Raw genomic sequence first — 57671 nt, 5'->3', positions numbered from 1 at the left:
GGACGCCCCGAGGGGGGCCTACACCCAGGCCGAAGCGGCGAAGAAAGCCGGGGTTCCCATCTCGACGATCTCCTTCGGCACCGAACACGGAAGTATCGAGATCCAGGGGCAACGCCAACGGGTCGAGGTCGACGACGCGGCCATGCGGCGGATCGCGGACCTGTCCGGGGGAGACTTCTACAAGGCCGCCAGCGCCGAACAGCTGCGACAGGTCTACGACACCCTGCAGGAGCAGATCGGCTACGAGATCGAGCGGGACGACGCGAGCAGACCGTGGTTCGTGCTCGGAACCCTGGTGACGATCCTCGCCGCGGGCACGGCGTTGCTGCTGGGACGGCGACTGCCCTGAGGCGAGCCGATGCCTCACGACGCCGTGGGGGCGAGGCCGTTCGTTCCGCGAGCACGGACCGTTCGCGGTAGCGTCGGTGGATGACCTCCTCGATCACCGGTCTCGGCGAGCTGCCGCTGCTCGTCGAACTGGGGACGGCGTTGCTGCTGTCCAGCCTGATCGGTCTGGAGCGCGAGGTCAGGGCCAAAAGCGCGGGACTGCGCACCCACACGCTGGTCGGCGTGGGAGCGGCCTTGTTCATGCTCGTGTCGAAGTACGGTTTTCTCGACACGCTGAGCTGGCCCCACGTGCAGCTCGGTCCGTCCAGGGTGGCCGCCCAGATCGTGTCGGGAATCGGGTTCATCGGCGGCGGACTGATCTTCGTGCGCCGGGACGCGGTGCGGGGGCTGACCACCGCGGCGACCGTGTGGGTGGTCGCCGCCGTGGGCATGGCCTGCGGAAGCGGGCTGCTGCTGTTGGCGGCGGCCACCACCCTGGCGCACTTCCTGGTGGTGGTGGGCTACCAGCACCTGGTCACCCGACTGCGTCGGGCGATGCGGGAACCGCGGCTCGTGCGGGTCGGATACCTGGACGGGTACGGTGTGCTGCGGAACGCGCTGACCCTGTGCACCAGCATGGGATGGGCCGTGTTGGACCTGCGGGTGGAGCGGGAGGACAGCGACGACACCAGCCAACGCACCGCCGTGGTGGCGTTGCGGCTGCGTGGCAAGCGCGACGTGACGATGTTGACCGACGAGTTGTCCGTACTGCCCGGAGTGTTGCACGTCGCTGCGGGAGAACCGGCGGAGAACGGCTTCTGAGCGAGCCTTCCGGGCACGACGGTCGAGCATCACGGTCACCGCGTCTTCCGACCGGAACCTCCCACCCCCAGGGCGTCGGCGAGCACACTGGCCAGGTGAACAGGTCGTGCGGCCACGTCGGAGTGCCGCAGTTGCGTGCGGCAGCTGAATCCGTCGGCGACGACCCTGGAGCCGTCGGGAGCTGAGCGGACCGCGGGCAACAGGGCGTGCTCGGCGCAGGCCATGGACACCTCGTAGTGACCGCGTTCGAAACCGAAGTCGCCGGCCAGCCCGCAGCATCCCGCGTCGAGCACGTGGGCACGCAGTCCCGCCGCCTCCAGCAGTTCCCGGTCGGCGGTGAAACCGAGCTCGGCGTACTGGTGGCAGTGCACCTGAACCAGAGCCTCCTCCGAGGGACCCGCCTGCCGCGGGGAGTGCTCCCAGCGGGGGGAGAGGTGTTCGGCGAACGTGCGGGTCGCCGTTGCCAGGGCACGGACGTGGGGGTCGTGGGGGACCAGTTCCAGCGCGTCCCCACGCAGGAAGGCGGTGCAGCTGGGCTCCAGACCGAGCAGCGGGGTGTCGTCCCGCACCAGGGGGGCGAGATGTCGGGCGGTGCGGCGCAGCACCCTTCGGGCGGTTCCGAGCTGGCCGGTGGAGTACCAGGTCAGTCCGCAACACACCGTCGAGTCGGGAAGCAGCACACGCTGCCCCAGCGTTTCCAGTACCGCGATCGCGTCCAGACCGATGTGCGGTTCGAACTGGTTGGTGAAGGTGTCCGGGAACAGCACGACCCGTTCGGCGGCCGTGTCGGGCGCGGGTGGGTTCGGGCGGGCTTCGAGCAGGCTGTGTCGGGCCAGCGTGGGCAGCTCGCGTTCGGGGGCGATCCCACCGAGACGTTTCAGCAGCGGGGCGGCCCGGCCCCGGGCCAGCCCGTTGAACAATCCCGGCACGGGACGGGCCAGCGCCAACCACAGAGGGAGGAACCCCATCGAGTAGTGGGCGGCCGGGCGCGGGCGGCGACGATAGTGCCGGTACAGGAACTCGGCCTTGTAGGCGGCCATGTCCACGCCCACCGGGCAGTCGGTCTTGCAGCCCTTGCAGGACAGGCACAGATCCAGCGCCTGCCGCGTCTGCTCGGAACGCCAACCTCCGCCCACGGTCCGTCCGGCCAGCATCTCGAACAGCAGGTGCGCCCGTCCCCGGGTGGAGTGCTTCTCCTCGCCGGTGGCCCGGTAGCTCGGACACATCACTCCGCCGGAGGCGTTGAGGCACTTGCCCACCCCGACGCACCGGCGGGTGGCCGAGGCGAGGTCGCCGTCGTCGGCGGACAGGGCCAGCTCGGTGGCGCTCGGCACACGCGGCGGGGCGACCAGCACCCGCAGGTCCCGGTCCAGCGGCCGGGGTGAGGTGATCACGCCGGGGTTGTGCAGCCCCTCCGGGTCGAAGGTGTTCTTGAACTTCTCGAAGGCTTGCAGGATCCGCGCCGGGTACATGCGGGGCAACAGCTCCGAACGGGCCTGGCCGTCCCCGTGTTCCCCGGAGAGGGAACCACCGTGGGCGGCCACGAGGTCGGCGGCGGCTTCGAGGAAGGCGCGGTAGTCGGCGGCACCCGAGCGCGAACCGAGATCGAAGTCGATGCGCACGTGGATACAGCCTTCTCCGTAGTGTCCGTAGCTGGCCCCCCGGTAGCCGAACTCACCCAGCAGCGCGTCGAACTCGCGCAGATAGGCCCCGAGGTTCTCCGGGGGAACCGCGGCGTCCTCCCAGCCGGACCAGCGCTGGGAACCGTCGGTCATGCGTGTCGAGTAGCCGGATCCCTCCTCCCGGATCCGCCACAGCGCGGCCGTCTCGTGGGGATCGGTGCGGACGACGCACTCGGCCCGGTCGGAGAACTCCTCGGCCAGCGTCCGGGCCCGTCGCAGGGCGGTCCCGGCGTCGTCCCCGCCGGTCTCGACCAGCAGCCAGCTGCGTCCCCGGGGAAGCAGCGGCAGCGCGGGCGAGGCCGGGTTGCGTTCCCGGACGACCTCGACCAGTTCGGCGGTCAGTCCCTCCACGGCCAGCACGGGATGGTCCCGGATGCGGGGAACCAGGTCGGCGGCGGCGTAGCCGTCGGTGAATCCGAGCACCACCATCGCCCGGCAGGCGGGGGAGGGCACCAGTTCCACCGTGGCCGACAGCACCGTGGCACAGCTTCCCTCGGAGCCGACCAGGGCCCGGGCGAGGTCTGATCCGTGTTCGGGCAGCAGCTGGTCGAGGTTGTAGCCGGAGACGCGACGCCGCGGACCGGGAAAGACCTCCCGGATGTCGGGGCCGTACTCGGTGACCAGCTCGTGCAGCCCCCGGTAGAGGCGCCCGGTCCGGTCCCCCCGACAACGCAGCGCGTCCCACCGTGCCTGCTCTGTCGGTCCCAGCGTCAACCGGGTGCCGTCGGAGAGCAGCACGTCCAGCTCGCGCACGTTGTCGACCGTTTTGCCCCAGGTCACCGAGTGCGTTCCGCACGAGTTGTTGCCGATCATCCCTCCGAGGGTGCACCGGCTGTGGGTGGAGGGGTCCGGACCGAAGGTCAGCCCGTGCGGCTCGGCCGCGTTCCGCACCGTGTCCAGCACGACCCCCGGCTGGACACGTGCCAGCCGCCGGTGCGGATCCAGCCACTCGATGTGGTTCATGTGGCGGGAGAAGTCCAGCACCAGCCCTTCGCCCATGGCGTTGCCGGCCACGCTCGTTCCCGCCCCCCGGGAGGTGACCGGCAGACCGTACTGCCGGGCGACGTCGAGGGTGGCCGCCACGTCGTTCTCGTCGCGGGGGAAGACCACTCCCTGGGGCACCCGCCGGTAGTTCGAGGCGTCGGTGGCATACAGTGCGCGTGTTCCCGGGTCGAACCGGGCCTGGCCGGTGAGGGAGTCGCGCAGTGGCTCGGCGAACTCGGGTTTCCACGCGGCGGTTCTGGCCGTCGTGCTCATCGCGAGGCTCCAAGATCCGGGCGGGTGTGGTCCTGTTCGGTCGGTCCGAGGGCGGTGCCGCTTCCGGACGCCGGCCCTCGCTCGTGGGTCGGCGGCACGGCTCGCCCGCGAGCGGGGCGGGATCGGAGCCGATGTCGGAGGACACCCCCGGGGTCGATAATCTCGCGCCGGATGCGGCGGAGATCGCCGGGTGCCAGAGGAGAGGAAACGTTTCCGTAGGGAGTGTGAGAGTGGCACGGTCCGTACTGGTCACCGGAGGGAACCGGGGCATCGGGTTGGCCATCGCGAAGGCGTTCTTGGCCGCGGGGGACAGGGTGGCGGTCACCCACCGCGGCTCGGGTGCCCCGGAAGGAATGCTGGGGGTGCGGTGTGACGTGACCGACCAGGAGCAGGTGGCGTCTGCTTTCGACGAGGTCGAGGCCGCTCACGGCAGGGTCGAAGTGCTGGTGGCCAATGCGGGCATCACCGACGACGGGTTGCTGTTGCGCATGGGGGAGGATCAGTTCCGGCGGGTGGTCGACGCCAATCTCGGCGGGGCCTACCGGGTCGCGAAACGCGCCGCGAGCAGCATGTTGCGCAACCGCAGGGGACGGATGGTGTTCATCTCCTCCGCCGTGGCGCTCTCCGGAGGGCCGGGGCAGGCCAACTACGCGGCCAGCAAGGCCGGACTGATCGGGTTCGCCCGTTCGCTGGCCCGGGAACTCGGATCGCGCGCCATCACGGCCAATGTGGTCACTCCCGGATTCGTGACCACCGACATGACCGAGGAACTCCCGGAGGACCGCAAGAACGAGATCCTCGCCCAGGTTCCGCTGGCCCGGTTCGCCGAGCCCGAGGAGGTCGCCGGGGCGGTGCGCTGGTTGGCCTCGGACGAGGCGGCCTATGTCACCGGAGCCGTCGTGCCGGTCGACGGAGGCCTGGGAATGGGGCACTGACCGGTCCCTTCCGATCGATGTCGTCGTAGCTACCACGTGGAGGATGCAAGTGAGCGGGCTGCTTGAGGGTAAACGAATTCTGGTCACCGGTGTGATCACCGACTCCTCGATCGCGTTCCACACGGCCAGAGTGGCCCAGGAACAGGGCGCCGAGGTGGTGCTGACCGGATACGGACGGATCAAACTGGTCGAACGGATAGCGGGTCGACTGCCGCGCACGGCGCCGGTGATCGAGCTCGACGTCACCAACGAACAGCATCTGGCCGGGCTGGCCGGCGCGGTGTCCGAACACGTCGACGGGCTCGACGGAGTGGTGCACTCGATCGGGTACGCCCCCGAGTCCTGCCTCGGCTCCGAGTTCATGCGGGCACCCTGGGAGGACGTCTCCCAGGCGTTGCAGATCTCGGCCTACTCCCTGAACTCGCTGACCCGGGCGTGCCTGCCCCTGTTGGGTGAGGGCGCTTCGGTGGTGGGAATGGACTTCGACGCCCGGGTGGCCTGGCCGGCCTATGACTGGATGGGAGTGGCCAAGGCGGCCCTGGAGTCCACCGCCCGCTACCTGGCTCGGGAACTCGGCCCCAGCGGCATCCGGGTCAACCTGGTCAGCGCCGGTCCGGTGCGCACCATGGCCGCCAAGTCGATCCCCGGTTTCGGTGAGTTGGAGGACACCTGGGGACAGCGTGCTCCGCTGGGCTGGAACGTCGAGGATCCGGAACCGGTGGGGCGCACGGTCTGCGGTGTGTTGTCCGACTGGCTGCCCAAGACCACCGGCTCCATGATCATGGCCGACGGAGGGTTCCACGCCCTCGGGGCGTGAGCCCGGCTGATCCGAGCTCGCCCCCGGGTGCGCGCGAGCGCCGAGCCCGGGGGCATCATGGTCGTGTGAACGGCTCGGACGACGTGGATGCGCTGCTGTACCTGTCCTTCGGAGGACCGGAGGGACCCGAGGAGGTACGGCCCTTTCTGGAGAATGTGACACGCGGCAGGAACGTGCCGCCGGAACGACTCGACGAGGTCGCCGAGCACTACCATCACTTCGGCGGGGTTTCGCCGATCAACCGGCTCAACAGGGAGATCATGGCTTCCCTGGAGCGCGAACTCGCCGGACGAGAATGGGACCTGCCGGTGTACTTCGGCAACCGCAACTGGCATCCCCTGGTCGAGGACACGGTCGAACGGATGGCCGCTGACGGGGTGCGTCGGGCGCTGGTGTTCGCCACCTCGGCGTGGGGTGGTTATTCGGGCTGCCGCCAGTACCACGAGGACATCGCCCGTGCCCGGGCTGCCGTCGGGCAGGACCGTGCTCCCGACCTGGTCAAACTGCGCCAGTTCTACGATCATCCACTGTTCGTGGCCGCCAACGCCGACGCGGTGACCAACGCCTACGCCGAGTTCGACGAGGCCACCCGGGCCGGGGCGCGGCTGGTGTTCACGGCCCACTCCGTTCCGTTGAGCGCCGAGGAGCGCCCCGGTGCGGACGGTCGTTCCTCCTGGTACTCGCGCCAGGTGCACGCCTCGGCCCGCTTGGTGGCCGAGGCGGTGGGGGTCGCGGACTACGACGTGGTCTGGCAGTCCCGTTCTGGGCCGCCGAGCGTGCCGTGGTTGGAGCCCGACATCTGTGACCACCTCGAACGCCTGCACACCGAGAAGGTGCCGGCGGTGGTCGTCAGTCCGGTGGGGTTCGTCTCCGACCACTTGGAGGTGGTCTGGGACCTGGACAACGAGGCGGCGGAGAAGGCACGGGAACTGGGGATGGGGTATGTCCGGGCGAGCACTGCCGGAACCGATCCCCGCTATGTGCGCATGATCGGTGACTTGGTGGCCGAACACGTCGAGGGAGACCAGGCCCGCAAACTGTCCCCGCTGGTCCAGGCCGGATGTGCCACCAACGGGACCCTGTGCGTGGCCCAGGGCTGCTGCTGAGGCCCCCGCCGCCCGGACGCGGTCCGACGACCGGCCCGGGCGGCGGGGTCGGTGTCAGTGCGGTTTGTCCGTGCTGCGCGTCAGCGTTCGGACCATCTCACCCACGGCAGCGCGGCGGGCCGTACGTACCGCCGAGAACAGCGGACGCAGCGCCTGTCCGCGTGCCCGGTCCGCGGAGGCCGAGACCGCTCCGCCCGGGGCGTCCTCGGTGGCCACCCGCAGGATCGCTTCCACCTCGGTGGCCCGCTGCAACACGCGAAGACAACGCTGCGGCACCCCCTTCGGCCACGAAGGCTGGGTACGGGAGGCGACGTTCGCGGCGATCTCCGTGCGTACCCCCGGGCGACTACGGGAGACGTCCAGTTCGGTGAGGGTGCTGGCGGCTTCACGCATCGCCGAGGACATCCCGTGTTCGGCCTCTCCCACGGGGGTGTGCTCCCGGGTCGGGGGCTCGTTCACCTCGTGCACGGTCCACCGCAGGATCCCCTCGGCCACCCGCTCGGGAACCACGGCCAGCCCGGCGGTGGGGAAGACGGCGGCCTCACCGCGGAGCATCGCGTTCTTCGAGAACTCCGTGGATCCGTCGAGTCCGCGGGCGTCCCCGGCGACCGGGAGAACGAGTTCTCCGGCGTCTCCGTCGGCCCTGCGGATCGAGGCGAGCAGCAGCGCCAGGCCCGCCCCCGAGTCCCGGGGGCCGGGCAGTTCCCGTCTCAGGGCGGTTTCCTCGTCAGCGGCGTGAATCTGGTTCACTTCAGACCAGGTCTGGACCGCGTCGATCACGTCATCGGAGGCGGCCGCACCGTGCAGCCACGCTGAGGTCCACACGACCATCGTTGCGCTCGGACATGGCACGTCGGCCGAGGATACGGAACGCGAGGTCCACGGACCAGCAGGGGGAGGGGATCACCGGTCCCGGACGGGATCGGGATCGAAGGGGGAACGCAGCCGACGCATGGTGGTTTCGCTGTGGTCGGCGCGTGGACGGGGTGGTTGTTCGGCACCGGCGTGGGTGTGAGCCGGTTCGAGGAACTGGACCGGGCCGACCGTGCTCGGGTCGCGCCGATCGGGGTCGATGGGACCGCGGTGTCGCGGACGCTGCCGCGACGGTGTCGAAGTGCTGATAGTGCTCCTTGTCGGTCCGCGCCGCCCACTGTCGCGGGGTTGTTCGAGGCGCGGACGCTGCACGAGAGGGGGGCGGGGCCTGGTGAGGTCCCCGCCGGAGGCGGTGGTGGCCGCCCCGGTGGACGGCCACCACCGGTTCACGAGAGTGAACTCAGACCGCGCGGACGACGTCGGCCTGCAGGCCCTTGGTGCCCTGGCTGGCCTCGTAGGTGACCTGCTGGTCCTCGTCCAGGCTGCGGAAGCCCGGGGCGTCGATGGCCGAGTAGTGCACGAACACGTCCGGGCCACCCTCGTCCGGAGCGATGAAGCCGAAGCCCTTTTCCGCGTTGAACCACTTCACGGTTCCCTGTGCCATGTCTGTCTCCTTCGGGAGCTTGGGGTATGACGGGTGGCCGGAATCCGCACGGACACCCGGGCCGCGAGATCTCAGACGGCTACTACTCCAGCTACAACCAAAGACAGAAGCTCGCCCGCATCAACATCCTGCGAGCGTGCACGAACACGAACCCAGAAATACGACGGCCAAGGGGCACTCTACACCGCTTTGCCGAACGGGTCCAGCGGGGGAGGGGGCGAGTCGTAGCTACACCGCCACGTGTGCCCCGTGCGGAGGGATTTCTCCGGTTGTTTTCGCCGCGCAGGTCACAGTGACGACACCAGTCTGTCACCATGAGTGCATGGCCGCGTTGGTGTGGTTGGTCGCCGGTGTGGTGTTGGTGGCGGCCGAGGTGACCTCCGGCGAGCTGGTGCTGTTGATGCTCGGCCTCGCCGCGTTGGGCACCGCCGGGGCCGCGGCGCTGGGCGCGCCGCTGTGGCTGGACGCGGTGATTTTCGCCGCCTTGTCCGGAGGGCTGGTTTTTCTCGCGCGTCCGATGGTCAAACGCCGCCTGATACGCGAGACCACCGAGGGGGTCGAACCACGGACGAACGTGGACGCCCTGGTCGGCAAACGGGCGCGGGTGGAGGCCACGGTCGACGCCCACGACGGGCGGGTGAACATCGACGGCGACGTGTGGTCGGCACGGTCCTTCGACGAGACGCAGGTACTGGAAGTCGGACGCACGGTGATGGTCATGGAGATCTCCGGGGCCGTCGCCGTGGTGTGGGCCGAGCCCTGAGGAGGCGGATGTGGCACCTGTCGTGTGGATAGTCCTGCTCGTGGTCGTGGTGTTGGTGGTGGTACTGCTGTCCAAGACCGTCCTGGTCGTGCCCCAGGCCACCAGTGCCGTGATCGAACGGCTGGGACGGTTCCGTACCGTGGCGCTGCCCGGGCTGAACATGCTCGTTCCCTTCCTCGACCGGGTGCGGGCGAAGATCGACCTGCGTGAACAGGTGGTCTCGTTCCCGCCGCAGTCGGTGATCACCCAGGACAACCTGACCGTGTCCATCGACACCGTGGTGTACTTCCAGGTCACCGAGGCTCGTTCGGCGGTCTACGAGATCTCCAACTACATCGACGGTGTGGAGCAGTTGACCACCACGACCCTGCGTAACGTGGTCGGCGGGATGAGCCTGGAGGAGACGCTCACCTCGCGGGACCAGATCAACGGCCAGTTGCGGGGAGTGTTGGACAGCGAAACCGGGCGCTGGGGGATCCGGGTGGCCCGGGTGGAGCTGAAGGCCATCGACCCACCCCCCTCGGTCCAGGACTCGATGGAGAAACAGATGCGGGCCGACCGGGAGAAACGCGCCATGATCCTCAACGCGGAGGGGGAGCGCGAGTCGGCCATCAAGACCGCCGAGGGGCAGAAGCAGTCCCAGATCCTGGCCGCAGAGGGGGCCAAACAGGCGGCGATCCTCAGTGCCGAGGGGGAGCGCCAGTCCAGCATCCTGCGTTCTCAGGGAGAGCGGGCCAGCAAGTACCTGCGGGCCCAGGGCGAGGCCAAGGCGATCGAGAAGAGGTTCGCGGCGGTCAGACGGTCCAAACCGACCCCGGAGATGCTGGCCTACCAGTACCTGCAGACCCTGCCGGAGATGGCACAGGGTGACGCCAACAAGGTGTGGGTGGTGCCCAGCGAGTTCAGCAGGTCGCTGGAGGGGTTCGCCCGGATGCTCGCCACTCCCGGCGAGGACGGGGTCTTCCGCTACGAGCCTCCCCAGGAGGAACCGCCGCTCACTCCTCCCGAGGAGGACGACTCATCGGTGGCCTCCTGGTTCGACATGTCCTCCAACCCGGAGGTCGCCGAGGCCGTGCGTGCGGCCGAGGCGGTGGCGCGTAAGGAGGTGCCCACCGACATCAGCACCACACCACGGGCCTCCTCCGAAGGGCAGGAGTAGTTCGTTCGTCCCGGGAACGGTTCACGGGCGCGGGGCGCAAGCACGACAGCTTGCGCCCCGCGCTTTCGTGTCGGCCGGGGAGGAACTTTCTGTATTTTCGTATCCGTAGTTTCAGTCAAAAACGAAACAAATCACCAGACAGGTGCGCCAGAAACGAAAAACACCTACAATCAGCCAACGAGAGGGGAGTACTTCACCACGTCGGACCGGTCAGTACGGACATCCGGGATGTCCCCGGCTGGCGGCCCCGCCCGGGGCGAAGGAGACCTCGAAACGGTGTTCCGGAGGTCTTGGCGTGGTCAGTGGTGTGTCCGTGCTCGCCGCCGAGGTGCAGTCGATGGGATCCCCCTGGTTGTGGGGGATCAGCATCGTCGTGCTGCTCGGGCTGTTGACCGTGGACTTCGCCGTCACGCACCGCCCGCACGAGGTGTCCCTGCGCGAGGCGGTCGGCTGGTCGGTGTTCTACCTCGCGCTGCCGCTGGTGTTCGGGCTCGGACTGTGGTGGTGGATCGGCACGACGCAGGCGGTGGAGTTCTTCACCGGTTTCGTGGTGGAGAAGTCCCTGTCGGTGGACAACCTGTTCGTGTTCATGTTGCTGCTGACGGCGTTCGCGGTTCCGAGTGCGTTGGCGCAGCGGGTGTTGCTGTACGGCATCGTCGGGGCCCTGGTGCTGCGGGGAGTCTTCATCGCGATGGGGGCGGCTCTGTTGCAGGCGGGGGCCTGGGCGTTTCTGGTTTTCGGGGGGATCCTGTTCGTCACCGCGGTCAAGATCCTGCGGGAGGCCCTGGCCGGGGAGTCCGTGGAACGGGACGTCTCCCAGTTGCGTTCCGTCCGGTTGCTGCGCAGGCTCATGCCGGTCACCGACGAGTACCACGGGGCCAGGCTGACGGTCCGCCAGGCGGGCAGGAGGGCGTTGACCCCCTTGAGCGTGGTGGTGGTCGCGGTCTTCGCCACCGACGTGGTCTTCGCCGTCGACTCGGTGCCGGCCGTCTACGGTGTCACCGAGGATCCTTACCTGGTGTTCGTGACCAACGCGTTCGCGCTGCTGGGGCTGCGGGCGTTGTATTTCGTTCTGCGTTCCGCCCTGGGTAGACTGGTGTATCTCAACCACGGGCTGGCGCTCATCCTGGCCTTCATCGGTGTGAAGCTCATGCTGCACTGGGCCCACGGGCTCTGGCCGGCGGTTCCCGAGATCCCGACGTTGGCCTCGTTGGCGGTGATCGTGGTGATTCTCGGAGTGGTCACGGTGACCAGCCTGCGTTCCGGGCGTCGTGCCGTGGAGGAGGCTGCTGGCAGGAGCTGACCATGATCATCGAGGTGCTCGTCGAGGTCGGTCTCACCGTTTTCCTGCTGTTGGCGTTGTTGGTCAGTTGCGCGGTGCTGGCCGCGGCGCGTCCGCTGCGGCCCTCACGCGGGAGTGGCGTCCGCAGGGGCGGTGGTCGTCCGTTGTTCCCGGGACGGGGCTGAAAAAGACCGTTCACGCGGACCGTACGGTGGGGCCCTCCGGGTTGCTGCGGGTGCTGGAAGCCAACGGGGCCTTGTTGGTGGCGATGGCGCGCACGACACTGTCACACGTTCGTGCCTCCCATCCCTTCGGCGTTTCCCGGCCCCGAGGGCTTCGCCGCCATGGAAATCGTGGAGACCCTGGTGCACACGTACGACACGGCACAGGGGCTCGGCCTTGGTGTGGCCCCGCAGATCTGTGCGAGCGAGTGCTCGACCGGCTGTTCCCGGATGCTCCGGCCTCCAGAGAGCCCCGGCAGACCCTGTTGTGGGCCACCGGACGCGCGGATCTTCCCGGTCACCCTCGGCGGGACACTGGCGTGGGGACGACACACCCCGGACGTGAGCTCGGATGTCTCCGCGGAAGCGCGACGGGCGAGTTCTGTGGGGCCGAGAGCACCCCCGGCCGCAGCCCCGGTCTGTCTCGCCCGGCACCGATGACCAGGGGGTGGGTCTTTGTGCGCTCGTACTTGCCTCTACCGGTGCCGGACGCGGACGGAAGTCGTCATTCTCCGTCGGGCCCGTCGTCGGTCGGGTGTGCTCCGGTGGGGAAGTCGTCGTTCAGGCCGATGGCTCGCATGGTGTGGGCGAGGTGTTCGCGCAGGCACCGTTTGGCCTCGGCGGCGTCCCCGTCGCGCAGGGCGGTGGCCAGCCGGACGTGTTGCTCGGTGACCGTGCTTCGTCGCGGTGACTCGTGGGTGCGGGCGGTGGCGGTGACACGGAGTTGCCGTTCCCGTAGCGCGCTGTAGAGGTCGGTGACCACGGGGCTTTCGGCGGCGGCGACGATGCGGGCGTGGAAGGCGCGGTCGGCCTCGTGCATCTCGGCGTCGGAGAGGTCACTGGGGTCGCAGGCGGGGTGGGTGAGCAGCTCGTTCCCGAGGGAGGTGGGGGGCGGCCCGGTCGTGGCGGTGATCTTGTCGATGGCGAAGCTTTCCAGGGCCAGGCGTGCTTCCAGCAGTGAGCGTGTCTCGGCGGGGGTGATCGGGACGACGAGGGCTCCGCGTTTGGGGTACAGGCGCAGGAACCCTTCGGCCTGCAGGTGCAGGAAGGCCTCGCGAACCGGGGTGCGGGACATCCGCAGGTGCTGGGCGATCTCTCCTTCGGAGAGCAGGTGCCCGTCGGGGTAGCTGCCGTCCAGCAGGCCGGCTTTGACGTGTCGGTAGGCGCGGTCGGCGGCGGGCTGGCTGTCGTCGGGGTGTGGTGTCCCCGCCGTGTTCGTGGACACCGACTCCGAGGGTGTTGTGTTCGACACGGTGCCATCCTACTTCCACCCAACTTGTATTTAAGATGCATACAAGTTGGGAGGTGGGTGTGTACACCACGACGGATCCGTCCGCTTCTGCCGCCGCCGTTGCCGCCACGACACCGCAGGGCACCCCACGACGCGCGTGGACGGTGTGGGCGGTGGCCGCGGCGTGTTACTTCGTGGCCCTGTTCCACCGCGCCAGCCTCGCTGTGGCCGCCGACGCCGCTTCCGAACGGTTCTCCATCGGACCCGCGGCGCTGTCGGTGGCCTCGGCGCTGCAACTGGGGATCTATCTGGCGCTGCAGATCCCGGCCGGGGTGCTGGCCGACCGGGTCGGCCCCCGCCGCATGATCACCGCCGCGACGCTGGCCCTGGCGGCGGGATCGGCCGTTTTCGCGGTCAGCGGCTCGCTGGTGGGCGGCTTCGCCGGCAGGGCGTTGATCGGCTTCGGGGACGCCTTCCTGTTCACGAACGTGCTGCGACTGGCCGCCCACTGGTTTCCCGGCGACGGATTCGGCAGGGTGGCCGCGTTGACCGGCCTGGTCGGCGGGTTCGGGCAGTTGGCCGCCACCGCCCCGTTGGAGATCTCGCTGCGCTCCCTCGGCTGGCTGAGCACCTTCCTCGCCGCCGGGGCGCTGACCGCCGTGCTGGGGCTGTCGGCCTGGGCGATCGTCCGTGACCACCCGCCGGGGCAGGGCACGGGGACGCGCCCGCGCGCCGGCGGCGAAAGCGCGCTCGGATCGTTGCGGGCGGTGCTGTCCCGCCGAGGAACCCGGCACGCCTTCTGGGTGCACTTCGTGATGATGGGGCAGTTCGTGGCCGTCACCGTGCTCTGGGGGCCGCCGTGGTTGATCGAGGCGCAGGGCTACGGCACGGCCGCCGCTGGCGGATGGGTGCTGTGGTGTGTGGGTGGGTTCCTGCTCGGTGCGCTGCTGTGCGGGCAGTTCGTCGCCGGCCGGCGGCGACGTCGGGAACGTGTCACCGCGGCGCTGTCGATGCTGCTCGTGCTGGTCTGGGCGGTGGTGGTCGGCTGGCCCGGCGTGCTTCCTCCCGCGCTGTTGGCGGTGTTGCTGCTGGTCGTCGGGGTGGCAGGTGGGTCGGCGATGCTGGCTTTCGACGGGGTGCGCGCGGCCAACGAGGAGCACCGTTCCGGACTGGCCGTGGGCACGGCCAACATGGGTGGGTTCACCGCCGCGGTGCTGATCCAGCTCGCGGTGGGTGGTGTGCTGCGACTCACCGTCGATCTCGCGGCCGGCCCGTCCTACCGGCTGGCCTATCTTCCGGTGCTGGCCCTGGTCGTGCTCGGCACCGCGGCACAGCTACGGCGGTCGCGGCGGTGTGTGCCGGTGGCTCGGTGACCGTCCGTCGGTGCGGGGCTCACGGAACCCGTCCCACTCCCACGTAGCCGTAGCGGCAGCTGCGCTGGTAGTCGTCCAGGGCCTGCTGGGCCGGGCTCCAGTCCGGGTAGTGCACGATTCCCGGCTCCACGAGTTCGGTGCCGGCGAACCATCCGGCCACCTCCTCGTAGCTGCGCAGCACGAGCTGCTCGTCGGCGTGTTCGTAGGAGGCCACGACCTGGTCGATCTCGGCCTGCAGGTCGGCGGGCAGGTTGTCGTCGCTGGCCTGGGACAGGGCCAGGTAGCTGCCGGAGGTGAGGCGGGAGCGGTAGGTGGCCACCAGGTCGCCGGGTTTGTCCTGCGGGCCGATGAACAGCAGCACCCCGACGATCAACAGCCCCACCGGGCGGGAGAAGTCCAGCAGTTCGAGGGTTTCCGGATGGTTCAGTACCGCCTCGGGATCACGCAGGTCCTCCTTGAGGATGGTGACGTTGGGGTTGTCGGCCAACTCGGCCCGCGAGGTGTTGTAGGCGATGGTTTCGTAGTCCACGTACACGACACGGGAGTGGGGGTTGTGCTGGGCGGCGATCTCGTGGACGTTGCCGACCGTGGGAATGCCCGATCCCAGGTCGAGGAACTGGTCGATGCCCTGGGAAGCCATGTAGCGCACCGCGCAGCGCAGGAACGAGCGGTTCAGCTGTGCGCCCAGTGACCAGCGTGGCGCCCGTTGCCTGATCCGTTCGGCCAGTTCCCGGTCCGCGGCCGTGTTGTGGCTTCCGCCGAGGAAGACGTCGTAGAGCCGTGCCGAGTTCGGACGGTCCACGTTCGGTTCCGGCGTCCCGTTTTCCATGCTTGCCTCGTGTTCGGCGTACTCGGGTGTGCTCCTTGCCGGAGACACTCTACGTATGTGGATCGTCACTGAACAGTAGTAATTCCGTGCCGCTGGAGACCTGGAGGGGCACCGCCGCACGGAGGGTCCTCGGGGCGGGTCCGGTGTCGCCGGGTGAGACGAATTTCCTTCGTCGTTCAGGGGGCTCGCCCGGAAGGGGTAGCATTGTCAACAATCGGCGTTTCGGGTTGCCAGGCTCGGATGCCGTTGCGCCTGCCCGTTCGGGACCGTCTGTGCGAAGGGAGTTTCGGTGGCGCGTACCGCGTTTCCGGCAGCGCCGGACGTGGTTCGTGCTCTCACCCGCTCGGAACGCGCAACGAACGTTCGTCTCCGAAACGTGACTGTGCCGGGACCGTCGCGGGCGTGGACGTCACAGGGTGAGCAGTTCGGCTCGGTGTGTCTTCGACGTTGTGGGTCCCGGCTACGGGTGCGGCGCGGTGTGACTACCGGATCCGGGTGGGCGACACGGGTGTGGCCCACCGGGTTTCCCGTGGGTTCCGACACTGTCGGCGCGTCGCGGCCGCCCCGCCCCCGCGGCCAGGGGTGGGGATCTCGAAGTGACGAGAGGGTGCGAGATGTTGGGAGTCGACGAACAGAACCAGGCCGGGGAACTGGAACCGGTCCAACGGAAATCCACGGCGGCGATCGTCGCCGACCAACTGCGTTCGGCGATCATGCACGGTTCGCTGGCCCCGGGAAGCCAGCTCGGTGAGGCCGACCTCGCCGCCCAGTTGGGGGTCAGCCGTGGACCTCTGCGGGAAGCGATGCAGCGGCTGGTCCAGGAAGGGCTGTTGCAGAGCGAACCCCACCGGGGGCTGTTCGTGACCACGATGGAACCCGAGGACGTGCACGACGTCTACGTGGCCCGGCTGGCTGTGGAACGCAGCGCCTGCGAACAGATCGTGCGCTACCACCGGGTGGACGCGGTGGCGGAGCTGACCGCCGCCCACGCCAAGATGGTCGCCGCGGTGGCCAAGGACGACAAGGAGCAGCTCACCGAGGCCGACCAGGAGTTCCACGAGACGCTGGTGGCGGCCTCCCGCAGCCCGCGGCTGCAACGGATGGCACAGACGTTGCTGGTGGAGAAACGTATGTGCCTGGGCTCGCTCGTGCAGACCTACCCCGCGGACACGCAGGCGTTGGTCGACGAGCACAAGGGCCTGGTGGACGCGATCGAGGCCGGGGACGAGCAGCTGGTGCTGAGCCGGCTGGAGGCGCACATGAACGACGCGCTGCAACGGTTGACCGCCTCGTTCGACGAGGAGTAGCCCGGGCCGGGTGTGCCCGGACGGTCCCCGCCGTCCGGGCACGCGGGGGATCCGGTCACAGTCCCCCCACGGCGACGTACTTGGTCTCCAGATACTCGTCGATGCCGACTGTGCCGCCCTCACGGCCGATGCCGGACTGCTTGACCCCGCCGAAGGGGGCCGCGGCGTTGGACACCACCCCCTGGTTGAGCCCGACCATGCCGGCCTGCAGCGCTTCGCTGACCCGCAGTGCCCGCTGCATGTCACGGGTGTAGACGTAACTGACCAGGCCGAACTCGGTGTCGTTGGCCGCGTGCAGGGCCTGGTGTTCCTCGGTGAAGGTGACGATCGGCGCCACGGGCCCGAAGATCTCCTCCCGCAACAGTCGGGCCTCGGTGGGCACGTCGGCCAGCACGGTGGGGGTGTAGTAGTGGCCCGGTCCCTCGCCCCGTTCCCCACCGGTGACCACCCGGGCTCCGCGGGTGACCGCGTCGTCGACCAGCTCGACGACCTTGTCGAGTTGCCCCGCGTCGATCAGCGGCCCCACCTCGACGCTGTCGTCGACTCCCCGCCCGGTGCGCAGGGCCCGCATCCGTTCGGTGAGTTTGGTGGTGAACTCCTCGGCCACGGAACGGTGCACGTAGAACCGGTTGGCCGCGGTGCAGGCCTCACCGATGTTGCGCATCTTGGCCAGCATCGCCCCGTCGACGGCGGCGTCCACGTCGGCGTCGTCGAAGACGAGGAAGGGGGCGTTGCCACCGAGTTCCATGGACACGTTGAGCACCTGGGGGGCGGCCTGCTCGATCAGGCTGCGTCCGACCGGGGTGGATCCGGTGAAGGTCAGCTTGCGAAGCCGCTCGTCGTTGAGGATCGGAGGTGTGACCTCCCCGGCGTGGCGGGTGGGGATGATGTTGAGCACCCCGTCGGGCAGTCCCGACTCGGTGAGGATGTGGCCCAGCGCCAGCATCGTCAGCGGCGTCTGGTGGGCGGGTTTGACCACCATGGTGCACCCGGCGGCCACGGCCGGGCCGATCTTGCGGGTTCCCATGGCCATGGGGAAGTTCCACGGTGTGATCATCAGTGACGGCCCGACCGGCTGGCGCAGCACCAGCATCCGGCCCTTGCCGGAGGGGGAGACGCTGTAGTCCCCGCCGACCCGCACGGCCTCCTCGGCGAACCAGCGGAAGAACTCGGCGGCGTAGGTGATCTCGGCACGGGACTCGGCCAGTGGTTTGCCCATCTCCAGGGTCATCAGCAGCGCCAGGTCCTCGTGCCTGTCGGTGATGGTCTCGAAGGCGCGTCGCAGGATCTCGCCGCGTTCCCGGGGCGGGTGCGCCGCCCAGGCGTTCTGGGCCCGGTCGGCGGCGGCGAGTGCCTCCACGGCGTCCTCGGCGGTGGCGTCGGAGACCGAACACAGGGTCCGGGTGGTGGAGGGGTCCTCCACGGGGAAGGTTCCCCCACGGGCGGCGGGACGCCAGGTGCCGTCGACGAGCAGCTGGGTGGGGGTCTGGTCGACGACGGTGTGCTCCCGCGGGTGGCTCGGTTGGTCAGTGACACTCATGTCGCAAGGATGCCCTTCGAACTCGGCGACGGACAGGACCGACAGACCATGATCCCACCCTGGGGGCGTGTTCCGGGATCGCGCGTGGAAGGCGTGTTGCCTCCCGAGAACTCCCGGGGCGGGGCGCGGTGGCTGGGGTGCGCTGTCCGGGTGACCGGTGTCGGCCTCGGCGGTGGGACGCGGATAGATTACCGGCCATGAGCGATTGGGCGGCCGAACAGCCTGGTGGGCGTGGCAGGCCGGCCCGCGTGCCGCACTCGGGCACCTCCCGGGGCGGGGCGCGGCCGGCGGGCCGACAGCGGCAGCAGCGGTCCGGCACCCCGCCGCGGCGGCCGGCCGCCGGGCGGAAACGGAAACGGTGGGGAATGCGGATCGGGGTCACCGTGCTGGTGCTGGTGTTGCTGGCGGCCGGACTGGTGGCCTACGTGGACAGTTCGCTGCAACGGACCGACGCGTTGGCCGACTACCCCGGGCGGGTGGCCGACACGCCCGGAACCAACTGGTTGCTGGTGGGATCCGACAGCAGACAGGGGCTGGACGAGTCCCGTCGTGAGGAGCTCTCGGCCGGGGACGCGGCCGGCAGGCGCACCGACACGATGATGCTGCTGCACATTCCCCGGGGCGGTGGCCAGCCGGTGCTGGTCAGCCTGCCCCGGGACTCCTCGGTGCCGGTTCCCGGGCACGGGCGGAACAAGCTCAACGCGGCCTTCGCGCTGGGCGGGCCGCGGCTGCTGGTGCGCACCGTGGAGAAGGTCACCGGGGTGCGGCTGGACCACTACGCCGAGATCGGTCTGGGCGGTTTCGCCGGGCTGGTCGAGGCCGTGGGCGGGGTACGGATGTGCCTGGACGCGCCGTTGAACGACCCCAAGGCGGGCGTCGACCTGCCGAAGGGCTGTCAGCAGTTGGACGGGACACAGGCCCTGGGCTTCGTCCGTAGCCGGGCCTACCCGCGTGGTGACCTGCAGCGGGTGGAGAACCAGCGTGCCCTGCTGGGCGCGTTGATCGACAAGGCCACCTCACCGGCGACCCTGCTGAACCCGATGCGGACGGTGCCGCTGGTCTCCGCGGCCGGGGACACGTTCCTGGTGGACAACGGCGACCACCTGTGGCATCTGGCCGGTCTGGCCTGGGCGATGAGCGACGTCTCCTCCGGTGAGGGGGTCACCGGCACCGTGCCCATCGCCGGCTTCGACACCCTGCGGGGCCAGTCGGTGGTCGAGTGGGACTCGGCGCGGGCCTCCCGCCTGTTCGAGGCGATCGCCGCCGACCGCCCGGTGCCGAAGGAAACCCTCGGTGGCCAGTAGGACCTAGCGGGGGGCCTGCCGTGCGGCGGCACGCTGCCGAGGACCTCCGGTGGCGAAGCGCCGCAGCGCGGCCGCGTCCCCCCGGAACAGGTTCTGGTCACCGGGCAGCACCCCCTCGTTGTCGTACTGCCACATCGTGTGGCTGGCCCACCCCGCGGGCAGCTCACCGACACGTGGCCCGTAGCGGGCCACCCACAGCGGGTTGTTGCCGGCGAAGCCGGTGTTGCCGCCGGTGCAGGTGTTCCACCAGTGCCGGGTGGTGTAGATCATCGGGAAACGCCCGGTCAACGCCCGGTAGGTGTCGCTGAACTCGGCGATCCACTGGCTCATCTCGGCCGGGCCCAGCCCGTAGCAGTCGTCGGGCCCGTAGGGGTTGTACTCGATGTCGACGACACCGGGCAGTGTGTGACCGTCGGGTTTCCAGTCGCCGCCGTTGGCGACGAAGAAGCGGGCCTGCGGCGCGGCCGGGGACAGGTCGGGGCGCGCGAAGTGGTAGGAGCCGCGGAGCATGCCCACCGCGCGGGCCCCGCGGTACTGGGCCCGGTGGGTGGAACTGCGGAAACCGGTTCCCTCGGTGGCTTTGACGTAGGCGAACCGGGCCCCGGACCGCCACGCCGCCCGCCAGTCCACCCGACCTTGGTGGCCGCTGACGTCCATTCCGCGCACGACCGGCCCGGCCACCGAGGGGACGCCGTCTGCGCGTGGGGTGGGGTGGGCGGTGGCGGGTGCGACCAGTCCGGTCACGGCCAGGGCCAGCACGCCCGCCAGACCGGTCATCCCGCCCGGGCGGAGGGGGCGACGGGGGCCGCGGAACGGGGACTCGGGGGTGCGCACGATGCCATGCCTCCTCGCGGTCGGGGGACACACGATGCCCAGCGGTTGGTCACGCAGCGTGTTTCCGTGGTCTCCCGGAGGACGCTACCGGATGCGCGGTGTGTCACGTGCAGCACGCGCCGGGGGACCCACGATTGGATATTCACGGTCGGCTCGGGTACCCATCGGGGGATGGCACAACGAACGAACAACAACAGGGGTGGTCGTGCCCAGACACCACCGGCCAAACGGACCGCCGAGGGGCTGCGTGACCAACTGCGCTCGATGCACGGGGCCAGCTACGGGCGCTACAAGTCGCTGAGCGGCAACTGGGCCTTCGACGGCTTCACCCTGGAGGTGCAGAAGGTCCAGCCCGACCCGTACGCCCCCGCCAGCCGCTGCGAGGTGCGCGTCGACGCCGAGCACGCCGGTTTCCCCTCCGACCTGTGGTCGAACCCGGTACGGGCACGGGGACTGGCGGGGGCGTTGGTGCGCGCGGTGCACCGCAGGCTGCGCGACAGCCGGTTGAGCGTGGACGCGGGACGCCAACAGGTGCTGGACCGCAGCTCGTGCCAGATCGTCGACGGGACCGTGCTCCTGCGGCTGGGCATCGACATGCCCGGCCGGGGACGCAGCATCGACGGCAAACAGGCCGAACAGGCTCTGTGCCGCGATCTTCCCGACGCGGTCGAGCAGGGGCTACGCTGGCACACCGCCGACCAACAGCGGGTGCGGGAGTTCGTCGACTCGATCGAGGACACCGACGCGCTGCGGCGGCAGCTGCCCGAACGGAACCTGGTGGCGTTCGTGGCCGACGGGGCGATCCTTCCCCGCCGCAGCGGCATCGACGACCGCCCGTTGCAGCAGGCGGTGCCGTTCTCCTCGCCGGAGTCACTGCGTACCGAGTTCGACCTCCCCAACCGGGGGCGGGTGTCCGGTATGGGCATCGCCGAGGGCATCAGCCTCATCGTCGGCGGCGGGTTCCACGGCAAGTCCACCCTGCTGCGTGCCCTGGAACACGGCGTCTACGACCACGTGCCCGGGGACGGGCGGGAACTGGTGGTCTGCCGGGAGGACACCGTCAAGGTCCGCGCCGAGGACGGCAGGCGGGTCAACCGCGTGGACGTCAGCCCCTTCGTCAGCCACCTGCCCACCGGCACGGACACCAGCGACTTCTCCACCGACAACGCCTCGGGCTCCACCTCGCAGGCCGCCTCGATCGTCGAAGCCGTCGAGGCCGGCTCGAAAGCGCTGCTGCTGGACGAGGACACCGCCGCCACCAACCTGATGATCCGCGACGCGCGGATGCAGGAACTGGTCGCCAAGGACTCCGAGCCGCTGACCCCGTTCCTGGACCTGATCCGCCCGCTCCACGACCGGCACCGGGTCTCCACGGTGATGGTCATGGGCGGATCCGGGGACTACATGGACGTCGCCGACCGGGTGCTGATGCTGGACTCCTACCGTTGCTACGAGGTCACCGACCGCGCCCGCGGCCTGGCCAGCACCCCCACCGGGCGACACCGCGAGGCTGACAGCTTTCCCGACATCCGTTCGCGGGTTCCCGATCCCCGGTCGATCGACACCGATCGCCCGAAAGTGCGGTCCCGCGGCACCGACGCCCTCACCCTGGGGCAGACCACCGTGGAGCTGCGTGCCGTCGAGCAGCTGGTCGACCCCGCCCAGGTGACCGGCATCGGCCTGGCACTGGTGACCTGCGTCCGTTCGGGACTGCTCGACGGGCGGCGCACCGTCCGCGAGGTGCTGGACGCCTTCGACACCGAGGTGACCAAACGCGGAATCCACGCCGTCGACGACCGCTACGTCGGCGACTTCGCCGTGCCCCGCCGTTTCGAACTCGCCGCGGCACTCAACCGACTCCGCACCCTGCGCGTCGGTGCCTTCCGCGAGTGAAACCCGGGGCCGTTTCCTCCGCGCCCCGCGCGGGTATTCCCCCGGTGAGGCCGGTCGTGTCCACGTGCGCTCCTGGCGGGAAACGCCGGTAGGGGGCCTCGGGCACGGCGGCGGCCCCACCCGCCCCGCGCCGCCGGGACGTCCACGCCGGACCTCGAACAGCCGAGCCAGGCGGGAGACCGACCATGGGCAACCACCACGCCGGGCACGGGCACGAGATGTTCCGCGACCGCATCCACGCCGGACGTGTCCTGGCCGAGGACCTGGCCCATCATTCCCTGCGCGCCCCGGTGGTGCTGGGGCTGGCGCGGGGAGGGGTGCCGGTGGCGGTGGAGGTGGCCGCCGCGCTCGGTGCTCCGGTGCGGGCCGGGGTGGCCCGTAAGATCGGAGCCCCCGGCCAGCCGGAACTGGCGTTGGGGGCGGTGGCCGCCGACGGCCCGCCCGTCTACGACCACCGGCTGCTGCGGGCCTTCGACCTCGACGAGGACCGTCTTCACCCGCAGTGCGAACGGGAACGTCACCGGGCTCGGCAACAGGAACACCAGTACGGGCAGGACCCGCTGCCGGAGCTGGCCGGCCGGGACGTGATCGTCGTCGACGACGGACTGGCCACCGGAGCCACCGCCCGCGCGGCGATCCGGCGGGTGCGCGGCGTCGGACCGGCACGGGTCGTGCTGGCCGTGCCGGTCGGTGCTCCCGACGGGCTCACCGCCCTGCGACGGGAGGCCGATCTGGTGGTGTGCCCCCGCCGCCCGGCGGACTTCTCCGCGGTGGGGCAGTGGTACCGCGACTTCAGCCCCGTCACCGACGACAGGGTGCGCGAGCTGCTCGCCACCCCGACCCGCTGACCGGGCACCACCCGGCACGCCCACGACCAGAATCGTCCATAATGGACGACAGGTAGTGTGGTGCCACGTCGTCGCGACCCCGTTGCCCGGATGGAGAGTGCCCACGTGCCTGGCGGCAGAACCACCGACCCGTCACCGGGCGTCGAATCCCTGCTCGACGAACTGCTCAGCGCCCGCCACACCCACGCCGAGACCACCCCACCGGCCACGGGCCTGCTCGACGAACAGGCCCGCACCGTGCTGTCCACCGCCGTGCACGCCGCCCGCGACTGGGGCAGCAGCGCCCTCGACGACACCCACCTGCTGTGGGCACTGACCCAGACCGAACCCACCGCGCGGATGCTGCGGGAAACCGGCGTGGCCGTCGACCGGCTGGCCCGCAGCCTGCGCACCCTGGCAGGCGCCCACGAAGCCGCCGCCGGCCCCGACCGGCCCTGGCTGACCACCGCCGCACGCCAAGCCCTGCTGGGCTCCTACCGGCAGGCCCGCCACGAGGGAACGACCAGCCTGGCCCCACGTCACCTGCTGCTGGGCGTGGCCACCGACGCCGACTCGGCCGCCGGCCGCGCCCTGGCCCGGGCCATCGAACAGGGTGACCACGCCCCCTCCGAACCCCCCGAGAGCTCCACACCCTGGCTGGAACGGTTCGGCCTGGACCTCACCCACACCGCCACCACCCCCCTGGTGGGCCGCGAGGAACAACTCGACCGGATCGCGGAGATACTGGCCCGCCACGGCAAGAACACCCCCGTGCTGGTCGGCGAACCCGGGGTCGGCAAAACCGCCCTCGTGGAAGGACTCGCCCACCGCCTCCGCACCGGACAGGCACCACGCACCCTCGCCGACCGGAAACTGGTCGCACTGGACATCACCACCCTGGTCGCCGGCACCCACAACCGTGGCGACCTCGAACACCGCCTCGGGGAACTGCTCCGCGAGATCACCGAACACCGCACGGAACTGCTCGTGTTCATCGACGAGATCCACCTGCTGACCGGAGCCGGCGCCGCCGACGGCCTCGACGCCGCCACCGTCCTCAAACCGGCCCTCGCCCGCGGCCACCTCCCCCTGATCGGCGCCACCACCACCGAGGAGTACCGCAGGCACATCGAGAAGGACCCCGCCCTGGAACGCCGGTTCCACCCCGTCCACGTGCCCGAACCGACCGTCGCCGAGACCGTGCGCATACTGCGCGGACTCCGCACCACCCTGCAGAACCACCACCAGCTCCGCATCACCGACCGTGCCCTGCACAAGGCCGCCGAACTGTCCGAACGCTACATCGCCGACCGCTTCCTTCCCGACAAGGCCGTCGACGTGCTCGACCACGCCTGCGCCCACCTGCGCGTGCACCACGAGCACGAACCCACCCCCCGGGTCGACGCCGACACCGTCGCCGAGATCGTCGCCACCCGCACCGGCATCCCCGTGACCGAGCTGGACACCCACGAACGCACCCGCCTGCAACAGCTCCACACCCGACTGTCCACCCACGTGGTCGGCCAACCCCACGCCACCCGCACCGTCGCCGACGCCGTCCGCCGCGCCAGAACCGGGCTGGCCGACCCGAACCGCCCCCTGTGCAGCTTCCTGTTCACCGGCCCCACCGGCGTCGGCAAAACCGAACTCGCCCACGCCCTCACCCACGCCCTGTTCGGCGAGACCAGCCGCCCCCTGCGTTTCGACATGGGGGAGTTCCAGGAGAAACACACCGTCTCCCGCCTGCTCGGAGCGCCCCCCGGCTACCTGGGACACGACGAGGCGGGCCAACTCACCGACAGCATCCGCAGACACCCCTACTCGGTGCTGCTGCTCGACGAGATCGAAAAGGCCCACCCCGACATCCTCAACACCCTGCTGCAGGTGCTCGACGCCGGACGCCTGACCGACTCGACGGGCGCCACGGTCGACTTCACCAACACCGTGGTGGTCATGACCTCCAACATCGGCGCCCGACGGGCCCTGTCCGAATCCGACTCCGAACCCGGCGAGCCCACCGAGGAACTGGCCGCCCACTTCCGCCCCGAGTTCCTCAACCGCATCGACGAGATCGTGCCGTTCGCCCCACTGGGCACCGAGGACCTCGCCCGCATCACCCTGCACCTGATCACCACCACCCGAGAGCGACTCCGCGAACACGGCATCCGGCTGCACGTCACCGACTCCGCCGTGCACTGGCTCACCCGGCGCGGACACCACCACCACTTCGGTGCCCGCCACCTGAGACGCACCGTCGAACGCGAACTGCACACCAGAATCGCCGCCCTGCTGACCGAGACCCCCCAGCCGCTGGACCTGCACGTCGACACCGACGGCGACGACGGACTCACCGTCACCCCCGTCGAGAACACCGACACCGCCCCCACAGGCAGGCACGCCACCGGCCGCGAGTGCTGACCCAGGCCCTTGACCGGTGGGGGAGACTGGCCACCCACGGCCCCGCACCCACGGCGACGGGAAACCCCCGAGTGTCCACACACATCCGCCCCCGCAGATGGCGCCCCCCGCGGGCCCGCACCAGCAGCCCCGAACGCCTCGGCAGCCCCACCCTGTACCCCGTCAACGGAACCGGACCCGAGGACGTGCTCGTCGACACCCACGGACGTGTGCTCACCGGAGTCGACGACGGACGTGTCCTCGCGCTCAGTGACCACGGGCGCCGCATCGACACTCTCGCCGACACCGGCGGACGCCCCCTCGGGCTCGAACAACTGCCCGACGGGGCGATCCTGGTCTGCGACGCCCACCGCGGCCTGCTGCGGATCAACCCGGACACCGGCCGGGTGCACACCCTGCTGCCCGCCACCGGCCCCCACCGCCCGGCGCTGTGCAACAACGCCGCCGTCACCGCCGACGGCACCGTCTACCTCAGCGACTCCTCACGCCGCTTCCCTCTGGAACAGTGGCGCGACGACCTGCTGGAACACTCCGGCACCGGACGGCTGTGGCGAGTAAGCCCCGACGGGGAGGCCGAACCCCTGCTCAACGGGTTGCACTTCGCCAACGGAGTCGCACTCGCCGCCGACGAGTCCTTCGTCACGGTCGCCGAAACCGGCGCCTACCGCCTGACCCGGCTCTGGCTGCGCGGGCCCCGGGCAGGAGAGACCGACACCCTGCTGCCCGCCCTGGGCGGCTTCCCCGACAACATCGCCACCGGAACCGACGGGCTGATCTGGGTCACCCAGGCGGCCGCGCGCAACCCCCTGCTGGACCTGGCCCACGCCCACCTGCCCGCCGCGCTGCACCTCGACCGGGCACTGCCCGAAGCCCTGCGGGTACAACCCACCCCCACCGTGTGGCTGCTGGCCGTCGACGACACCGGCCGCGTGGTACGGGAGCTGCGGGCCCACCCCCGGGGATTCGGTATGGTCACCGGAGTCCGCGAACACCACGGCACCCTCTACCTGGGAAGCCTCACCAGCACCGCCGTGGCCACCCTCCACCCGCCCCGGCCCACCACGGACACCGAGCACCCCGGCTGATCGTTTCAACCGGACCCGCGCCGGGTAATCCGAACACGGCGGGACACACCGAGGAACACCTCCGCGAAAGGCCACCCACCGTGACGGCACGAACCATGGCGCACAAACTCATCACCGCCCACCTGGTCGACGGAACCCCCACCCCCGGCCACGAGATCGCCCTGTCCATCGACCAGACCCTCACCCAGGACGCCACCGGCACCCTGGTGATGCAGGAACTGGAAGCGCTGGGACTGCGCCGGGCTCGCACCCAGGTCAGCGTCCAGTACGTGGACCACAACCTGCTGCAGGCCGACGAGAAGAACGCCGAGGACCACGAGTACCTGCGCACCGCGGCACAACGCTACGGACTGTGGTACTCCAAACCGGGCAACGGGGTCTCACACCCCACCCACATGCAGCGTTTCGGGATCCCCGGAACCTCCATGGTCGGCTCGGACTCCCACACCTGCGCGGCCGGCTCGCTGGGCATGTTGGCCATCGGCGTCGGCGGACTCGAAGTAGCCCTGGCCATAGCCGGCCAACCACTGCGCATCCGCATGCCCGAGATCTGGGGAGTCCGTCTGACCGGCCAGCTGCCCCCGTGGGTGTCGGCCAAGGACGTGATCCTGGAGATGCTGCGCCGCCACACCGTCACCGGCGGCGTCAACCGCATCATCGAGTACCACGGTCCGGGAGTGGACACCCTCACCGCCATGGACCGCCACGTCATCGCCAACATGGGCGCCGAACTCGGCGCGACCACCACCGTGTTCCCCTCCGACCACGCCGTGCGCGCGTTCCTCGCCGGCGAGGGACGCGAACACGACTTCGTCGAACTCGCCGCCGACCCCGGGGCGAGCTACGACCACACCGACGAGATCGACCTGTCCACCCTGCGACCGCTGATCGCCTGCCCCTCGGCACCCGACAACGTGGTCCCGGTCAGCGAGGTCAGCGGCCGCCCGGTCAGCCAAACCGTCATCGGCTCCTCGGCCAACCCCGGGCTGCGCGACTTCGCCGTGGTCGCCGACATGCTGCGCGGACGCTCCACCCACGACTCCGTCAGCGTCGACGTCAACCCCACCTCCCGGGAGATCCTGCAGGACCTGGCCAAAACCGGGGACCTCACCGACCTGATCGCCGCCGGGGCACGCATCCACCAGTCCGGCTGCATGGGCTGCATCGGCATGGGGCAGGCCCCCGCCGTCGGGCAGAACTCGCTACGCACCTTCCCCCGCAACTTCCCGGGCCGCTCCGGAACCCCGGAGGACTCGGTGTGGCTGTGCTCCCCGGAGACCGCGGCCGCCTCGGCCCTGACCGGAGCCATCACCGACCCCCGCCAACTGGCCGAACGCCTCGCCCTGAACCCCCCACAGCCCCGTGTTCCCGAGTACGCCTCGGTCAACACCGAGATGCTGCTGGCCCCGCCCGAGGAAACCGAAGCCCTCCGGGTCCAGCCCGTCAAAGGCCCCAACATCTCGGCTCTGCCCGAGTTCACCTCACCCCCGCGAGACCTCGAACTGGCCGTGCTGCTCATCGCCGGTGACAACGTCTCCACCGACGAGATCTCCCCCGCCGGGGCAGCGGCCCTCCCGCTGCGCTCCAACATCCCGGCCCTGGCCGAGTTCACCTTCACCCGCCTCGACCCCGACTATCCCCGGCGGGCACGCCGACACGCCCAGGCCCACGCCGTCGTAGGCGGGGACAACTACGGGCAGGGCTCCTCCCGTGAACACGCCGCCATCACCCCACGCCACCTCGGACTGCGCCTGGTCGTGGCCAAGTCCTACGCCCGCATCCACTGGCAGAACCTGATCAACTTCGGCATCCTGCCGCTGGAGTTCACCGACCCCGCCGACTACGACGACATCGCCGAGGGAGACGTGCTGCGACTCGACCGCCTCCACGAGGACCTCGGCCAACACACCGAGCTGACCCTGCACAACACCACACGCCAACACCACTACCGCGTCCACCACCGGCTCTCACCCCGCCAGGTGGAGGCCGTGCTCGCCGGGGGGATCATCCCGATGCTGGCCAGCGGTTGAGTCCTGCCAGCGGTTGTTGCCCGCCGGTGAGCACGGCTACCGTGGGAAACACGGTCGAGCGGACAGCCCCTCTCCCGATCCCGGCCACCGCGAAACGGGAGACGCGTGCGGCTGTCACCCACCGTCCCGCCCGTGGGCGGCCCTCCAGCGAGGAGGCAGCGTGATCGCTTATCGAACCAACACCCGAACGGTGGTCGACCCGCCCCGGCCGAACACCCCCACGGGGGGTGTGGCACGGCCGAGGACGGACTCCGACCCCCACCGGCTGAACCCGTTGCTGCGCATGGCCATACAACGGCCCGAGCCCGGTGTCGCCGTGATCGACATGGACGGCGAGATCGACCTGTCCACCGCGCCCCGCATCACCGAACTGATCCGGCAACGTCTCACCGCGGCCGTGCTGCACACCCTGATCATCGACCTCAGTCGGGTCTCGTTCGTCAGCTCCGTCGGAGTCGAACTCCTGCTCCGCGCCCAACACCGCGCCCAACGACGGGGCATCGAACTACACGTGGTGCCCGGAGCCCGCTGTGTACGTCGCCTGCTCGAGATCACCGGCATCGACCAGGGGCTGAACTGCCACGACTCCCTGGAGGCCGCCCTGGCCCGCACCCACCGCTGAACCGCTGACGAGTCCCGATCGAAGCCACCGGCACGAGGGGAGAGGACACCGACAGCGTCCTCTCCACCCGCCCGGCGCGGCCGAACACCGGCGATCAGCCGGGAGGCGCCCCCACGGCGTCCCGGAGCTGACCGGCCCGCTCGCCTCCCGCGTTCCGGGCGCAGTGGGCGCAGCAGAAGAACCGCCCACTGTCCTCCACACCGTGGCCCAGCACGCGACAGCCACAGTTCTCGCAGTGCGGAGCCAACCTGTGGGCGGCACACTCGAGTGAGTCGAACACGTGCACCTGCCCACCGGTGGTGTGTACCTCGAAGGTCATCCAGTAGTCGTTGCCGCAGACCTCGCACGTGGCCATATCCGGTCCCTCCCCGCATCGAACGGCGTCGCGCCCAGAATGTGGGCCCGGGACCGCTCCGGCAACCGCACACGCCCGACAGGCACAACCCACCCACGGAAGTGACAAACGCTGACGCGGCGGGACACCCCGCCACCGGGGTAGGGGGTCCCCGCCCTCGGAACCCGCTCTGAGGCGGCCGAAACCAGCCGGTGGAGGAGGGCGGCGGCCCCCGACGTTCGTTCCGGGCACCGGGGAGAGGTCGGGGAGAACACAGTGGCCTGTCGGTCACGGTGGGGCGCGAGTGTGCGCACACCCGCCGTGAGCGAGCCTCGGGAACGGAAGGGAAACCTCATATTTTCGTGGATAATATTAGTTATCCATGTTTTTGGTCGGGGCGACACCCGTGCCGGACGGGGAAGCGCGGCACCGGAGTCCACCAGCCACCGTCGCGGATCCGTACGGACGCCGAGGTAGGCGACGGAGATCACCCGCCGCCAAGCGTCTCGCTCGACGGTGCCGCAGTCGTCGGCACACGGGTGGAACCACCCGGACGAGCCACGCGAGGCGTGTCGGTCGCGGCTCCCGGCAGCCGTGGTCACGGGCCCACACGGCCTCGGCGGCGACACGGCACAGGCCGACAGGTGGGACACGAGGGAGTTCGTCGTTCGTGCGGTCCGCTCACGACCCTCGACGGATTTATCCGATAATGCACATTATGTTAAGTAACGGGTTTCCCGGGACCGCGCCGGTTCACTCCCCGTCCGCTTCGGGAGGCATCAGCAACCGACGTGGTTCGAGACGCGGCGTGGCCGGAGCGAAGCCACCTCTGCCCAGGCGCACCACCAACTGGGGCCAGAGACTCTCCCCGAGCAGTTCCCTCAATCCCTCGCGGGTTTCCCGCACCTCCACCGCCTGCGAGATCATCGAGGCGCTCAGCCCGTGCACGGTGGCCGTCAGCAGCATCCGCTGCAACGCCTGTCCGGCCCGCAACGCGTCGAGCGTGCTGTTGGTGTAGGAACACACCACGACCAACAACGGTTCCTCCTCGAAGTCCTTTCCGGTGACCCGGGCGGGTGCCCGGTTGCCGGAGAAGTCCCGCACCACCCAGCGGTCCTGCGGTTCCGGCGCGGGTCCCGCGGCCGAGGCGGGCACTCCTTCGACGACGTCCTCGGCGAGTCCCGTCCAGCGGCGCATCTCCTCCATGAACTCCGGATCCGAGGTCTGTTTCCGGTGGGCGCGGTGTATCAGTTCCTCCAAGGCGGCGTGTTCGCGGCGACTCACCACGTGCAACCAGCAGTTCTCGGCGCGCACGGCGCGGATCAGTTGCTGGCGGTGTGTCTCGGATACCAGCGGGTCCAGGAAGGGGCCTCTGTTGGTCCGCCGGGTTTCGACGGCCCCGTGGAGCTCGGACTCGGTGGGATCCGGAGGTTTCCGTTCCTCGGCGCGGATCTCGGCGAGTGCCGTGGCCTCACTCAGTCGCGGCAGCAGCGTCACCACTGGTCGGTTTCCGGTCTGTGCCAGGGCGAGTCGCAGGTTCAGCAACGCCGCTCCACAGTCCAACAGCATTTCGCGGTCGGTCGGGTCGGTGGCGGGAAGTCGGCGTTGTGGGCGGCTGTGCAGTTCGATCACGTGGGGCAGCAGCCGGAACCGCCACGGCTGCCGGTTGTGCAGCGACGGAGCTGCGGCCGCCTTCCGCAGTACCTGCTCGCACTGCTGAGGGGGCAGGCCCAGTGCGGAGGGAAACGTGCTCATCTCCCCTCCCCTTCCGACGGGCGCGGCCGAGTCTGGCAGAACAGCGGGGAACTCGCCGGTTGGCGCGGTGCTCGTGCCGGTGCGGCTTCAGGTGATGGTGCGCGCGGCGGTGACCAGGGCCGCGTTGTCGGCGGCGATGTCCCCGTCGGGCAGGGTGAGGGTGTCCTCCAGCCCGATGCGGGTGTGCAGGCCGTGTCGGGCGGCGAGGTCGAGTACCGCCCAGGTGCCCGCTCCCCTGCCGTGCAGCAGGATCGGGATGTTGCCCGTGTCGAGGCGGGCGAGCAGGGTTTCGGCCGTGACGGAGGCTCCGTTCGCCGTGGGGTCGGTGACCCTGGCCAGCACGCGCAGTATCCGGTTGCGGTGTGGCCAGCGGGCGAGGTTCCTTTCGGCGTCGGTGCCCGAGGGGATCCCCGCTTCGACGCCGATGCCGCGTTGCAGCAGTGCGTGGGCGATGTCGGCGGCATCCTGTTCGTGCCAGTTCACCGAGGCGTGGTCGGGAAGGACGGTCCAGCTGTGGATGGCGGCGAGGCGGGACCGGGTGTCGGGGGTGGTCCAGCTTCCGGTGGTGATGCCCACCGGGATGCCCGGTGCGGCCGCGCGGACGGCGTGGACGGCGGCGGCCACCGTCGCCGGGTCCAGGCTGTCTGTGCCGTCGGGGGTCTTGGGGTGCAGGTGGATGTCCGTGGCCCCGGCGGCGACGCTGTCCGCGGCTGCTTTGGCCAGTTCGGGTGGTCGCACGGGTAGGTGATGGTGTTCGCGGGGGCCTCGGGCGCCGTTGAGGCAGACCTGCAACATGTGTTCATTCTGCGTGATCGGTGTGCGAGGCGAAACACGATCGGGTGGGTGGGTTCGTCAGGGACTGAATCGGTTCCACCGGCTGTGGTGGGCCCGGTGGGTGTGATCCGTGGCCGGGGGCACTGGCGGTCGGCTGTTCGGTGGATAGCATCACCGTTGGTAATACCCGGCGACCAGGAGAGAACTCGATGACTCGTTCCCCCGTTACTGTCACTGTTACCGGCGCTGCCGGTCAGATCGGTTATGCGCTGCTGTTCCGGCTGGCCTCCGGTCAGCTTGTCGGCCCCGACACTCCGATCCGGTTGAAGTTGTTGGAGATTCCCCAGGCGGTCAAGGCCGCCGAGGGCACGGCCATGGAGTTGACCGACTGCGCGTTTCCGCTGTTGCACAGTGTCGATGTCACCGATGACACGCGGCAGGCCTTCGACGGCACCAACATCGGTCTGCTCGTCGGCGCGCGTCCCCGCACGAAGGGGATGGAGCGCGGTGACCTGTTGGAGGCCAACGGTGGCATTTTCAAGCCTCAGGGTGAGGCGATCAACGCTCATGCCGCCGAGGACGTGCGGGTCCTGGTCGTGGGGAATCCGGCGAACACGAACGCGTTGATCGCCCAGGCGCACGCCCCGGATGTTCCCGCGGAGCGTTTCACGGCCATGACCAGGTTGGATCACAACCGTGCGTTGGCCCAGCTGGCCGCGAAGCTGGGTGTCGGGGTCGACGAGATCCGCCGGTTGGCGATCTGGGGCAACCACTCCGCCACGCAGTATCCGAATCTTTTCCACGCCGAGGTCGGTGGCAAGACCGCTGCCGAGCTGGTCGAGCGGGAGTGGCTGCGGGACGAGTTCATCCCGACCGTGGCCCAGCGCGGGGCGGCCATCATCGAGGCCCGGGGGGCTTCTTCGGCGGCGTCGGCGGCGAACGCGGCCATCGATCACGTCTACACCTGGGTCAACGGTACGGCCGAGGACGACTGGACCTCGGCCGGTGTGGTCTCGGACGGTTCCTACGGGGTGCCCGAGGGGCTGATCTCGTCGTTCCCCGTGCGGGCGCGGGACGGGCGTTACGAGATCGTGCGGGGGCTGGAGATCGACGAGTTCTCGCGGGAGCGGATCGACGCTTCGGTGCGGGAGCTGGTCGACGAGCGTGAGACCGTGCGTTCTCTGGGGCTGGTCTGAGCCGGTGACTCGTTCGTGCGGGGTGGGGCCGTTTGGTGCGGTCCCACCCCGTTGTCGTGTGGGGGCTTCGACTGTGGGTGGTTGTTCGTGGGGGGTGTGGGGTTTGGCAGGATCGACGGGTGCGCTTCTACGCCGATCTGCACATTCATTCCAAGTACTCCCGTGCGTGCAGCAAGGACTGTGACATCGAGCATCTCGCCTGGTGGGCCCGGCGTAAGGGGATCACCGTGGTGGGAACGGGGGATTTCACGCATCCGGCCTGGCGTGCGCATCTGCGTGAGGTTCTCGAGCCGGCCGAGCCGGGTTTGTTGCGGTTGCGTCCGGAGTACGAACGGGCGCTGGAGCGTACGTTGCCGGCGAGTTGTCGTGCTCCGGTGCGGTTCATGTTGTCGGTGGAGATCGCCACCATCTACAAGTACGGTGACTACACCCGTAAGGTGCATCATCTGTGCTATGTGCCGGATTTCGAGGCCGCCGAGGAGTTCAGTCGTAGGCTCGGTGCCATCGGCAATCTCGGTTCCGACGGGCGTCCGATCCTGGGGTTGGATTCGCGTGACCTGTTGGAGGTCACGTTGGAGTCCGGTGAGGGTTCCTATCTCGTTCCGGCCCACATCTGGACGCCCTGGTTCGCGGTGTTGGGGTCCAAGGCCGGCTTCGACTCCGTGCAGGAGTGCTATCGGGATCTGGCCGGACACGTGTTCGCGTTGGAGACGGGGTTGTCCAGTGACCCCGAGATGAACTGGCGTCTGTCCGGTTTGGATGGTTATACGCTGGTGAGTCATTCCGACGCGCATTCGCCTCCGATGCTGGCGCGGGAGGCGACGGTGTTCGACACCGAGTTGGACTACTTCGCCATGCGGCGTGCGCTGGAGACCGGCGACGGTGTCGAGGGCACTGTGGAGTTCTTCCCCGAGGAGGGGAAGTACCACCTGGACGGCCATCGCAAGTGCGGGGTGCGGTTCGATCCGCGGGACACGCGTGCGCACGGCAAGCGTTGCCCCGAGTGCGGGAAGCCGTTGACGGTGGGGGTGCTCAACCGGGTGGACGCGTTGGCCGATCGGCAGGTGGGAGTGCGTCCCGCCGGCGCCGCCGGTTTCCGGAATCTGATTCCGCTTCCGGAGATCGTCGGCGAGCTCCGTGGGGTGGGCCCGAAGAGTAAGAAGGTGTTCGGCGAGATCAGCGAGCTGACCGCCAGGCACGGTCCCGAGCTGTCGATCCTGGAGGACGTGCCGGTGGAGTCGTTGCGGGGCGAGGACCCTCTGCTGGCCGAGGCGGTGCAGCGGCTGCGGAGCGGCGCGGTGCATCGACAGGCCGGTTTCGACGGTGAGTACGGCACGATCCGCGTTTTCGAACCCGGTGAGTTGTCGCGGATGCGTTCCGGCGGTGCGGTGTCGTTATTCGACGACGCGGTGCTGTCGGCGATGTCGACGCAGGCCCAGCAACGGAGTGTGGCCCCGAAGCGTGCGGAGTCGATGCCGGAGTCGGATGCGGAGCTCGGGGTGTCCTGTCGGGAGGGGGTTTCCGCTGCCGAGTCGCGGGAGGAGCCCGCCGAGGCCGGTGTGGAGGGGGTGCTTGCCGGACTCGACTCCGAGCAGCGTGCCGCGGCCGGGGCGGGGCCCGGACCGTTGATGATCGTTGCCGGTCCGGGGACGGGTAAGACGCGGACGGTCACACACCGCATCGCGCATCTGGTTCGGGAGCGGGGGGTGCCGGCGCGGGAGTGCCTGGCGATCACGTTCACGCGGCGTGCCGCGGTGGAGATGGGGCAGCGGATCGAGGCGTTGGTCGGCGCTGACGGGCACGGGGTGACCGTGGCCACGTTCCATTCGCTGGGTATGGAGCTGGTGCGGGACAATCACGAGGCTTTGGGGCTGCCGAGCGATTTCGGTGTGGCTGATGTCGCCCGCAGGAACGGGATACTGGCTCGGTTGACCGGTGACGAGCGTGGCGCCTCTCGGACGGCCTCCGAGATCTCCCGCGCTCGTCGTGGTGGTGAGGTCTCCGAGGAGACGCGGCGGCTGGTGCCGCGTTACCTGGAGGCGTTGCGGGCCGAGGGGTTGGTCGACTTCGACGATCTGCTGGTGCTGCCGGTGGAGTTGTTGGAGGGCGACGCCGAGCTGACCTCGTGGTATCGGCAGCGGTACCGGTGGATCACCGTGGACGAGTACCAGGACGTCGACGAGGTGCAGTACCGGTTGCTGCGGCTGTTGGCTCCGGAGGGGGCGAACCTGACCGTGATCGGTGACCCCGATCAGGCCATCTACGGATTCCGTGGGGCTGACGTGGGGTTTTTCCTGCGGTTCGAGCGGGACTATCCGCAAGCTCCCGTGGTGGAGCTGACGCGGAACTACCGCAGTGGACGCCACATCGTGGAGGGGGCGGTGCGGGCCGTGCGGCCGGGCAGTCTGGTGGCCGACCGGACGTTGCGTCCGGTGGCGGACGTGCGGGCCCATCCGGTCGTGGTGCACCAGGCCGCGGACGAGCACGCCGAGGCCGGTTTCGTGGCTCGTACCATCGACGAGCTTCTGGGGGGTTCGTCCTTCCATTCGTTGGACAGCGGGCGTACCGAGGGGCACGAGACGGGGTCGGTGGGTTTCGGGGACATCGCCGTGGTGTACCGCACCGACGCGCAGTCGCACGTGCTGCGTGAGGAGTTGGTTCGGCAGGGGTTTCCGGTGCAGAAACGCAGTCACGACCCGTTGTCGGCGCGGGCCGGGGTGGAGTCGCTGGTGGCCGAGCTGGGGCGTGTCTCGGAGGACGAGGGCTCGGTGGTGCGACGGCTGCGTGGGGCGGCCGAGCGGTTGGCCGCGCGTGTTCCCGACGAGGCGGAGACCGTGCACGCCGCCGTGGAGTTGTTGCGTCCGTTGGCGACCGGCTTCGGTGCGGATGTCGAGGGGTTCCGGCGGGAGGTGCTGCTGGGGGCCGAGGTGGACACCCTGGATCCCCGTGCCGATGCGGTCTCGTTGCTCACGCTGCACGCGGCCAAGGGGCTGGAGTATCCGGTGGTGTTTCTGGTGGGGTGCGAGGACGGTCTGGTGCCGTTGCGGTGGCCGGGTCAGTGGGAGGAGGACGACACCGAGGAGCGGAGGCTGTTCTTCGTGGGGATGACGCGGGCGCGGCAGCGGCTGTACGTGACCGGGGCTGCGCGGCGTGGTTCCTCCGAGCGGCGTGAGCTGTCGCCGTTTCTGTCCGAGTTGGGGGACGTGGCGGTGCGCAGCAGTGAGCGGCGGGATCGGCGCAGGCGGCAGCGGCAGTTGACGCTGTTGTGAGTCGAGTGCGTGGGGGCCGCCGCTCCCCTGCCCTGTCCTGGTTCTGCCCGGTGTTGGGGTCACTCCTGGGGGTCGTGGATGATTCCGGCCATGGTGTAGGCGGGGCTGTTGTTGAGGTTGTCGTCCACCCGTAGGTACAGGCGGGTGGTACGGGGGTCGGCGTGGTCGAGGTAGGTCTGCACTTCGGCCAGGGAGCGGCGTTTGCCGAGTGAGGTGGCCACGCTGTGGCGGGTGGAGTGGGGAACGAGTCGTTCCGGGTTGGTGATGCCGGCGGCTTCGGCGGTGCGGCGCAGCATGGTGGCGAGGTAGCTGTGGGACAGGGGACGTCCTCCCGGTTTGCCGCGGTAGGGGGTTCCGGCGAACAGGGGCCCGGTCAGTTGGGTGGGGTCGAGTCCCTGGCGTTGGGCGCGGAGTCGTAGGTAGTTGTCCAGCATGACCGCCGCGTAGGGGACGAGGGGTTTGGCCGAGTGTCCGCCGCCTTTGGTGCGGTAGTGCAGTAGACGGTGTCCGCCGCGGGTGCCGAGGTCGTCGGGCAGGCGCGCGTGGCGGACCGCGCCGGAGCGCACGCCGGTGGTGACCAGTACGCGCAGGATGGCGGCGTCGCGGACGGCGGTTTCCAGGTTCGCTGTGGGGGCGTTCTCGGCGCGGCGGGTGGCTTCGGCCAGCAGCGCGTTGAGTTCCTCGTCGGAGAGCCAGGCGGTGTCCGATCCGTTGGTGCGGTGGCCGTGTCGGGGGCGTTTGACCCGGGCGGCGGGGTCGTGGTCGGTGGCCTGGTTGTCGATGAGGTAGCCGTACCAGCTGCTGAGTCCGGCCAGGCGGCTGCGGACGGTGGAGGGGCCGACGTCCAGTCCGGATATCCAGTGGTCCACATCGGCGCGGCGTGCCTGGAGGGGGTCGATGTTCTCACGGAGGCAGAAGTGCAGCCAGCGGGCGACGGCGTGGGTGTAGGAGCGGGCGGTGTGGGGGTGGCGTCCGTCCCGTTCGGCGTGTTCGACCAGTTCGCGGGCCCACATCTCGGTGAGGGCGCGGAGGTTGTAGCGCTGTCCGGTGGGCGGCAGGGTTTCGTGGACGGCGGCGGGCAGTTCGGCGGAGATGGCCGTCTCGGCGGGGTGCGCGGGTGCGGCGGTGGGGTGGCTGGGTGTCTGGGGGGTGAGGTGACAATCCATGGTTTCTCCGATGGTTTCGGGTGTGGGTGGCTGACTAGGTTCCTCGGTGAGGATCGCACCGGTGCGGTGCCGTTCGGCGGTGGCCGCCGGGTGCGTCGATCGCGAGGAGGTTGGCGGTGCGCACACCTACGGGCGCGGGTGACTCGGATGCGGCGGTCGGGATTGTCGGTACCGGTTCGTATCTTCCCCGGCGTGTGGTCACCAACGAGGAGGTGGGAGCCGCGGCCGGGGTCTCGGCTGAGTGGATCGAACGCAAGACCGCCATCCGGAGTCGGTGTTGGGTCGAGCCGGGTCAGGCCACCTCCGACATGGCTCTGGAGGCGGCTCGGGCGGCGGTGGCCGATGCCGGTATCGGGGTTTCGGAGGTGTCGCTGGTCGTGGTGGCGACGTCGACTCCCGACTCGCCGCAGCCTCCCACCGCCTGTGCGGTCGCCGCGGAGCTGGGTGTGGTGCCGGGGACTCCCGCGTTCGACGTCAACGCCGTGTGCAGTGGTTTCGTGTTCGCTTTGGTCGCCGCGGAGCGCATGATCCGGGCGGGGTCGGGGTATGCGGTGGTCGTCGGTGCGGACACGTATTCGCCGATCCTGGATCCCACCGACCGGCGGACGGCGGTGTTGTTCGGGGACGGCGCGGGGGCGGTGGTGATGGGAGCGAGCGCGGGACGGGGGGTGTTCGCCAGTCGGTTGGCGAGTTTCGGTGAACAGCGTGAGCTCATCCGGGTTCCCGCCGGTGGGTCGCGGATTCCGCCGTCGGTGGAGTCGTTGGAGGCGGGGTCGCACTGTTTCACCATGGACGGAGGGGCCGTGCGTGCCTTCGTGGCGGAGCGGGTGGCTCCGGCTGTCCGGTCTTTCGTGTCGGAGTGGTTTCCGCGGGGAGCGCGGGGGACGCATTTCGTTCCGCATCAGGCGAACGGCCGGCTGCTCGAGGAGTTGGCGGAGAAGGTCGGTGTCGGTTCCGAGCGGATGCACACCACGGTGCGGCGGTGCGGTAACACCGGGGCCGCCTCCGTTCCCCTCACTTTGGACGCCAGCGCCCGCCAGGGCGGGTTCGAGGGGGTGGAGACCGTGTTGCTCGCCGGTTTCGGGGGCGGCATGTCCCTCGGGCTGGTGTTGGTGGACTGGAGTGTCGGTGGGAGGTGACGGATTCCGTGCCTCGTAGCTGGTGGTGTGTGTCTCGAGTGTCGATCCTGTGGGGGGATGTCAGCCAAGGACGTCCGTGTAGGCGGTTCGAAGGTAGTGTGTTATGGATGATGTGAGAGTCCTCGCCGTGTCGGGCAGCCTGCGGGCGGGTTCGTACAACACGGCGTTGGCCGCGGCGGCCCAGAAGTTCGCTCCGGCGGGGGTGTCGATCGAGCTGTACGAGAGTCTGGGCGGGATTCCGCTGTTCAACGAGGACCTCGAACGGGACGGGCTGCCTTCGTCCGTGCTCGATCTGCGTCGGCGTGTGCTGGAGGCCGACGGTTTGCTGATCGTGACCCCGGAGTACAACGCCTCGATTCCGGGGGTGTTGAAGAACGCGTTGGACTGGATGACCCGTCCTCCGGGGGATTCGGCGCTGGTGGACAAGCCGATCGCCGTTGCCGGGGCCTCGCCGAGCAACTTCGGCTCGGTGCGGGCCCAGCTCGCGTTGCGGCAGATGTTTCTGGGGACGACCTCGGAGGTCGTCGCCACGCCCGAGGTCATGGTGCCGCGGGCGTTCGAGTGTTTCGACGAGGCGGGTAATCTCACCGACGAGACCGCGATCTCGTTGCTGCGGGAGCTTCTGGCAACGTTGCGGGACCGGATCACGCGGCTGGCGGCGTGATCGCGGTGACGTGGTGATCGGGGCGGGGCCGGTTTCTCTCCGGCCCGCCCCGTTTCTTTCTCCTCTCCCCTCCCCCGCTGGTGCTCGGATATTTTTCCGTTCCGGACCGTTCTTTTCGTGGCGTTCGACGAACGTGACTGACCATTTTTCCGTTCGTTGTGTCGGCGTGTTTCTGTTCCGCAGAATTTTGGCATGACGACAAAGGAAACGAACGAGGACTTCCTGTTTCGTGTCGAGACCTCCGACTTCGTCGCCGTGGATCCGGAGGTCGCCTATGCGGTGTTCAGTGACCTGCCCCGCAGCCACCAGTGGAGTGAGGAGTGCACCGGCGGTGAGTGGGTCTCGGGCGATCCGGCCACGGTGGGGGCGGTTTTCCGTGGTCACAACTACCGTCGTGAGGACGTGGTCTCCTGGGCTCCCGTGGTCCGGGGGCGCTGGAGCACCGAGGCCGAGGTGGTCGAGGCCCGTAGTGGGCGGATGTTCGCCTGGGCCATGCGGGACAGCCTCGGACGGCGCCAGGACAGCGTCTGGGAGTTCAGCGTGGATCCCGTGGAGGGTGGTTCGGTGCTGACACACCGTTTCCGCATGGGACGTCCCACCGAAGGAATCGGCAAGATCACCTCGGAGATGGACGCCGAGGAGAGGCGGCGGTTCTTCGTGGAGTGGGGCGAGAAACTCGAGTCGGACATGGCCGCCACGGTGGCGCGCCTGAAGGACGTCATCGAAAACGGGAACTGAAAAAAGAACGTCTCGAGGTGCGACATGTTGTTACAACGCATCGGAAACCGCGGTATCGAACTCGGTACGCTTTTCGAACGGGCGGCGGCGCGGCACCCGGCCAACACGGTGGTGCTGGACCACGAGCTGGACATCTCCCCGCATCGGGGACGGAGCATGACACTGCCTGATGTGGCCGATGTGGTGGATGATTTCGCCGCGCGATTATGGGCGGCCGGGGTGCGCCCGCACGACCACGTGGTCGTCCACAAGGGCGACGGCTTCGACATCACCCTGCTGGCCTGCTCGGTGGCCCGGGTCGGGGCGGTGCCGGTTCTGCTGTCCCCCCAGCTCGACGGGGACACGGTCCTCGAACTGTTGCGGCGGGTGGGGCGTCCCTACCTGGTCACCGACGCGGCCAAGCTCGCCGAGTCGTTGCCGGAGGAGGTGTTCGCCGTGGCCGCGACCGTGTTGCTCACCTCCGGCAGTCACGAGCGGGCCACCGAGTTGCGGACGCTTTCCGGTGCTCCGCGGGTGCGGCCGGTGACCGCGGCCCCTCAGCATCCGACGCTGATCACCCACACCTCCGGCACCACCGGAACGCCGAAGCTGGCGGTGCACACCGGCCGGAGTCTGCAGGCACGGTACCGGCCACAGGCACTGGCCACGGCGTTGATGCGCCGCCGGGAGACGGTGGCGATGCACGTGTCCTTCGTGCACTCGCGTCTGTTCACCGCCTTGGCCATCTCGCTGTTGCGGGGTTTTCCCGTGGCGGTGTTGGTCGACTCCGAGCCCGAGCGGGTCGCCGAGCTGTTCTCCCGCCTGCGTCCGGGGATTCTGGAGGCTCACCCGAACTCCTACATGCGGTGGGAGTCCCTGGCCGAGGACCGGCGGGAACCGTTGGTGAACGTGAAGTTCTTCAGCAGCACCTTCGACGCGTTGCATCCACGGACGGTGCGGACGCTGTTGGGGGCCTCGCGACGGTGGTTCGCCCGGTTCGGGCAGATCTACGGGCAGAGCGAAGTGGGACCGGTGGTGTTGCGTGCCCACGGCAGGAAGCACGGTCAGGGATCCGACGGGCGGTGTGTGGGGGTGCCCGTGCCGGGGATGACCGGTGTGCGGGTGGTCAGTCGGGACGGGGCGAAACCCAGCCGCCACTCCCCCGGCTACATCGAGGTGCGCAGCGACGGCCGGATCCGTACCTACCTGGGAGAACACCAGCGTTTCACCGCCCAGACCGACGGGCCGTGGTGGCGTATGGGTGATCTCGGCTACCGCACCCGATGGGGGTGTCTGCATCTGCTGGACCGGGAGGTGGACGAGATCCCCGGTTTCGGGAGCACCCTGTCGGTGGAGGACAGTCTGTTCTCCCGACTGGACGAACTCACCGAGGTGATCGTCATCCCCTCCTCGGACGGTCCACCCACGCCGGTGGTGTGCACCAGGGACGATCGACCGTTGGACCGGCAGGCCTGGCAGAAGGCGGTGGCCGACCTGCCCCGCATGGCCGAGCCCGTGCAGTGGCGTCAGGCGGAGCTGCCGCAGACGGCGACGACCAAGATCAAACGACTCGAACTGGCACAGCTGGTCGACGCGGCCGGGTCCGGCCGGTGAGTCGGGAGGGAACCCAGATGGCCACAGTCATCATCGCCGGCGGCGGTATCGGTGGGCTCGCCGCCGCGCTGAGCGTACACCGGCAGGGTCACCGTGTGGTGGTCTGCGAGCGCAACGCGGAGTTCGCCGAGCTCGGGGCCGGTATCCAGCTGGCCCCGAACGGGATTCACGCCCTGGAGCGGCTGGGGGTGGGCCAGGGACTGGCCCACACCGCGGTGCACATCGACGAACTGCGGTTCATGGACGGAGTCACCGGCGCGCACGTGACCAGTATGCCGTTGGACGAGCGCTATCGGGCCAGGTTCGGCAACCCCTATGTGGTCGTGCACCGCGGTGAGCTGTACCGGCTGTTGGTGCGGGCCTGTCAGCGGTCGGGAGGTATCGAGCTGCGTCCTTCCTGTCCCGTGGTCGGCTACGAGCAGGACGAGCGGGGGGTCAGCGCGCTGCTGGCCGGGGGCGAGCGGGTGTCCGGGGACGCGTTGGTCGGTGCCGACGGTCTTCATTCGGCGGTGCGTGACCAGCTCGTCGGGGACGGACAGCCACGCAACTCCGGGATCACGGTCTACCGCACCATCGTTCCGATGGAGGAAGTGCCTCCGGATTTGAGGTGGCGTTCGGTGACGTGGTGGGCGGGGCCGGGATGTCACTTCGTGCACTACCCCATCGCCGGCGGCGAGTACCTTAATCTGGCCCCCAGCAGCGACAACGGCGCCCCCGAGCCGTTCTCCGGTGTTCCCACCTCCCGACAGGTGGTCCGGCGGGAGTTCGCCGCGCTCGGGGACACCGCCCAGCGGCTGCTGGAGCTGGGGCGGGATTGGAAGTCCTGGGTGCTGGTCGACCGGGATCCGGTGGACGTGTGGACCGAGGGTCGGGTCGTGTTGCTGGGCGATGCCGCTCATCCGATGCTGCACTATGCCGCCCAGGGAGCCTGCATGGCCGTGGAGGACGCCGTGGTGCTCGGTGAGTCCCTGCGGGACTGTGCGCCGGTCGAGTTCGGACGGCGTTTCGCCCGTTACAACGCGCTGCGCCGACAGCGGTGTGCTGCGGTGCAGCGGTTGGCTCGTGACAGCACCCGGTTGTGGCATCCCGCCGGGGCCGCGGCCACGGCCCGCAACGAGGCGCTGGCCGCGATGTCGGCCACGGAGCTGCATGACTACGTGGCCTGGATGCACGGGGCTCGGCAGTTCGCCGCGGCCGAACCGGAGGTGGTCGTGTGAGCGCGTGGGAGTGTGCCCGCCGTGAGGGCGGGCGTGGTGTCGTGACTGTGGGCGCGTGCTGCACCCACACGTTGGCCGGGGTTCTGGAGTGTTCGCGGCAGCGGTGCGTCCGGGAGGACGAACCGGCCGGCATCCACACTCTGGCCGGTGGGCTGGATCCGGAGGAGCCGTGGAGTGACGATGGGCACTGAGCACGGCAGCGACGTCTCTGGTGTGGACACGCACTGTCCCTACTGTGCTCTGCAGTGCGGCACCAGGATGTGGGACACCGGTGGTGGGGTCTCGGTGCGGCCGCGTGACTTTCCCGTGAACCGCGGGGGTCTGTGTCGCAAGGGGTGGACGGCGCCGGAGGTGCTGCGGGCCGGTGACCGGCTGCGGCAACCGTGGGTACGCAACACGCGGGGTGTGTTGGCCCGATCCGACTGGGACAGCGCCCTGGACCGGGTCGGGAAGGAACTGCGGCGCATCATGGCCGCTCACGGACCGGACGCCGTCGGCGTGTTCGGCGGAGGAGGCCTGACCAACGAGAAAGCCTATCTGCTCGGCAAGTTCGCCCGGCTGGCTCTGGGAACACGACAGATCGACTACAACGGCCGCTTCTGCATGGCCGCCGCCGCCACGGCGGGCAAGGCCGCCTTCGGACTGGACCGGGGACTACCGTTTCCGGTCACCGACCTGGCCCAAGCCGAAGTGATTCTACTGGCCGGAGCCAACCCAGCCGAAACAATGCCCCCACTGATGCGGCACCTCGAGGATCCCGAGCTGATCGTGATCGACCCGCGTCGCACGGCCACCGCGCGGCGGGCCCGGCTGCACCTGCAGCCGGTTCCCGGCACCGATCTGACCCTGGCGTTGGGGATGCTGCACGTGGTGGTCACCGAGGGGTGGCTTGAGGAGCGTTACGTGCGGGAACGCACGGTCGGTTTCCGGCAGGTGTACCGCAGCGTGGTGCACTGGCCGCCGGAACGGGTCGAACGGGTCACGGGGGTGTCCGCGGCGGAGCAGCGGGAGGCCGTGGGGCTGTTGGCCCGGGCCGAGCGGTCCTATGTGCTGACCGGTCGGGGGGCCGAGCAGCACAGTGGGGGTACCGACACGGTGGCGGCCTTCATCGATCTGGCGCTGGCGTTGGGACTGCCCGGCACACCGGGCAACGGGTACGGATGCCTGACCGGGCAGGGCAACGGCCAGGGCGGCCGGGAACACGGGCAGAAAGCCGACCAGCTTCCGGGCTACCGCTCCATCACCGACCCGCACGCCCGCGCCGAGGTGGCCAAGGTATGGGGAATCGCCCCAGAGGAACTGCCCGGGCCCGGAAGCAGTGCCTACGAGCTGCTGGACGGGCTGGGAACCAGCGGGGGCGCGCGGGCGTTGCTGGTGTTCGGATCGAATCCGGTGGTGTCCGCGCCGCGTTCGGCGCATGTCGAGCGGCGGCTGGAGGCGTTGGACCTGCTGGTGGTGGCCGATTTCGTGCCCTCGGAGACGGCGGAGATGGCCGATGTCGTGCTTCCGGTGACCCAGTGGGCCGAGGAGGAGGGCACCATGACCAACCTGGAGGGCAGGGTGCTTCGACGACGCGAGGTGCTGCCCCCTCCGGGAGAGGCCAGGTCGGATCTGGAGGTGCTGCACGGACTGGCCGTACGACTCGGCCAGGACCCGGCACGTTTCCCGACCCACGCCCCGAGCGTCTTCGACGAGCTGGCCCGGGCCTCGGCCGGGGGCCCCGCCGACTACTCCGGCATCACCTACCAGCGGCTCGACGCCGGTGAGCAGTTGCACTGGCCGTGTCCGGAGACCGACCGGTCTCCGCATCCGGGCACGCGGAGGCTGTTTCTGGACGCTTTCGCCCACGAGGACGGCAAGGCGCGTTTCGTCGTGGTCGAACCCCGTGGGCCGGGTGAGACCGCCGAGTCGGCGGAGATGCTGTGGGCCACCACCGGGCGGGAGGCGGCGCACTACCAGTCGGGGGCGCAGACCCGTCGGGTGGACGAACTCGTCGAGACCTCTCCCGAGGGGACGGTGAGTGTGCATCCGGACACCGCACGGCGTCATGGGCTGGTCGAGGGCGGCAGGGCTCGGGTTTCCTCGGCGCGCGGCAGTGTGTCCCTGCGGGTGCGGCTGGACTCCGGGATGCGTCCGGACACCGTTTTTCTGCCGTTTCACCATGCCGGCGCCGCCCGGGCGAACCTGATCACCAATCCGGTGTTGGATCCGCGCAGTCGGATGCCCGAGTTCAAGGTGGCCGCGGTGTGGGTCGAGCCCCTCGTCGAGGAGGCTGGGTAGATGCGTGTGCTCGTGGTGGGCAACGGCCCGGTCGCCCACCGGTTCGTCGGGGCGCTGTCCGCGCGCGGCCACACCGACATCACGGTGTTGGGGTCCTCCCGGGGACGCAACCGCGCACTCGTTCCGGAGGTGCTGGCGGGGAAGCTGTCCTGGTCGGACACGGTGTTGCCTCCCTGGCCCGAGGGGGTGCGGGTCCGTGCCGGGGTGTCGGTGGTCGAGGTGGACCGGCGACGTCGCCTGGTGCGGACCGACTGTGGGCGGGTGCACCGTTACGACGTGCTGGTGCTGGCCACCGGGATGCGGCACGACCTCACGACGGTGGGGGGAGGTGTCCCCTCTGCCCTGCTCGCCGGATTCGCCGGTGGGCAGCGGGAACGGTCCGTGCCGGCGGTGGTGCTGGGGGGTGGAGTCGACGGGGTTCGGGCGGCTGTGGCGCTGTGCTCCTCCGGGCGGAGGGTGAACCTGGTGTACCGGCAGCACCTGCCGATGGCGGGCCGGATCGGTGACGGCGGGGGGCGGCATCTGGAGTCGGTGCTGCGGGAGCGTGGTGTCGAGCTGTGGCCCCACCGTGAGGCCGTCGGTGGGGACGGGCGGACGGTGGTGTTGGACGACGGCGAACGGATCGACGGTGTCGGGTTGTCGTGCGCACCCCCGGTGCCGAACACGGCGCTGGCCCGGGCCGCCGGGCTGCGGGTGGGAACCGGTGTGGTGGTCGACGATCGGCTGCGCACCAGCGACCCGTGTGTGTACGCGATCGGTGGCTGTGCCGAGCATGTCGGGTGTGCCGTCGGGGATCCCGTGGCCGGTCGGCGGCAGGCTGCCACGTTGGCCGCGTGGCTGTCCGGTTCCGAGCGGAGTTATCGGGGCACGCCGCGGGTGAGTCGGATCAGCACCGGCGGGGTCGACCTCACCGTGCTGGGCCCGGACGCGGAGGGGGTCTCCGGGGAGGTGGAGACGGTGTTCTACCGCGACGCCGCGCGGGGGCGCTACGCGGAGCTGGTGCTGCGTGACGAGCGTCTGGTGCGGGCCACCATGCTGGGGCTGCCCCGCGGAAGTGCCGCGGTGACTCAGCTGTTCGACGGGGACAGGCCGGTTCCCCGGGAGAGGTTGGCGCTGCTGCTGGGGGTGCCGGCGCGTGGGGACGGGGCGGTGGATGCGCACGGCGACAACGTGGTGTGTGACTGCAACGGGGTCACCGAAGGCCAGTTGGAACTGGCGTGGTTGGAGGGAGCCCGGGATGTGACCGCTCTGGCCAGCAGGACCCGCGCCGGCACGGGGTGTGGGGGGTGTGCCGACGAGGTCCGGCGGCTGTGTGCCCTGTTCACCGCTCCGGAGGAGTCAGTATGGTCCGTGAACTCGTCGTGATCGGCTACGGCATGGTCGGCCATCATCTGGTGTCGACGCTGCGTGCGCGGGATGACGGTGACACCTGGAGGGTCACCGTGCTCGGTGAGGAGCCCTGCCACGCCTACGACCGGGTGGGTCTGTCCGAGTATCTGCGGGGGCGTGATGCCAGCCGGTTGGCCTTGGGGGACGGTTTCGTCACCGACCCGATGGTGCGAACCAGGACGGGCACCGCGGCGGTCGCGGTCGACCGGAGTGCTCGCACGGTGACAACCGCTTCGGGAGAGACGCTGGGTTATGACGCCTTGGTGCTGGCCACCGGCTCCCGGCCGGTGGTTCCTCCGGTGGAGGGGATGGATCTTCCCGGGTGTTTCACCTACCGCACGATCGAGGATCTGGAACGTATCCACGCCGCCGCGAGGGCGGGAGCCCGATCCGGGGTGGTCGTCGGTGGGGGTCTGCTCGGTTTGGAGGCGGCCAACGCGTTGCGTGTGCTGGGGATGCGTACCCATGTGGTCGAGGTGGCCGAGCATCTGATGCCGGTGCAGGTCGACAGCGGCGGCGGTGGGCTGCTGAACCGGCTCGTCGGGGAGTTGGGAGTGCGGGTGCACTGCGGCGACGCCGTCCGCACGGTCGACGGGCACGAGCGGGTCTCGGCGGTGTCCCTGCGGGACGGGACGGTGGTGGGTACCGACATGGTGGTGCTCGCCGCGGGCATCCGCCCCCGGGGTGAGCTGGCCACGGCGGCGGGACTGGAGGTGGACGACGGCGGCGGGGTGCTGGTGGACGATCACTGCCGCACCGGCGACCGGCGTGTCTGGGCGGTCGGTGAGTGCGCCTCCGTGGAGGGACGACGGTACGGGCTGCTCGCCCCGGGACGTGCCATGGCCGAGTTGGTCGTCGACCAGCTTCTGCGGCGTCCGTTCGTTGCGTTCACGGGAGCCGACACGGCCACCAAACTCAAACTTCTCGGGGTTGACGTGGCCAGTTTCGGCGACAGCCACGCCGAGTCGGACGGGGCGGTCGAGCTGGCCCGGGACACCGGGGACACCTATGCCAAGCTGGTGCTCGACTCCGAGGCCGAGAGGGTGCTCGGTGGTGTGTTCGTCGGGGACACCGCGCCCTACGGGAGGCTGCGTGCGCTGCTCGGCCGTGAACTGCCTTCCTCGCCCGAGCACTTGTTGCGGTGACCGCTCGCCTCCCCTGCCGGTGTCGGCACGTGCCGCGCGAGCATGGCGGGGGAAGCCCCACCGTAGTGAGTCCGGGGCTTCCTCACGGCGTGGGGGCCGCCCGGAGGGTGGCAGTTGAAGGAGAAGCAACGCGGCTGTCCCTTCCGAGCCGGTCGGCCTCGCCGCACGTCTGCCCCGCCCGGTGGGTGGCCCGCCGGGGTGCCTCGGGGGCAACGGTCACGGCAGCCCGATGCGCTGCGACAGCAGCGCGAACTGGATCTCTCTGGCCGGGGCGGGGTCTCGCCAGGTGGGGCCGAGCAGTTCGTCGATCCGGTCCAGCCTGCGCGCCAGCGTGGTGGGATGCACCCCCAGGGTTCGTGCCGTGTGCTCCGGGTCCCGGTGGCAGGTGAGGAAGGTTTCCAGCGTCCGGGTCAGTTCGGCCCAGCGCAGCTGATCGTACTCGAGCACCGGCCCGATGACGTCCTCGACGAGATGGTCCATGGTCGTTTCCGCCTTTTCCGCCGTCCCGGTTCAGTCGCTCAGCACACGGCCGATGTTCTCACGCAGCCGGCGCCACCGCCGCCGGTCCTGCGTGGACAGTTCCGCGGTGACGGCCTCGGCGACCGTGGAGTGTTCCACTCCGGTCTCTTCCAGGGTCTCCAGCAGGTGTTCGGCCTCGCGGTGGGTGTTGGTCACCGTGTCCCCCCGCGGGTGGCCGTGGTGGGTCAGCGCTTCGAGGGTGTGTCGGGACAGGGTGCTGATGGCTCCCCACACGACCAGCTCCTCGACGTAGTGGGTCCGGGATCTCGGAGGTGACGGTGCGGGCCCGGGTGGGGGCCCCAGGCCGGTCCAGCGGATCCGGGGTGCTCGGGCGCCGTCGTGGACGAGCAGACGCCACCTGTTCTCGGTGAGGCGTTCCTCGTAGCGGCGGAACACCAGACGGGCCCCGGCCAGGGCCGCCGTGTCGCACGGCACCGGTGGGGTTCGTGGGCAGGCGCTGCGCAGGCCGGTGACCATTGGGGTGATCGGAACCGAGATGACCGCCAGGATCGCCGAGAGGTCCCGTCCGGCGTGCCGGGCGCGTTCCAAGCCCGTGAAGTGGGCCTGTGCCACGGCGTCGTAGCGTTCCACGGTCAGCACCGGGCCGAAGTCCACACCGATGCCGCGGGAGAGCAGCTCCACCGAGGCGTGCAGTCCCGCCTCGGTGCTCGGCACTCCGATCAGGAGGTTCGGCCGGTTCACCGAGTCCCACAGGGCGAGGGCCGTGTCGAGTGTGTCCACGGTCAGGTCGGGGTCCGGATGCAGGGTGACCCATCCGTCCCGTCCCTCGGTGTGTTCGTGCACGGGGGCCAGCAGGGCCGTGGCCGTGCGGGCGTCGGCGGCGAACAGCTCCCGGACCCCCTCACCGGCTGGGGCCGCACGGTGTCGCAGTTCGTACAGCCGGCCGTTGTGGAAACCGGCCTCCACGGCCCCGGCCAGCGCGCCGGGGCCGTGGGCCACACCGGTGATCTCGCCGGTGCGGACGCGGTTTCGTAGAGATCCGTCGATCAGATCGTGACGCCCGAATCCGGCCAGCCAGCGGGACACTCCTTCGTTGGCCAGCTGGAGCAGGGGCTGTGATCCACGCACGACGTCTCCTCTTCACGCGCGGGCGACTGCCTTCGTCCGCATCAGGAACTCCCCGAGGTAACTGTCGTGGGGAATGCCCGGGCGGATCCAGTGTGTGGGGTAGTCGCCGAGATAGACATTGCTCACAGTGGGCTCGGCGACCAGCTCGTCGACGAGCTGGTCGTCCCCGGTGATCGCGGTCAGCACCAGGCTCTCGCGCAGCGGGGCCGTGCCGTCCTGGCGGTTCCAGGGGGCCACCCACACGCAGGGGAAGGGCAGTTCGATGCCCGCCTGCGGGGCGTCGGCACGGTCGAGCTGGTGCACGGCCGGGCGTAGCACGGCGGTGCCGTCGTCGAGATGTTCGACGATCCCCTCACCGCCGAGCCAGGCCGTGCTTTCCCGTGCCTGGGCAGCCAGGTACTCCTGCATGGCCTGGGCGGTGGAGGGTGGGTGGGCCGACAGGATCGCCCTCTCGTCGTCGACGGGCAGACTCGGTATCGCCGCGAGCCGTTCGGCGAGAGCTTCGGCCAGGGGGGCCGGATCGCCCTCGACGAGCACGGCGGTGGCGTTGATGCAGGCCACCCCTCCCTGGTCGCTGATGGAGTCGACGATGGTGTCCAGGTGCTGCCGCCAGTCCGAGTCCGCGGTGACCAGGATCTTGGAGCGTCCCGGGCCCTGCGGCAGGATCGTGGTGTCCCCGCCGTACTTGCGGACCACGTCGTCTCCTCCGTAGACCATGCCCAGGTCGGCTCTGCGCAGGATCTCGTCGGCGGCGTCGTACTCGGTGGGCAGCAGCACGACCTGGTCGTTGCCGAAGCCGGCGGCCCGCAGCGCGGTCACCAGCCGGTGTGGGGTGAACGGTTCCCGCCGTGAAGGGCGGATCGCGACGCGGTAGCCCAGGGCCAGCGCCTCCAGCCACAGTGAGTGGGGGCCGGGGTGGTTGCCCGCGGCGTGTACGGCGAACACGTCGCCCCGGCGGGTCCAGATCGCCCGCCCACCGCGTGTGCGGGAGTCACGCCAGCTGCCGACCGCCCCCTGTGGGCGGGCCAGCGGGGCGGTGTCGGCCACGGAGGCGGCGGACTCCGCGATGGCGGCGGTGGCCTGCCGCACCACCGAGATCGGCACGCCCGAGGTGCGGGTGACGGTGTGTTCGTACTCGGAGAAGGACAGCCCTGCGATGGTCTCGTTGACGAAGATCTCCCCGGCTTTGGCCAGCGCCGCCAGACGTTCCTGTTCGGGCAGGCTGGTTGCCTTGTGCAGCGCGGCCATGGCACGGCTCACGTACACCTTGGGGACGATGCTGAGCTCGGCCGCGGTGCCGCCGGTGAGGTAGTCGACCCGGAGACGCTGTTTGGTGCGGTACTCCCCCGCGGGGCCGAGCGCGTCCAGGGTGATCGGTTCGGTGGGCATCAGTAGACTCCCTCGATGACGCCTTCGTTGTCGAACTGCTGCACCGGGGCGATGTCGGCGACCGAGTCGCTGTCGGTGCCCCGGGGCGGTTCGATCCGGGTGGCGAGGTCGCGTTCCAGGATGTTCGGCAGCAGCAGACTCTTGCTGACGTGACTCATCACCACCTGACCGCGTTCCCCGTAGCCCACCGGCTTGCCGGTGTCGGGGTCGATCACGCGGAAGCTCATGTACGGCGCGAAGGGGTCGTACACGCAGGGGTCCTCGTCGGACAGGCCGGGGCGTTCGCTGGCGTTGCCGAGGATCATGGTGCTGCCGAAGCCGCTGTAGAGGATCGTCCGCGGGAAGATCTCGGTGCGGTAGAGGTGTCGGGTGTCGGGATCCATCTGGGTTCCGGCCCAGTTGATGGCCCGGACCTTGTGGTTGACCAGGTCGACGAGCTCGTCGTCACGGGCCAGGCGTTCCAGCATGGGTGGGGTGATCATCAGTACCCCGATGTCCTGGGTGCGCAGGGCGTGTCTGACCTGGTCGACGATGTGTTCGGCGTAGGCGTCGGCCTCGGCGGCCCTGCCGTCGCCGATTAGCCTTTTGACCCAGCGGGAGTCGAGGTCGAGGGTGAAGGTGTGCCCACCGCGGTAGGCGGTCTGGTGTTTGATGACGTCGCCGATCATGTGGGGGCCGGTGGGGGTGACGCACAGCCAGTTCAGCCCGTGGGGTACCCCGTGGGCGTCGAGCTGGGCGCTGCTCCAGCCCAGCAGCCGGTCCAACCAGTCCCGTAGCAGCACGATCCTCTTCGGGGCCCCGGTGGTGCCGCCGCTCTCGTACACTCCGACGACGTCGGGGCGGTTGCCGTATCCGCGTGGGATCAGTTCTTCCACCCGCACGTCCCGCAGTTCCGAGGAGACGTCGGGAAACTTCGTCAGGTCCTCGGTGTCGCGTATTTCCGTGATCGGGTCGAAGTCGAGTTCGTCGAGTTTGCGTAACCAGAACGCAGACCCCGTCTCCGGGGAGAAGTGCCAGCGCATCGCGGCGGACAGGAACTCACCCGAGTCGGGAACGGTGTCGAAGGGAAGGTCCAGAACGGGCGGAGAAAGCGACATGGTTGTCCTCCGTGTGGCGTGACGGAAAATCTTTTTCGGGAAAGTCGACGAGATTGTTGTGGTCGTGGGGAGGCGGGACAGGATTCGATCGTTTCTTCCCAGTGGGGTGGGGGTCAATTTCGCGGAAAGGAATCTGTCACCACGGGGATGTGGAATTGTTGCCGCTCCCGCTGGGCGATTTTGTTCTTGTGTGGTGGTCAGTGGTGTGCGACGTCGCGTTCGGCCAGTTCCACGGCGGTGTGGGCCGCCGAGACCAGGGTGGCGTGTCGGTGCCATCCCGCGAACGAGCGCCCGACGAAGTCCCGGATGCCCATGTGTTCGATCCGGCGTACACCGTGCCGGGCCACCGCTTGGTCGAGACGGGACAGTCGCAGCAGCGCCGTCGGGTGGGCGGTGGTCATGTCGGTCAGCCACAGCTGTTCGGGCCAGTGCGCCCCGTTGCGGCCGAGTCCGAACAGCACGAACTCCCCGCCCGGTCGACCGCGCCGTGCCGAACCGGCCGGCTTCGGCAGTCGGACCCGTACCGTCGTGGCGAGTTCGACGGTCTCCGAGGTGTTCGGGCGCACGGGGGTGACCCGAGTGCGCTGGTTGCGGACCGACTGCAGGATCCGTGCCGCGTGGACCGGCTCCTCACTCCAGCCGGGCAGGGCGGGGTCGGCCGGGACGAGGCGGGTGTCCTCGTTGATGCGGGACATCTGGGGAACCCTGTCCCGGTGCAGCTTGCCGACGAGTTCGCCGGTGTCCATCCGGCGGGCGTCGACCACGAGGGGGCGTCCGGGCACGTGGTGCCGGGCCGGGGTGTCCCGGTAGGCCCGGACCACCGAGTCGGCCAGGGATCCGGCGACCGTGTCCGGGGGGATCGAGGCGCGGTTCCTCTTCGTGCTGTCCTCGATCCAGGAGCCCGGCAGATGCAGTCGCCAGTTCACCGGCGTGGCCGTGTCGGTGGCGACTCCCCAGATGCCGACGGCCTGCTGGGCGTTGAGTGCCTGACCGCGTTCGGAGCAGAACAGCCTGGTGACTCCGACGGAGTGTTCCCCGGACTTGGGGATGATCATGGTGCGTGCCACCCAGGCCCTGGGGGGCGAGTGGCTGGCGAGGTAGCGCCCGAGCGTGTCCCACATGGGGGTCCAGTCCCAGGTGGAGTCGTTGACGAAGTGGTGCAGGCTTTGTTCGTTGACCTCCTCCCCCAGGAAGGCCGAAATGTTGCGGACCGACTTCTTGCCGGGAGTCCGCAGCAGCCCTGTCAGATACTGTTCGCCCTTGCGCCGTTGGTCCGCTCTGGGCAGGCACGCGAACAGTGTCGCGCACAGCTCCGCGAGTGTTCTGCGCACGCATAACCTGTCGGCCACGGCGTACTCGGTCGTTCTTGTCTGATCCAGTTGAGGCATCGGTGCTCCCGTCCTTCGTGAGAGGTCCGGGCCGGAGAGCGTGGGAGGAAAGGTCCGCCCCCAGCGCCGGTTCGCCGTCCCAGAGCTGTTCCCCCCAAGTGCTGGCGCCTCGACGTACGTCCCCCTTCGATGCGGAGTCGAGGGTTCGACACACAAACAATAAAACCAACTGAGCGGTTTTGACAATCCGGGGTTGGCGGACGTCCCCTCCGGATGGACAAAGCTTCACGTCTGCTGGGAACACCCTGCTGGAGAATGAGCTCGTGCGCGGCGGAAACACTCTCCCGCCTTGTCGACGGTGGAGGATGGTTGCCGGTGCCGGTGGGCTACTCCACCCAAAAACAAGACCGTATGGTCTTTAAATCTGGGGTGTGGGAGGCACGAAAAGGGCCCGCGCCACGGCGCGGGCCCGAACCGGACGGCGGCGGTCACGGACGCGGCGGTCCCCACCCGATCCGGTCCCAGAACCGCAGCACCTCGTACTTGGGCACCGCGGTGACCCGGGCCGGATCATCCCCCCCGAGCAGCATCGTGCTCTCCCGGTGCGGGGAGAACCCCGGCCAGCGCGGAGCGAGAGAGCTGCTGGGCACGTCCCGGTGGGCGAACGAGGACACCAGGTCCACGAAGATGTCGGAGACCAGCCGCTGGCGTGGTCCGTCACCGAAGACCTCCGCGTTCCCCGCCACGGCGCACGTGCCGAACAGGAAGGGAGCCGTGGCCTCGTGCGGAGTGCCGAAGTGGGGCGCACGGGCGGGAAAGGCGAAGTCCATGTGGTAGACGGCGGAGTCGTTCTCCGCGGCCGCCCGTTCGGCCAGCCGGACGATCTGGTGGCGCAGCAGGCTGTCCCCGTAGATCTCGGTGTACAGGCTCAGCGGGTCGGTGGGCTCGCCCCGCCGGCGGGCGGCGGCGCGGTAGTGCTCGACGACGTCGTCCACCAGATCCCGCCCGACCCCGTCGGAGGCCAGCCGCAGCAGCGAACCGACCATCCCCGCGAGCTCGTGGTCGTCCTGTGGGGACGGTGCGGTGAACCGGGTGAAGAACGAGCCCTCGGTGTGGGTGTTGATCGCCATGATCGGCACGTCCGGCACGGGATCACTGGCGTCGAAACCGAACACCGTGTGCCCGTCCACGACCGGGCCCCGGTAGATACGACCACTGCCCACTACCCGACGCTCCGGAGGCCCCTCGAAACAGCCCTCCCAGGCGCGGGAGACCTCCTCGGCGGGCAGGTCACGCAGCCCCGCCACCGTGACCCCCAGCTGTGCGGCCACCTCCTCGAAGGCGGTGCGGGAGTCCTCGGGCTCCAGAGTGTAGGGCGGCGACCATATGTGCCCGGCGCTGATGGGGATGATGCGGCGGATGGTGGGGCGTAGGTGGGGTAATCGGGCCAGTTGCCAGGCGCTGGAGCCGCCGGCGGAGGTGCCGCAGACGGTGATGTTGTCCGGGTCGCCGCCGAAGGCGGCGATGTTGTCGCGGACCCACTCGATCAGGGCGGCCTGGTCCTGCAGTCCCCAGTTGGAGCAGCCGCCGGTGGAGTCGGCCAGCTGCTCGTGCAGACCGAACCCGAAAGGGCCCAGCCGGTAGTTGAACGTCACCACCACCATCTGACCCCGCACCGCCAACCGAGCACCGTCGTAGGTGGGATCGGTGGCGGTGTTCAACCGCCACTCCCCGCCGTGGATGTAGACGAACACCGGACGCCGCCCCCCCAACCCCGGCGTCCACACGTTGGCGTACAACGCGTCCTCGGAGCCGGGCATGATCGGCTGGACGAACGGGGGGCCGAACTCGGTGGCCCGCCGGGTTCCGGACCAGGGCTCGGGGGGCCGGGGGGCGGCGAAGCGCAGCGGCCCCACCGGGGGGCTCGCGTAGGGCACGCCCCGGAAGACCAGGGCGCCCTGCTCACTGTCGCCCCGCAGTCGTCCCTGCCGCACTCTGGTCACGACGTTCTCGTCGGGGGCCGTGGGGGAGTCGACGGCCCCCGCTCCGGAGGTTTCCACTGCCATGGTCCGAAGGTCCTTTCACGCCGCCCGCGCCTCGGACGGGGGGATGTTGTGGTTGAAACGGAACAGGTTGTCCGGGTCGTAGGAGCGTTTCAACGCGGTCAGACGCTCGTGGGTGTCCGGCTCGTAGGCGGAGCGGACGAGGTCGGGATCGTTCTCCCTGGCACTGATGAAGCTGAGAAACGGCCCGCCGACCCGCCAGGGCTCCACCGCCTCGATCAGACGCTGTTGGTGTCGGGCGATTTCGGCCCGCTGGTGCGGTGCCACCGGCACACCGGAGAACACCGTGTAGGCGGCCTCGCGGTAGGGCACCGCGTTGGGATGGGCGGGCGGACGCCGCAGGGCACCACCGAGGTGACGCAGTTCCACCGCCGGAAGAGGACAGTCACCGTCCGGTCCCACCAGCTCGAGCACGGCCGACAGGGCGGCGTCGTCGAGTTCGGCCAGTCGTGCCGAACGTTCGTAGTACACTCCGGGTTCGGTGGGGTCCATGTGGATCTCGCCCACCCGGCTGTAGGGCATCTCGGTGACCGTGTCCAGCAGGGCGGGCGCGATCCCCCGCAACGGCCGCACCAGTCGTTCCCCCTCCGCGGCGGGCCCGTTGTAGGCGATGCGCAGATGCACCGCGAACCGACCGCGTACCGGTTCCGGGACGGTGGCCTGTTGGGGGAAGCGCACCAGGGCGATGCCGGAATGCATCTCGTCCGGGACCGTGTGGGTCCAGTCGCGCCACCTCCGTAACGCCGCCTCCGCCGACTCTCCGGGAAGGAACAGACCTCCCCCGTAGACGCGGGAGACCCCGAACAGTTCCAACTCCATCGAGGTGACCACACCGAAGTTGCCCTTTCCGCCGCGCATCCCCCAGAACAGCTCCGGGTTCCGTTGCGGGTCGGCACGACGCCACGTGCCGTCGGCGGTGACCAGTTCGATACCGCGTACCCGGTCGGCGGCGTAGCCGTAGGAACGGCCGAGGGGCCCGTGACCGCCTCCGAGGACGTAGCCGACCGTTCCCACCGAGGGCGAGGCCCCGTTGAGCCCGGTGAGCCCGAAGGGAGCGGTCCGGCGCAGCAGCTCCCCCCACCGGACTCCGGCTTCGACCCGGGCGGTGCGGCCGGCGGGGTCGACGTGGACGCCTTTCATCGCCGCGGTACTGATCAGCACTCCCCCGTCGCTGGGAACGGCGACGCCGTGGCCGGTGGACTGCACCGCGACCGGCAGGTTCCGTTCGGCGGCGTGACGTACCGTGGTGAGCACGTCGGCGGAGTCCGCCGCCGCCACCACGGCCGAGGGACGTTGCTCGAAGATCCTGTTGAACCCGGCCAGCTCGTGCTCGTATCCCTCCTCGCCCGGCAGCAGCACCGTGCCGGACAGCGCCGGTTGCAGGTCGTCTCGCAGCGACGGGACGCTCACGGGTTCCTCCCCTCGTTTCGGTGTTCGTGGTGGTCACGGTCGTGGCACCCATTCCGCCCGGTCCCAGACGCGCAGCTGGTCGTACTTGGGGACCTCGGTGACCCGGGGGCCGCCGCGGCCGCCCAGCACCAGCGTGCTGGCTCGGTCGGGGGTGAACTCGGGCCACCGCGGGCAGTGCGCGCTGTGTGGGGGTTCGCCGTGGGCGAAGGAGGAGACCAGGTCCATGAACTCGGCCGCCACCTGCTGTTCCAGCGGCCCGTCACCGAAGGAACGTCGGTGCAGGTCGGTGCCGTGGGTGCCGAAGAGGAACGGTGAGGTCGCTTCGTGCGGGCTGCCGAAGGCGGGCGGGCTCACGGTGTAGTCGAAGTGCATCAGGTACTGCGGGGCGGTGCTCTCCCGCGCGGCGCGTTCGGCCAGCCGGACGATCTGGTACCGGAACACGCCGTCCCCGTAGATCTCGGTGTACAGGCTCACCGGGTCGGTGGGCCCGCCCCGCCGGCGGGCGGCGGCGCGGTAGTGCTCGACGAGCTCCTCCGGCAGGGAGTCCGGCACGCGGTCGGTGCCCTTGAGCAGGTAGTCAGCGACCATGCCGCGCAGTTCCCGCTCGTCGGTGGGATGGGGAAGGGTCTCCACGGTGTAGAAGGAACCTTCCGTGTCGGTGTTGATGGCCATGGTGGGCACGTCCGGCACGGGGCTGCGGTGGTCGTAGTCGGGCATCCACCTTCCGTCCACGACGGGGCCGCGGAACCAGCGGCCCGAACGCACCGGGTGTTCGGCGGGGATGCCGGCGAAGAACTCCCGCCAGGCGGACAGTATGGCCTCGGCGGGCAGGTCACGCAGCGCGGAGACGTGGCTGCCGAGTCGTTCGGCGACCGCTTCGAAGGCGGTGCGGGAGTCCTCGGGCTCCAGGGTGTAGGCGGGTGGCCACACGTGGGCGGCGCTGATGGGGATGATGCGGCGGATGGTGGGGCGTAGG

At 69.7% G+C, this 57671-nt stretch carries 47 protein-coding genes and 1 pseudogene (1 of these 48 only partly in view); 29 read left to right on the top strand and 19 right to left on the bottom strand.

The features are described 5' to 3' along the window. Window positions 1–349 carry the 3' portion of a VWA domain-containing protein gene (locus ACTMO_RS0109475; protein WP_019854449.1) on the top strand. The gene continues 632 nt to the left of window position 1, outside the view, so only the last 349 of its 981 coding nucleotides appear in the window; its start codon lies off the left edge, out of view; it ends in the stop codon at window positions 347–349. A gap of 80 nt (window positions 350–429) precedes the next feature. Continuing rightward, window positions 430–1149 carry an MgtC/SapB family protein gene (locus tag ACTMO_RS0109470; RefSeq protein ID WP_019854448.1) on the top strand — a complete coding sequence of 240 codons (720 nt, stop codon included), beginning with the start codon at window positions 430–432 and terminating at the stop codon, window positions 1147–1149. A gap of 35 nt (window positions 1150–1184) precedes the next feature. Here the strand turns inward: ACTMO_RS0109470 and ACTMO_RS0109465 are convergent, their stop codons facing one another. Then, a complete protein-coding gene (locus ACTMO_RS0109465) occupies window positions 1185–4088 on the bottom strand; it encodes an FAD-binding and (Fe-S)-binding domain-containing protein (RefSeq protein WP_019854447.1) in 2904 nt (967 codons plus the stop codon). A gap of 230 nt (window positions 4089–4318) precedes the next feature. On the opposite strand from ACTMO_RS0109465, the gene fabG reads away from it, so the two are divergent. The 3 genes from fabG to ACTMO_RS0109450 all read left to right on the top strand — a co-directional run bounded on the left by fabG (window position 4319) and on the right by ACTMO_RS0109450 (window position 6946). Further along, window positions 4319–5023, top strand: coding sequence for a 3-oxoacyl-ACP reductase FabG (gene fabG, locus ACTMO_RS0109460; RefSeq protein WP_019854446.1), 705 nt, complete (start codon window positions 4319–4321; stop codon window positions 5021–5023). Window positions 5024–5072: 49 nt separating this feature from the next. Then, window positions 5073–5840, top strand: coding sequence for an enoyl-ACP reductase FabI (gene fabI / locus ACTMO_RS0109455; protein ID WP_019854445.1), 768 nt, complete (start codon window positions 5073–5075; stop codon window positions 5838–5840). Window positions 5841–5905: 65 nt separating this feature from the next. Next, window positions 5906–6946: a ferrochelatase gene (locus ACTMO_RS0109450; RefSeq protein ID WP_019854444.1), complete on the top strand. Its 1041-nt coding sequence runs from the start codon at window positions 5906–5908 to the stop codon at window positions 6944–6946. Window positions 6947–7000: 54 nt separating this feature from the next. Here ACTMO_RS0109450 and ACTMO_RS0109445 read toward each other — a convergent pair whose 3' ends face one another. Then, on the bottom strand, window positions 7001–7777 hold the full coding sequence (locus tag ACTMO_RS0109445) for a hypothetical protein (RefSeq protein WP_019854443.1): 777 nt from the start codon (window positions 7775–7777) through the stop codon (window positions 7001–7003). A 442-nt stretch (window positions 7778–8219) separates the two neighbouring features. Next, window positions 8220–8423, bottom strand: coding sequence for a cold-shock protein (locus ACTMO_RS0109435; protein ID WP_019854441.1), 204 nt, complete (start codon window positions 8421–8423; stop codon window positions 8220–8222). Window positions 8424–8745: 322 nt separating this feature from the next. Here ACTMO_RS0109435 and ACTMO_RS0109430 point away from each other — a divergent pair, with 322 nt between their 5' ends. The 5 genes and pseudogenes from ACTMO_RS0109430 to ACTMO_RS24085 all read left to right on the top strand — a co-directional run. Beyond that, on the top strand, window positions 8746–9186 hold the full coding sequence (locus ACTMO_RS0109430) for an NfeD family protein (RefSeq protein ID WP_019854440.1): 441 nt from the start codon (window positions 8746–8748) through the stop codon (window positions 9184–9186). 22 nt (window positions 9187–9208) lie between these two features. Beyond that, on the top strand, window positions 9209–10345 hold the full coding sequence (locus tag ACTMO_RS0109425; protein WP_019854439.1) for an SPFH domain-containing protein: 1137 nt from the start codon (window positions 9209–9211) through the stop codon (window positions 10343–10345). 337 nt (window positions 10346–10682) lie between these two features. Beyond that, entirely contained in the window at window positions 10683–11648 is a 966-nt protein-coding gene (locus ACTMO_RS0109420) for a TerC/Alx family metal homeostasis membrane protein (protein ID WP_211213058.1), read from the top strand. Between the two features lie 2 nt (window positions 11649–11650). Continuing rightward, window positions 11651–11812, top strand: a complete 162-nt coding sequence (locus ACTMO_RS23280) for a hypothetical protein (protein WP_019854437.1) — start codon at window positions 11651–11653, stop codon at window positions 11810–11812. Continuing rightward, window positions 11782–12194: pseudogene (locus ACTMO_RS24085) on the top strand (hypothetical protein); the annotation flags it as partial. The gene ACTMO_RS23280 and the pseudogene ACTMO_RS24085, both read left to right, overlap by 31 nt. A 159-nt stretch (window positions 12195–12353) precedes the next feature. Here the strand turns inward: ACTMO_RS24085 and ACTMO_RS0109410 are convergent. Continuing rightward, entirely contained in the window at window positions 12354–13100 is a 747-nt protein-coding gene (locus ACTMO_RS0109410) for a GntR family transcriptional regulator (protein WP_019854436.1), read from the bottom strand. 59 nt (window positions 13101–13159) lie between these two features. Between ACTMO_RS0109410 and ACTMO_RS0109405 the strand changes: the two genes are divergently transcribed. Further along, window positions 13160–14452 (top strand): MFS transporter, encoded by a 1293-nt coding sequence (locus ACTMO_RS0109405; protein WP_245556098.1) that lies wholly within the window; start codon window positions 13160–13162, stop codon window positions 14450–14452. A gap of 19 nt (window positions 14453–14471) precedes the next feature. Here ACTMO_RS0109405 and ACTMO_RS0109400 read toward each other — a convergent pair whose 3' ends face one another. Beyond that, complete coding sequence (locus ACTMO_RS0109400) at window positions 14472–15281, bottom strand: SAM-dependent methyltransferase (RefSeq protein ID WP_019854434.1); 810 nt, start codon at window positions 15279–15281, stop codon at window positions 14472–14474. A 614-nt stretch (window positions 15282–15895) separates the two neighbouring features. Here ACTMO_RS0109400 and ACTMO_RS0109395 point away from each other — a divergent pair. After that, entirely contained in the window at window positions 15896–16588 is a 693-nt protein-coding gene (locus ACTMO_RS0109395; RefSeq protein WP_019854433.1) for a GntR family transcriptional regulator, read from the top strand. Window positions 16589–16643: 55 nt separating this feature from the next. On the opposite strand, the gene ACTMO_RS0109390 is transcribed toward ACTMO_RS0109395, so the two are convergent. Beyond that, complete coding sequence (locus ACTMO_RS0109390) at window positions 16644–18128, bottom strand: NAD-dependent succinate-semialdehyde dehydrogenase (protein ID WP_019854432.1); 1485 nt, start codon at window positions 18126–18128, stop codon at window positions 16644–16646. Window positions 18129–18325: 197 nt separating this feature from the next. On the opposite strand from ACTMO_RS0109390, the gene ACTMO_RS0109385 reads away from it, so the two are divergent. Further along, window positions 18326–19432, top strand: coding sequence for an LCP family protein (locus tag ACTMO_RS0109385; RefSeq protein WP_157062854.1), 1107 nt, complete (start codon window positions 18326–18328; stop codon window positions 19430–19432). Window positions 19433–19435: 3 nt separating this feature from the next. Here ACTMO_RS0109385 and ACTMO_RS0109380 read toward each other — a convergent pair whose 3' ends face one another. Then, window positions 19436–20209 carry a lysozyme gene (locus tag ACTMO_RS0109380; protein WP_051099241.1) on the bottom strand — a complete coding sequence of 258 codons (774 nt, stop codon included), beginning with the start codon at window positions 20207–20209 and terminating at the stop codon, window positions 19436–19438. Window positions 20210–20437: 228 nt separating this feature from the next. Here ACTMO_RS0109380 and ACTMO_RS0109375 point away from each other — a divergent pair, with 228 nt between their 5' ends. The 6 genes from ACTMO_RS0109375 to ACTMO_RS0109350 all read left to right on the top strand — a co-directional run bounded on the left by ACTMO_RS0109375 (window position 20438) and on the right by ACTMO_RS0109350 (window position 29141). Further along, window positions 20438–22159, top strand: a complete 1722-nt coding sequence (locus ACTMO_RS0109375) for an ABC-ATPase domain-containing protein (protein ID WP_019854429.1) — start codon at window positions 20438–20440, stop codon at window positions 22157–22159. A gap of 185 nt (window positions 22160–22344) precedes the next feature. Beyond that, on the top strand, window positions 22345–23007 hold the full coding sequence (locus ACTMO_RS0109370) for a phosphoribosyltransferase (RefSeq protein WP_019854428.1): 663 nt from the start codon (window positions 22345–22347) through the stop codon (window positions 23005–23007). A gap of 105 nt (window positions 23008–23112) precedes the next feature. Further along, a complete protein-coding gene (locus tag ACTMO_RS0109365) occupies window positions 23113–25404 on the top strand; it encodes an AAA family ATPase (RefSeq protein WP_019854427.1) in 2292 nt (763 codons plus the stop codon). Window positions 25405–25475: 71 nt separating this feature from the next. Then, complete coding sequence (locus ACTMO_RS0109360; protein ID WP_019854426.1) at window positions 25476–26489, top strand: SMP-30/gluconolactonase/LRE family protein; 1014 nt, start codon at window positions 25476–25478, stop codon at window positions 26487–26489. A gap of 95 nt (window positions 26490–26584) precedes the next feature. Beyond that, window positions 26585–28519, top strand: a complete 1935-nt coding sequence (locus ACTMO_RS0109355; protein ID WP_033401847.1) for an aconitate hydratase — start codon at window positions 26585–26587, stop codon at window positions 28517–28519. 160 nt (window positions 28520–28679) lie between these two features. After that, a complete protein-coding gene (locus ACTMO_RS0109350; protein WP_019854424.1) occupies window positions 28680–29141 on the top strand; it encodes an STAS domain-containing protein in 462 nt (153 codons plus the stop codon). A 94-nt stretch (window positions 29142–29235) separates the two neighbouring features. On the opposite strand, the gene ACTMO_RS0109345 is transcribed toward ACTMO_RS0109350, so the two are convergent. The 3 genes from ACTMO_RS0109345 to ACTMO_RS0109335 form a co-directional block, all read right to left on the bottom strand. Further along, window positions 29236–29496 (bottom strand): hypothetical protein, encoded by a 261-nt coding sequence (locus ACTMO_RS0109345; RefSeq protein WP_019854423.1) that lies wholly within the window; start codon window positions 29494–29496, stop codon window positions 29236–29238. A gap of 732 nt (window positions 29497–30228) precedes the next feature. Continuing rightward, on the bottom strand, window positions 30229–31230 hold the full coding sequence (locus ACTMO_RS0109340; protein ID WP_019854422.1) for an Acg family FMN-binding oxidoreductase: 1002 nt from the start codon (window positions 31228–31230) through the stop codon (window positions 30229–30231). An 87-nt stretch (window positions 31231–31317) separates the two neighbouring features. Beyond that, complete coding sequence (locus ACTMO_RS0109335; RefSeq protein ID WP_026449037.1) at window positions 31318–32025, bottom strand: 3-keto-5-aminohexanoate cleavage protein; 708 nt, start codon at window positions 32023–32025, stop codon at window positions 31318–31320. A 188-nt stretch (window positions 32026–32213) separates the two neighbouring features. Here ACTMO_RS0109335 and ACTMO_RS0109330 point away from each other — a divergent pair, with 188 nt between their 5' ends. Then, window positions 32214–33200, top strand: a complete 987-nt coding sequence (locus ACTMO_RS0109330; protein WP_026449036.1) for a malate dehydrogenase — start codon at window positions 32214–32216, stop codon at window positions 33198–33200. Window positions 33201–33319: 119 nt separating this feature from the next. Then, a complete protein-coding gene (locus ACTMO_RS0109325; RefSeq protein WP_019854419.1) occupies window positions 33320–36469 on the top strand; it encodes a UvrD-helicase domain-containing protein in 3150 nt (1049 codons plus the stop codon). 59 nt (window positions 36470–36528) lie between these two features. Here ACTMO_RS0109325 and ACTMO_RS0109320 read toward each other — a convergent pair whose 3' ends face one another. After that, window positions 36529–37635, bottom strand: a complete 1107-nt coding sequence (locus ACTMO_RS0109320; RefSeq protein WP_019854418.1) for a tyrosine-type recombinase/integrase — start codon at window positions 37633–37635, stop codon at window positions 36529–36531. A gap of 116 nt (window positions 37636–37751) precedes the next feature. On the opposite strand from ACTMO_RS0109320, the gene ACTMO_RS0109315 reads away from it, so the two are divergent. The 8 genes from ACTMO_RS0109315 (at window position 37752) to ACTMO_RS0109275 (ending at window position 47800) form a co-directional block, all read left to right on the top strand. Next, window positions 37752–38774, top strand: coding sequence for a 3-oxoacyl-ACP synthase III family protein (locus ACTMO_RS0109315; protein ID WP_211212937.1), 1023 nt, complete (start codon window positions 37752–37754; stop codon window positions 38772–38774). A gap of 103 nt (window positions 38775–38877) precedes the next feature. Further along, window positions 38878–39438: an NADPH-dependent FMN reductase gene (locus tag ACTMO_RS0109310; RefSeq protein WP_026449035.1), complete on the top strand. Its 561-nt coding sequence runs from the start codon at window positions 38878–38880 to the stop codon at window positions 39436–39438. Between the two features lie 192 nt (window positions 39439–39630). Next, complete coding sequence (locus ACTMO_RS0109305) at window positions 39631–40176, top strand: SRPBCC family protein (RefSeq protein WP_019854415.1); 546 nt, start codon at window positions 39631–39633, stop codon at window positions 40174–40176. 24 nt (window positions 40177–40200) lie between these two features. Beyond that, complete coding sequence (locus ACTMO_RS0109300) at window positions 40201–41769, top strand: class I adenylate-forming enzyme family protein (protein WP_019854414.1); 1569 nt, start codon at window positions 40201–40203, stop codon at window positions 41767–41769. 17 nt (window positions 41770–41786) lie between these two features. Further along, the gene (locus tag ACTMO_RS0109295) at window positions 41787–42986 is read left to right on the top strand and encodes an FAD-dependent monooxygenase (RefSeq protein WP_019854413.1); all 1200 of its coding nucleotides are present in this window, start codon (window positions 41787–41789) and stop codon (window positions 42984–42986) included. 180 nt (window positions 42987–43166) lie between these two features. Next, the gene (locus tag ACTMO_RS0109285) at window positions 43167–45266 is read left to right on the top strand and encodes a molybdopterin oxidoreductase family protein (protein ID WP_019854411.1); all 2100 of its coding nucleotides are present in this window, start codon (window positions 43167–43169) and stop codon (window positions 45264–45266) included. Next, the gene (locus ACTMO_RS0109280) at window positions 45267–46631 is read left to right on the top strand and encodes an FAD-dependent oxidoreductase (RefSeq protein WP_019854410.1); all 1365 of its coding nucleotides are present in this window, start codon (window positions 45267–45269) and stop codon (window positions 46629–46631) included. It abuts the gene before it with no gap. Next, entirely contained in the window at window positions 46610–47800 is a 1191-nt protein-coding gene (locus ACTMO_RS0109275) for an NAD(P)/FAD-dependent oxidoreductase (RefSeq protein ID WP_019854409.1), read from the top strand. Before ACTMO_RS0109280 ends, ACTMO_RS0109275 begins: the two co-directional genes overlap by 22 nt. A gap of 216 nt (window positions 47801–48016) precedes the next feature. On the opposite strand, the gene ACTMO_RS0109270 is transcribed toward ACTMO_RS0109275, so the two are convergent. The 8 genes from ACTMO_RS0109270 to ACTMO_RS20845 all read right to left on the bottom strand — a co-directional run. Then, the gene (locus ACTMO_RS0109270; RefSeq protein WP_019854408.1) at window positions 48017–48280 is read right to left on the bottom strand and encodes a helix-turn-helix domain-containing protein; all 264 of its coding nucleotides are present in this window, start codon (window positions 48278–48280) and stop codon (window positions 48017–48019) included. A gap of 30 nt (window positions 48281–48310) precedes the next feature. Continuing rightward, a complete protein-coding gene (locus ACTMO_RS0109265; RefSeq protein ID WP_019854407.1) occupies window positions 48311–49408 on the bottom strand; it encodes a transaldolase family protein in 1098 nt (365 codons plus the stop codon). Between the two features lie 12 nt (window positions 49409–49420). Beyond that, on the bottom strand, window positions 49421–50797 hold the full coding sequence (locus tag ACTMO_RS0109260) for an aldehyde dehydrogenase family protein (protein ID WP_019854406.1): 1377 nt from the start codon (window positions 50795–50797) through the stop codon (window positions 49421–49423). Beyond that, window positions 50797–51894, bottom strand: coding sequence for a phenylacetate--CoA ligase family protein (locus tag ACTMO_RS0109255; protein ID WP_019854405.1), 1098 nt, complete (start codon window positions 51892–51894; stop codon window positions 50797–50799). Before ACTMO_RS0109255 ends, ACTMO_RS0109260 begins: the two co-directional genes overlap by 1 nt. A gap of 197 nt (window positions 51895–52091) precedes the next feature. After that, entirely contained in the window at window positions 52092–53282 is a 1191-nt protein-coding gene (locus tag ACTMO_RS20850) for an IS701 family transposase (protein WP_019854404.1), read from the bottom strand. Window positions 53283–53710: 428 nt separating this feature from the next. After that, window positions 53711–55288 (bottom strand): carboxylesterase/lipase family protein, encoded by a 1578-nt coding sequence (locus ACTMO_RS0109245; protein ID WP_157062853.1) that lies wholly within the window; start codon window positions 55286–55288, stop codon window positions 53711–53713. Between the two features lie 15 nt (window positions 55289–55303). Beyond that, window positions 55304–56695, bottom strand: coding sequence for an FAD-binding oxidoreductase (locus tag ACTMO_RS0109240; protein WP_019854402.1), 1392 nt, complete (start codon window positions 56693–56695; stop codon window positions 55304–55306). Window positions 56696–56728: 33 nt separating this feature from the next. Beyond that, on the bottom strand, window positions 56729–57671 hold a 943-nt coding region (locus tag ACTMO_RS20845), incomplete at its 5' end, for a carboxylesterase family protein (protein WP_033401520.1).

It is taken from the genome of Actinopolyspora mortivallis DSM 44261 (genome assembly GCF_000384035.1).
GTDB classification, from domain to species: domain Bacteria; phylum Actinomycetota; class Actinomycetes; order Mycobacteriales; family Pseudonocardiaceae; genus Actinopolyspora; species Actinopolyspora mortivallis.
Note: the sequence above shows the minus strand (reverse complement) of the source record. Positions and strands in the feature narration are given on the sequence as shown.

Bases quoted from the DNA above. Each gene is read 5' to 3' on its own strand.
- ACTMO_RS0109270 (WP_019854408.1), bottom strand. From the start codon at position 48,280: ATGGACCATCTCGTCGAGGACGTCATCGGGCCGGTGCTCGAGTACGAT.
- ACTMO_RS0109295 (WP_019854413.1), top strand. From the start codon at position 41,787: ATGGCCACAGTCATCATCGCCGGCGGCGGTATCGGTGGGCTCGCCGCC.
- ACTMO_RS0109470 (WP_019854448.1), top strand. From the start codon at position 430: ATGACCTCCTCGATCACCGGTCTCGGCGAGCTGCCGCTGCTCGTCGAA.
- ACTMO_RS0109400 (WP_019854434.1), bottom strand. From the start codon at position 15,281: ATGGAAAACGGGACGCCGGAACCGAACGTGGACCGTCCGAACTCGGCA.
- ACTMO_RS20850 (WP_019854404.1), bottom strand. From the start codon at position 53,282: ATGCCTCAACTGGATCAGACAAGAACGACCGAGTACGCCGTGGCCGAC.
- ACTMO_RS23280 (WP_019854437.1), top strand. From the start codon at position 11,651: ATGATCATCGAGGTGCTCGTCGAGGTCGGTCTCACCGTTTTCCTGCTG.
- ACTMO_RS0109435 (WP_019854441.1), bottom strand. From the start codon at position 8,423: ATGGCACAGGGAACCGTGAAGTGGTTCAACGCGGAAAAGGGCTTCGGC.
- ACTMO_RS0109340 (WP_019854422.1), bottom strand. From the start codon at position 31,230: ATGAGCACGTTTCCCTCCGCACTGGGCCTGCCCCCTCAGCAGTGCGAG.
- ACTMO_RS0109275 (WP_019854409.1), top strand. From the start codon at position 46,610: ATGGTCCGTGAACTCGTCGTGATCGGCTACGGCATGGTCGGCCATCAT.
- ACTMO_RS0109355 (WP_033401847.1), top strand. From the start codon at position 26,585: ATGGCGCACAAACTCATCACCGCCCACCTGGTCGACGGAACCCCCACC.
- ACTMO_RS0109430 (WP_019854440.1), top strand. From the start codon at position 8,746: ATGGCCGCGTTGGTGTGGTTGGTCGCCGGTGTGGTGTTGGTGGCGGCC.
- ACTMO_RS0109380 (WP_051099241.1), bottom strand. From the start codon at position 20,209: ATGACCGGTCTGGCGGGCGTGCTGGCCCTGGCCGTGACCGGACTGGTC.
- ACTMO_RS0109255 (WP_019854405.1), bottom strand. From the start codon at position 51,894: ATGTCGCTTTCTCCGCCCGTTCTGGACCTTCCCTTCGACACCGTTCCC.
- ACTMO_RS0109370 (WP_019854428.1), top strand. From the start codon at position 22,345: ATGGGCAACCACCACGCCGGGCACGGGCACGAGATGTTCCGCGACCGC.
- ACTMO_RS0109305 (WP_019854415.1), top strand. From the start codon at position 39,631: ATGACGACAAAGGAAACGAACGAGGACTTCCTGTTTCGTGTCGAGACC.
- ACTMO_RS0109320 (WP_019854418.1), bottom strand. From the start codon at position 37,635: ATGGATTGTCACCTCACCCCCCAGACACCCAGCCACCCCACCGCCGCA.
- ACTMO_RS0109245 (WP_157062853.1), bottom strand. From the start codon at position 55,288: ATGGCAGTGGAAACCTCCGGAGCGGGGGCCGTCGACTCCCCCACGGCC.
- ACTMO_RS0109280 (WP_019854410.1), top strand. From the start codon at position 45,267: ATGCGTGTGCTCGTGGTGGGCAACGGCCCGGTCGCCCACCGGTTCGTC.
- ACTMO_RS0109465 (WP_019854447.1), bottom strand. From the start codon at position 4,088: ATGAGCACGACGGCCAGAACCGCCGCGTGGAAACCCGAGTTCGCCGAG.
- ACTMO_RS0109395 (WP_019854433.1), top strand. From the start codon at position 15,896: ATGTTGGGAGTCGACGAACAGAACCAGGCCGGGGAACTGGAACCGGTC.
- ACTMO_RS0109330 (WP_026449036.1), top strand. From the start codon at position 32,214: ATGACTCGTTCCCCCGTTACTGTCACTGTTACCGGCGCTGCCGGTCAG.
- ACTMO_RS0109285 (WP_019854411.1), top strand. From the start codon at position 43,167: ATGGGCACTGAGCACGGCAGCGACGTCTCTGGTGTGGACACGCACTGT.
- ACTMO_RS0109445 (WP_019854443.1), bottom strand. From the start codon at position 7,777: ATGGTCGTGTGGACCTCAGCGTGGCTGCACGGTGCGGCCGCCTCCGAT.
- ACTMO_RS0109335 (WP_026449037.1), bottom strand. From the start codon at position 32,025: ATGTTGCAGGTCTGCCTCAACGGCGCCCGAGGCCCCCGCGAACACCAT.
- ACTMO_RS0109375 (WP_019854429.1), top strand. From the start codon at position 20,438: ATGGCACAACGAACGAACAACAACAGGGGTGGTCGTGCCCAGACACCA.
- ACTMO_RS0109310 (WP_026449035.1), top strand. From the start codon at position 38,878: ATGGATGATGTGAGAGTCCTCGCCGTGTCGGGCAGCCTGCGGGCGGGT.
- ACTMO_RS0109390 (WP_019854432.1), bottom strand. From the start codon at position 18,128: ATGAGTGTCACTGACCAACCGAGCCACCCGCGGGAGCACACCGTCGTC.
- ACTMO_RS0109345 (WP_019854423.1), bottom strand. From the start codon at position 29,496: ATGGCCACGTGCGAGGTCTGCGGCAACGACTACTGGATGACCTTCGAG.
- ACTMO_RS0109300 (WP_019854414.1), top strand. From the start codon at position 40,201: ATGTTGTTACAACGCATCGGAAACCGCGGTATCGAACTCGGTACGCTT.
- ACTMO_RS0109420 (WP_211213058.1), top strand. From the start codon at position 10,683: ATGGGATCCCCCTGGTTGTGGGGGATCAGCATCGTCGTGCTGCTCGGG.
- ACTMO_RS0109385 (WP_157062854.1), top strand. From the start codon at position 18,326: ATGAGCGATTGGGCGGCCGAACAGCCTGGTGGGCGTGGCAGGCCGGCC.
- ACTMO_RS0109260 (WP_019854406.1), bottom strand. From the start codon at position 50,797: ATGCCCACCGAACCGATCACCCTGGACGCGCTCGGCCCCGCGGGGGAG.